This window comes from Pseudomonas sp. FBF18, from assembly GCF_024261405.1.
Classification (GTDB): domain Bacteria; phylum Pseudomonadota; class Gammaproteobacteria; order Pseudomonadales; family Pseudomonadaceae; genus Aquipseudomonas; species Aquipseudomonas palmensis.
The window spans coordinates 1-56,179 of record NZ_QKRS01000012.1 but is presented as its reverse complement, the minus strand read 5'-3'; the positions used below and the strand labels follow the sequence as shown (position 1 = coordinate 56,179).

At 63.2% G+C, this 56,179-nt stretch carries 52 protein-coding genes and 1 tRNA gene (1 of these 53 cut by a window edge); 24 read left to right on the top strand and 29 right to left on the bottom strand.

Features of this window, described 5'->3' with window-relative positions; all coding sequences use genetic code 11:
* On the top strand, positions 1-583 hold the 3' portion of the coding sequence (prfH, locus tag DN387_RS18395) for a peptide chain release factor H (protein WP_043863775.1). It extends 38 nt beyond the left edge of the window; only the last 583 of its 621 coding nucleotides appear in the window; its start codon lies off the left edge, out of view; it ends in the stop codon at positions 581-583.
* A 182-nt stretch (positions 584-765) separates the two neighbouring features.
* On the opposite strand, the gene DN387_RS18390 is transcribed toward prfH, so the two are convergent.
* The 5 genes from DN387_RS18390 to rpsU form a co-directional block, all read right to left on the bottom strand.
* Positions 766-842 (bottom strand) — tRNA-Ile (locus DN387_RS18390).
* A gap of 13 nt (positions 843-855) precedes the next feature.
* Complete coding sequence (locus tag DN387_RS18385) at positions 856-4,596, bottom strand: bifunctional diguanylate cyclase/phosphodiesterase (protein WP_054915963.1); 3,741 nt, start codon at positions 4,594-4,596, stop codon at positions 856-858.
* Positions 4,597-4,723: 127 nt separating this feature from the next.
* Entirely contained in the window at positions 4,724-6,577 is a 1,854-nt protein-coding gene (gene rpoD / locus DN387_RS18380; RefSeq protein WP_043863742.1) for an RNA polymerase sigma factor RpoD, read from the bottom strand.
* Between the two features lie 67 nt (positions 6,578-6,644).
* Positions 6,645-8,624, bottom strand: coding sequence for a DNA primase (dnaG, locus tag DN387_RS18375; RefSeq protein WP_043863743.1), 1,980 nt, complete (start codon positions 8,622-8,624; stop codon positions 6,645-6,647).
* 320 nt (positions 8,625-8,944) lie between these two features.
* The gene (rpsU, locus tag DN387_RS18370; protein WP_002551877.1) at positions 8,945-9,160 is read right to left on the bottom strand and encodes a 30S ribosomal protein S21; all 216 of its coding nucleotides are present in this window, start codon (positions 9,158-9,160) and stop codon (positions 8,945-8,947) included.
* A gap of 202 nt (positions 9,161-9,362) precedes the next feature.
* Here rpsU and tsaD point away from each other — a divergent pair, with 202 nt between their 5' ends.
* Positions 9,363-10,388 (top strand): tRNA (adenosine(37)-N6)-threonylcarbamoyltransferase complex transferase subunit TsaD, encoded by a 1,026-nt coding sequence (gene tsaD, locus DN387_RS18365; protein WP_054915962.1) that lies wholly within the window; start codon positions 9,363-9,365, stop codon positions 10,386-10,388.
* A 26-nt stretch (positions 10,389-10,414) separates the two neighbouring features.
* On the opposite strand, the gene plsY is transcribed toward tsaD, so the two are convergent.
* On the bottom strand, positions 10,415-10,984 hold the full coding sequence (gene plsY, locus DN387_RS18360; RefSeq protein ID WP_043863745.1) for a glycerol-3-phosphate 1-O-acyltransferase PlsY: 570 nt from the start codon (positions 10,982-10,984) through the stop codon (positions 10,415-10,417).
* A 74-nt stretch (positions 10,985-11,058) separates the two neighbouring features.
* Here plsY and folB point away from each other — a divergent pair, with 74 nt between their 5' ends.
* Both folB and folK read left to right on the top strand, forming a co-directional pair.
* The gene (gene folB / locus DN387_RS18355; protein ID WP_043863746.1) at positions 11,059-11,412 is read left to right on the top strand and encodes a dihydroneopterin aldolase; all 354 of its coding nucleotides are present in this window, start codon (positions 11,059-11,061) and stop codon (positions 11,410-11,412) included.
* Positions 11,403-11,912: a 2-amino-4-hydroxy-6-hydroxymethyldihydropteridine diphosphokinase gene (gene folK / locus DN387_RS18350; RefSeq protein WP_043863747.1), complete on the top strand. Its 510-nt coding sequence runs from the start codon at positions 11,403-11,405 to the stop codon at positions 11,910-11,912. The genes folB and folK overlap by 10 nt, the downstream gene beginning before the upstream one ends.
* A 48-nt stretch (positions 11,913-11,960) precedes the next feature.
* Here folK and DN387_RS18345 read toward each other — a convergent pair whose 3' ends face one another.
* The 11 genes from DN387_RS18345 to DN387_RS18295 form a co-directional block, all read right to left on the bottom strand.
* Entirely contained in the window at positions 11,961-13,190 is a 1,230-nt protein-coding gene (locus DN387_RS18345; RefSeq protein ID WP_054915961.1) for a multifunctional CCA addition/repair protein, read from the bottom strand.
* 64 nt (positions 13,191-13,254) lie between these two features.
* Positions 13,255-14,817, bottom strand: a complete 1,563-nt coding sequence (locus tag DN387_RS18340) for a SpoVR family protein (RefSeq protein ID WP_043863749.1) — start codon at positions 14,815-14,817, stop codon at positions 13,255-13,257.
* Entirely contained in the window at positions 14,814-16,085 is a 1,272-nt protein-coding gene (locus DN387_RS18335; protein WP_043863750.1) for a YeaH/YhbH family protein, read from the bottom strand. Before DN387_RS18335 ends, DN387_RS18340 begins: the two co-directional genes overlap by 4 nt.
* Positions 16,086-16,208: 123 nt before the next feature.
* Complete coding sequence (locus tag DN387_RS18330; protein WP_043863751.1) at positions 16,209-18,131, bottom strand: PrkA family serine protein kinase; 1,923 nt, start codon at positions 18,129-18,131, stop codon at positions 16,209-16,211.
* Positions 18,132-18,412: 281 nt separating this feature from the next.
* Positions 18,413-18,742 (bottom strand): thiosulfate sulfurtransferase GlpE, encoded by a 330-nt coding sequence (glpE, locus tag DN387_RS18325; protein ID WP_043863752.1) that lies wholly within the window; start codon positions 18,740-18,742, stop codon positions 18,413-18,415.
* Positions 18,743-18,753: 11 nt separating this feature from the next.
* Positions 18,754-19,629 (bottom strand): symmetrical bis(5'-nucleosyl)-tetraphosphatase, encoded by an 876-nt coding sequence (locus tag DN387_RS18320; RefSeq protein ID WP_054915960.1) that lies wholly within the window; start codon positions 19,627-19,629, stop codon positions 18,754-18,756.
* Positions 19,629-20,009 carry a Co2+/Mg2+ efflux protein ApaG gene (gene apaG, locus DN387_RS18315; RefSeq protein WP_043863754.1) on the bottom strand — a complete coding sequence of 127 codons (381 nt, stop codon included), beginning with the start codon at positions 20,007-20,009 and terminating at the stop codon, positions 19,629-19,631. The genes DN387_RS18320 and apaG overlap by 1 nt, the downstream gene beginning before the upstream one ends.
* 105 nt (positions 20,010-20,114) lie before the next feature.
* Entirely contained in the window at positions 20,115-20,915 is an 801-nt protein-coding gene (rsmA, locus tag DN387_RS18310; protein ID WP_043863755.1) for a 16S rRNA (adenine(1518)-N(6)/adenine(1519)-N(6))-dimethyltransferase RsmA, read from the bottom strand.
* Positions 20,912-21,901, bottom strand: a complete 990-nt coding sequence (gene pdxA, locus DN387_RS18305) for a 4-hydroxythreonine-4-phosphate dehydrogenase PdxA (protein WP_054915959.1) — start codon at positions 21,899-21,901, stop codon at positions 20,912-20,914. Before pdxA ends, rsmA begins: the two co-directional genes overlap by 4 nt.
* Entirely contained in the window at positions 21,898-23,214 is a 1,317-nt protein-coding gene (locus DN387_RS18300) for a peptidylprolyl isomerase (protein ID WP_043863757.1), read from the bottom strand. Before DN387_RS18300 ends, pdxA begins: the two co-directional genes overlap by 4 nt.
* A complete protein-coding gene (locus DN387_RS18295) occupies positions 23,195-25,975 on the bottom strand; it encodes an LPS-assembly protein LptD (protein ID WP_043863758.1) in 2,781 nt (926 codons plus the stop codon). The genes DN387_RS18300 and DN387_RS18295 overlap by 20 nt, the downstream gene beginning before the upstream one ends.
* A gap of 130 nt (positions 25,976-26,105) precedes the next feature.
* Here DN387_RS18295 and DN387_RS18290 point away from each other — a divergent pair, with 130 nt between their 5' ends.
* From DN387_RS18290 to DN387_RS18280, 3 genes are read left to right on the top strand one after another with little or no spacing between them, the layout of a single operon-like run.
* Complete coding sequence (locus tag DN387_RS18290) at positions 26,106-27,131, top strand: aminoglycoside phosphotransferase family protein (RefSeq protein ID WP_054915958.1); 1,026 nt, start codon at positions 26,106-26,108, stop codon at positions 27,129-27,131.
* Positions 27,128-27,799, top strand: coding sequence for an N-acetylmuramate alpha-1-phosphate uridylyltransferase MurU (murU, locus tag DN387_RS18285; protein ID WP_054915957.1), 672 nt, complete (start codon positions 27,128-27,130; stop codon positions 27,797-27,799). The genes DN387_RS18290 and murU overlap by 4 nt, the downstream gene beginning before the upstream one ends.
* Position 27,800: 1 nt before the next feature.
* Complete coding sequence (locus DN387_RS18280; RefSeq protein WP_043863761.1) at positions 27,801-28,565, top strand: TerB family tellurite resistance protein; 765 nt, start codon at positions 27,801-27,803, stop codon at positions 28,563-28,565.
* Here the strand turns inward: DN387_RS18280 and DN387_RS18275 are convergent.
* Positions 28,562-29,566, bottom strand: coding sequence for an alpha/beta hydrolase family protein (locus DN387_RS18275; RefSeq protein WP_054915956.1), 1,005 nt, complete (start codon positions 29,564-29,566; stop codon positions 28,562-28,564). The two genes, DN387_RS18280 and DN387_RS18275, sit on opposite strands and share 4 nt — an antisense overlap.
* 94 nt (positions 29,567-29,660) lie before the next feature.
* Here DN387_RS18275 and DN387_RS18270 point away from each other — a divergent pair, with 94 nt between their 5' ends.
* From DN387_RS18270 to DN387_RS18210, 13 genes are all read left to right on the top strand, one after another.
* On the top strand, positions 29,661-32,063 hold the full coding sequence (locus DN387_RS18270) for a transporter substrate-binding domain-containing protein (protein WP_054915955.1): 2,403 nt from the start codon (positions 29,661-29,663) through the stop codon (positions 32,061-32,063).
* Between the two features lie 2 nt (positions 32,064-32,065).
* The gene (locus tag DN387_RS18265) at positions 32,066-32,695 is read left to right on the top strand and encodes a response regulator transcription factor (RefSeq protein WP_043863764.1); all 630 of its coding nucleotides are present in this window, start codon (positions 32,066-32,068) and stop codon (positions 32,693-32,695) included.
* 270 nt (positions 32,696-32,965) lie between these two features.
* Positions 32,966-34,090: an ABC transporter ATP-binding protein gene (locus tag DN387_RS18260; RefSeq protein WP_043863765.1), complete on the top strand. Its 1,125-nt coding sequence runs from the start codon at positions 32,966-32,968 to the stop codon at positions 34,088-34,090.
* 40 nt (positions 34,091-34,130) lie between these two features.
* The gene (locus DN387_RS18255; RefSeq protein ID WP_054915954.1) at positions 34,131-35,162 is read left to right on the top strand and encodes an ABC transporter substrate-binding protein; all 1,032 of its coding nucleotides are present in this window, start codon (positions 34,131-34,133) and stop codon (positions 35,160-35,162) included.
* A 65-nt stretch (positions 35,163-35,227) separates the two neighbouring features.
* A complete protein-coding gene (locus tag DN387_RS18250) occupies positions 35,228-36,475 on the top strand; it encodes an ABC transporter permease (RefSeq protein WP_043863767.1) in 1,248 nt (415 codons plus the stop codon).
* Positions 36,476-36,486: 11 nt separating this feature from the next.
* Positions 36,487-37,314, top strand: a complete 828-nt coding sequence (locus DN387_RS18245; RefSeq protein ID WP_043863768.1) for an ABC transporter permease — start codon at positions 36,487-36,489, stop codon at positions 37,312-37,314.
* Positions 37,315-37,474: 160 nt separating this feature from the next.
* Positions 37,475-38,149, top strand: a complete 675-nt coding sequence (gene rpe, locus DN387_RS18240; protein WP_043863783.1) for a ribulose-phosphate 3-epimerase — start codon at positions 37,475-37,477, stop codon at positions 38,147-38,149.
* A complete protein-coding gene (locus tag DN387_RS18235) occupies positions 38,146-38,961 on the top strand; it encodes a phosphoglycolate phosphatase (protein WP_043863769.1) in 816 nt (271 codons plus the stop codon). The genes rpe and DN387_RS18235 overlap by 4 nt, the downstream gene beginning before the upstream one ends.
* Before the next feature lie 70 nt (positions 38,962-39,031).
* Positions 39,032-40,513, top strand: a complete 1,482-nt coding sequence (gene trpE, locus DN387_RS18230; RefSeq protein ID WP_043863770.1) for an anthranilate synthase component I — start codon at positions 39,032-39,034, stop codon at positions 40,511-40,513.
* Between the two features lie 62 nt (positions 40,514-40,575).
* On the top strand, positions 40,576-41,169 hold the full coding sequence (locus DN387_RS18225) for an aminodeoxychorismate/anthranilate synthase component II (RefSeq protein WP_043863771.1): 594 nt from the start codon (positions 40,576-40,578) through the stop codon (positions 41,167-41,169).
* 12 nt (positions 41,170-41,181) lie between these two features.
* A complete protein-coding gene (trpD, locus tag DN387_RS18220) occupies positions 41,182-42,231 on the top strand; it encodes an anthranilate phosphoribosyltransferase (RefSeq protein WP_043863772.1) in 1,050 nt (349 codons plus the stop codon).
* Positions 42,228-43,064 (top strand): indole-3-glycerol phosphate synthase TrpC, encoded by an 837-nt coding sequence (trpC, locus tag DN387_RS18215; protein ID WP_054915953.1) that lies wholly within the window; start codon positions 42,228-42,230, stop codon positions 43,062-43,064. The genes trpD and trpC overlap by 4 nt, the downstream gene beginning before the upstream one ends.
* Before the next feature lie 52 nt (positions 43,065-43,116).
* On the top strand, positions 43,117-43,821 hold the full coding sequence (locus DN387_RS18210) for a lipoate--protein ligase family protein (RefSeq protein WP_054915952.1): 705 nt from the start codon (positions 43,117-43,119) through the stop codon (positions 43,819-43,821).
* Here DN387_RS18210 and crp read toward each other — a convergent pair.
* Complete coding sequence (crp, locus tag DN387_RS18205; protein WP_043859825.1) at positions 43,818-44,462, bottom strand: cAMP-activated global transcriptional regulator CRP; 645 nt, start codon at positions 44,460-44,462, stop codon at positions 43,818-43,820. The genes DN387_RS18210 and crp overlap by 4 nt on opposite strands.
* A gap of 190 nt (positions 44,463-44,652) precedes the next feature.
* Here crp and DN387_RS18200 point away from each other — a divergent pair, with 190 nt between their 5' ends.
* Entirely contained in the window at positions 44,653-45,075 is a 423-nt protein-coding gene (locus DN387_RS18200; protein WP_043859826.1) for an OsmC family protein, read from the top strand.
* A 34-nt stretch (positions 45,076-45,109) separates the two neighbouring features.
* Here DN387_RS18200 and DN387_RS18195 read toward each other — a convergent pair whose 3' ends face one another.
* The 8 genes from DN387_RS18195 to hemJ all read right to left on the bottom strand — a co-directional run bounded on the left by DN387_RS18195 (position 45,110) and on the right by hemJ (position 50,463).
* Positions 45,110-45,559 (bottom strand): hypothetical protein, encoded by a 450-nt coding sequence (locus DN387_RS18195; protein ID WP_236171854.1) that lies wholly within the window; start codon positions 45,557-45,559, stop codon positions 45,110-45,112.
* 2 nt (positions 45,560-45,561) lie between these two features.
* On the bottom strand, positions 45,562-46,602 hold the full coding sequence (locus DN387_RS18190; RefSeq protein ID WP_054915950.1) for a DUF2157 domain-containing protein: 1,041 nt from the start codon (positions 46,600-46,602) through the stop codon (positions 45,562-45,564).
* Positions 46,599-47,246, bottom strand: coding sequence for a 2-polyprenyl-3-methyl-6-methoxy-1,4-benzoquinone monooxygenase (gene coq7 / locus DN387_RS18185; protein ID WP_054915949.1), 648 nt, complete (start codon positions 47,244-47,246; stop codon positions 46,599-46,601). The genes DN387_RS18190 and coq7 overlap by 4 nt, the downstream gene beginning before the upstream one ends.
* A gap of 65 nt (positions 47,247-47,311) precedes the next feature.
* Positions 47,312-47,650, bottom strand: a complete 339-nt coding sequence (locus DN387_RS18180) for a histidine triad nucleotide-binding protein (RefSeq protein ID WP_043859829.1) — start codon at positions 47,648-47,650, stop codon at positions 47,312-47,314.
* 73 nt (positions 47,651-47,723) lie between these two features.
* Positions 47,724-48,497, bottom strand: coding sequence for an SDR family oxidoreductase (locus tag DN387_RS18175; RefSeq protein ID WP_043859830.1), 774 nt, complete (start codon positions 48,495-48,497; stop codon positions 47,724-47,726).
* A 72-nt stretch (positions 48,498-48,569) separates the two neighbouring features.
* A complete protein-coding gene (locus DN387_RS18170) occupies positions 48,570-49,031 on the bottom strand; it encodes a DUF805 domain-containing protein (RefSeq protein WP_052504188.1) in 462 nt (153 codons plus the stop codon).
* 27 nt (positions 49,032-49,058) lie between these two features.
* The gene (locus tag DN387_RS18165; RefSeq protein ID WP_054915948.1) at positions 49,059-50,015 is read right to left on the bottom strand and encodes a nitronate monooxygenase family protein; all 957 of its coding nucleotides are present in this window, start codon (positions 50,013-50,015) and stop codon (positions 49,059-49,061) included.
* A 22-nt stretch (positions 50,016-50,037) separates the two neighbouring features.
* Positions 50,038-50,463: a protoporphyrinogen oxidase HemJ gene (gene hemJ, locus DN387_RS18160; RefSeq protein ID WP_043859832.1), complete on the bottom strand. Its 426-nt coding sequence runs from the start codon at positions 50,461-50,463 to the stop codon at positions 50,038-50,040.
* Between the two features lie 139 nt (positions 50,464-50,602).
* Between hemJ and argC the strand changes: the two genes are divergently transcribed.
* Together argC and erpA are read left to right on the top strand one after the other, a co-directional pair.
* The gene (argC, locus tag DN387_RS18155; protein ID WP_236171857.1) at positions 50,603-51,637 is read left to right on the top strand and encodes an N-acetyl-gamma-glutamyl-phosphate reductase; all 1,035 of its coding nucleotides are present in this window, start codon (positions 50,603-50,605) and stop codon (positions 51,635-51,637) included.
* A gap of 156 nt (positions 51,638-51,793) precedes the next feature.
* On the top strand, positions 51,794-52,144 hold the full coding sequence (gene erpA, locus DN387_RS18150) for an iron-sulfur cluster insertion protein ErpA (protein ID WP_043859834.1): 351 nt from the start codon (positions 51,794-51,796) through the stop codon (positions 52,142-52,144).
* Between the two features lie 55 nt (positions 52,145-52,199).
* Here erpA and DN387_RS18145 read toward each other — a convergent pair whose 3' ends face one another.
* Positions 52,200-53,291 (bottom strand): anhydro-N-acetylmuramic acid kinase, encoded by a 1,092-nt coding sequence (locus DN387_RS18145; protein WP_043859835.1) that lies wholly within the window; start codon positions 53,289-53,291, stop codon positions 52,200-52,202.
* 3 nt (positions 53,292-53,294) lie between these two features.
* A complete protein-coding gene (locus DN387_RS18140; RefSeq protein ID WP_043859836.1) occupies positions 53,295-54,707 on the bottom strand; it encodes a peptidoglycan DD-metalloendopeptidase family protein in 1,413 nt (470 codons plus the stop codon).
* Between the two features lie 210 nt (positions 54,708-54,917).
* Between DN387_RS18140 and tyrS the strand changes: the two genes are divergently transcribed.
* Positions 54,918-56,117 carry a tyrosine--tRNA ligase gene (tyrS, locus tag DN387_RS18135; protein WP_054915947.1) on the top strand — a complete coding sequence of 400 codons (1,200 nt, stop codon included), beginning with the start codon at positions 54,918-54,920 and terminating at the stop codon, positions 56,115-56,117.
* Positions 56,118-56,179: the final 62 nt, after the last annotated feature.

The following is a 56,179-nucleotide window of genomic DNA, read 5'->3' as shown; positions in this document are numbered from 1 at the left end:
AGAATGTGCCCTGGCAGTGGCCAAGGCATTGCTCAGGCTGCAGGCCGAAGCGGATGCCCAGGCCGTGGCGGTACGGATACTCGAAGAAGAGCCGGGGCCGCGGCGCGGTACCTTGCGCTCGGTGTTGCTGGCACTGGATGGCGAGCAGGCCGAGCGCCTGGCGGATCACTGGACGGGCTCGCTGCAATGGACGTGCAGCAGTCCGTACCGGCCGGGGCATGCGCGCAAGAACTGGTTCTTTGGGGGTGCACGGTTTGCGCCACCGGCACCGGAATTGGCGAGCGAGATCCACTTCGAGACCTTGCGTTCGTCCGGGCCGGGTGGTCAGCATGTCAACACCACCGACTCGGCAGTGCGCGCCACGCACCTGGCCAGCGGCGTCAGCGTCAAGGTACAGAGCGAGCGTAGCCAGCACGCCAACAAACGCTTGGCGCTGCTGCTCATCGGGCAACGCCTGGCGCAACAGGCAGAGCAGGTCGACAGCGAACTGCGCGCGGAGCGGCGGTTGTTCCATCACCGCATCGAGCGTGGCAATCCACGTCGGGTGTTTCGCGGCGAGCGCTTCGAGCCGGCTGACGAGTAGATTGTGTGCGAATAGTCGTCGAGCAAAAGTCAGGCCGGGCGGCGTAGGCGATGCCGGCCCCACAAAAACGGATGAGGAAAGGACCCGGCTCGCACTCGGGTTTACGAGTTGCAAATGAGCACTGCGTATCTGAGGCGATCCCGCCAAAAACGCAAAAGCCGCGCAATGCGCGGCTTTGAGTATGGTGGGCCCACACGGACTTGAACCGTGGACCAAAGGATTATGAGTCCTCTGCTCTAACCAACTGAGCTATAGGCCCCAGTGGTCGCGGATTATAGCGAGGGTTTCGAGGCTGTGCTATCCGAAAGATCCGAAACTGCCCGGCGTAGAAAGGTCGCGGCGAATTCAGGCGCCGCCAGCGGCAGGCTGACGATGTAGCCCTGGATCTGTTCGCAACCCTCGGCCGCCAGAAATTGCTGCTGCGCCTGGTTCTCCACGCCCTCGGCGATGATGGTCAACTGCATGCTGCGCCCCAGCGCAATGATCGCCCGCGCAATCGCCGCATCGTGCGGGTCATCCGGCAGGCCGCGGATGAACGACTGGTCGATCTTGAGGATGTCCAGAGGCAGGCGTTTGAGGTAACTGAGCGAGGAGTAGCCGGTGCCGAAGTCGTCGATGGCCAGTTGCACACCGATGCGCTTGAGCTGGTGCAGGATGGCCAGCGCCTCCTCGGCCTGGCTCATGATGAAGTTCTCGGTGATCTCCAGCTGCAGGTCACCCGCCTTGAGCTGGTGAGTGCGCAGCAATTGCTCGATGCGCTGTACCAGCAACGGCTGACGCAACTGCGCGCCCGCCAGGTTGACCGACAGCGGCCCGAACGCAAGGTAGCTGTGCTTCCACGCTTGCATCTGCCGGCACGCCTGCTCCAACACCCAGTCGCCCAGCTGCAGAATCATGCCATTTTCTTCAGCCAGCGAGATGAAGTGCTCCGGCGGTACGTCGCCGAAGGTCGGGTGGCGCCAGCGAATCAGTGCCTCGGCGCCCACCAGGCTCTGGGTCTTGAGGCTGAACTTGGGCTGGTAGCTCAGGCTCAGTTCCTTGCGCTCGATGGCGCGGCGCAGTTCGTGCTCCAGCGCGATGCGCTCGGCGGCCTGGGCGGTCAGGTCGCGGGTGTAGCTCTCGACCCGGTTGCGCCCCTTGGCCTTGGAGCGGTACATGGCCGCATCGGCGTTGCGGATCAACGAGGCCACGTCGGTGCCGTCCTGGGGGTACAGGCTGGTGCCGATACTGGCACTGGTGAAGAACTCGTGTTCGCCGGCCTGGAACGGCGCGCCAAAGCAGGCCAGTAGCTTGTTGGCGATATGCTCGGCATCGCTTGGCTGGTGCAGGCCGGGCAGCAGGATGATGAATTCGTCCCCGCCCAGGCGTGCCACGGTGTCGTTCTCGCGCACCTGTTCTTTCAGGCGCTGCGCGATTGCCTTGAGCAGCAGGTCGCCGACCGGGTGGCCGAGGCTGTCGTTGATGTGCTTGAAGCGGTCCAGGTCGAGGAACAGTACCGCGCCCTGGCGACCCGAAGGCTGCGGGCTGCTGAGGGCGGCCTGCAGCCGGCTTTCGAACAGGGTGCGGTTGGGCAGGCCGGTGAGGGGGTCATGGTGGGCCTGGTAGTCGAGCTCGGCCTGGGCATGCTTGAGGCTGGAGATGTCGGCGAACACGGCGACGAAGTGGGTGATCTCACGCTCGTGATTGCGCACGGCGCTGATTGTCAGCCACGCAGGGTAGAGCTCGCCGCTCTTGCGCCGGTTCTGGATTTCGCCCTGCCAGTGGCCCTCGGCGGTCAGCTGATGCCACAGGGCGGCGTAGAAGGCGCTGTCGTGCTGGCCCGAGGCGAGCAGGCGCGGGGTCTGGCCCAGCGCTTCGAACTCGCTGTAGCCGGTGATTTCGCTGAACGCGCGGTTGACCGCACTGATGTGCTGGTCGATGTCGGTGATCAGTACGCCTTCGGCCGTGTTTTCGAACACAGTGGCCGCCAGTTGCAGTTTTTCCTGCATCAGATGGCGCTCGGTGATGTCGCGGGCGATGGTCAGCATGCAGTCCACGCCGGCAATCGGCAGCGGCCGCGCCGAGACTTCGCACAGGCGGATCTGCCCGTCGGCGCGGCGGATGTGGCAGCTGAAGTCGCGTACGAAGCCGTTTCGGTTCAGCAGCTCGAGCAGTTGCCGGCGCTCGTTGAGGTCTACCCAGATGCCCAGCTCCAGGGTGCTGTGGTCCAGTACCTGGCTATCGAAGCCGGTGATGCGGCAGAACCCGTCGTTGACCTCGATCAGCAGCCCGTCGCTCTGGCGCGACAGCAGCAGGCCGTCAGGCGAGGCGTGGAAGGCCTTGGCGAACTTTTCTTCGGAGGTCTGCAGTTGCTCCTGGGTCTGTTTGAGCTGGCTGATGTCGCGCACCGCCACCACCAGCGCCGGGGTGCTGTCCAGGTCGAAGATCTCCGCCGAGGTGAGCCCGGTGAACAGCTGGCCGTTGCTGCGCCGAAAAGGCATTTCGAGGTTGCGGATGTTGCCGCCCTGCAGGCGCTGCAGCGGGGCTGGCCCCTGGTCTTCGATGCCCCACAGGTTGAGCTCGGCGGCGGTGCGGCCGATCACCTGGTCCTGGCTCAGGCCGATCTGGTCCTCGAAGGCTTCGTTGACCTCCAGCAGGCAGCCATCGCTGACCCGGGCGATCAGCAGGATGTCGGGGCATTGCTGGAACACCGAGGCGAACTTCTGCTCCGACAGACGCAGGGCCTGCTCGGTGTTCTTGGTTTCGCTGATGTCGATCATCAGCCCGCGCATCACCGGGGTGTGCCCATGCTCGATCAGGCTGACGATGTCGCGTACCCACAGCACCCTGCCATCGGCGCGGATCACCCGGTAGTCCAGGCTGTGGTCGCGGCCGGCGGCGGTTTCGCTGTCGCAGTAGGCCTGTGCCCAGAGGGCGTCGTCCGGGTGCAGGATGTCGCGCCAGAAGCCGGGCTTGAGCCATTGGCTGATCGGGTAGCCGAGCAGGTCTTCGGCGTGGGGCGAGACGTAGCTGTAGGTGAAGTTGTTGGCATCGGCTTCCCAGGCAATCGCCGAGAGGCTCTCGACCAGGCCGCGGTAGTGGTACTCGCTGCTGCGCAGCTCCTGTTCCAGGGCTATGCGCCGGGAAATTTCCGAGCTTAGCCGGCGGTTGACGCGCATCACCGCCGCCAGTATCGCCACCAGCAGCAGGATGCCGGGCAGGCCGTAGAGCAGCAGGTCGCGCCAGCGGTTGCTGTTTTCCAGCACTTTGCCGACCCAGCGCTCCTGGATATGACTGAGCTCGGCCGGGCTCATGTCGGCAATCACCTTGTCGAGGATGCCGATCAGCATCTTCTGTTGGCGCGGGGCCGCCATGGCCAGCTGGTAGCGGTAAGGGGTTTCGCCGCTGACGTAGAGCCCTTCGAGCTTTAGCTGGCGCAGGCTCCAGACGCTGGAGGCGAGGTCGCCGACCACGGCATCGACTTCGTCGGTGGCCAGGGCCTGAAGCGCTGAACTGACATTGGGCAGCGCCACCAGGTTGAGGTCGGGGTGGTGGGTACGCAGCAGTTCGTGTGGGGCGTAGTTCTCCACCACGGCGACTTTCAGGCCGTACAGCTCCTTGAGGTCACGTGGCCTGGGCCCGCCTTCGTGGGCCAGGATCACGATGGGGAAGTCGAGGTAAGGGCGGGTGAAGGCCAGGTAGCCCTGGCGTTCGGGGGTGGACATGATGCCGGGCAGCAGGTCCAGCTGGCCCTGCCGGGCCTGTTCGAGCACGGCCGACCAACTGCTCGGCTCGATTGGCGTGAACACAACACCCAGGCGCTCCTGGATCAACGCAATGTAGTCGGCGGCCAATCCCTGGTACTTGCCGTCCTGGTCACGGTATTCGAAGGGTGGCCAGGATGCGTCGACGCCCAGGCGCAGCTGCGGATGCGCACTGAGCCAGGCTTTCTCTTCGTCGTTCAGGGTCAAGGCGCCGGCCGCTGCACTCCACATCAGCAGGAGGGGCAGCACGAGGGCCGGCAGTCTGGGCATAGCGGCCTCGTCACTCAAGTGGATAGATTCGAGTGTAGACGGGGGTTTGGCCGAAGGGCGAAGAACGCAGGGGTTAAAACGTCAGGGCCTGAAAAAGAAAAACCCCGGCATTTGCCGGGGTTCGTCATTACTCGTCGAGGAAGGAGCGTAGATGCTCGCTTCGCGTCGGGTGGCGCAGCTTGCGCAACGCCTTGGCTTCGATCTGACGGATCCGCTCGCGGGTCACGTCAAACTGCTTGCCTACCTCTTCGAGGGTGTGGTCGGTGTTCATGTCGATACCGAAACGCATGCGCAGCACCTTGGCTTCACGTGCGGTCAGGCCGGAGAGCACGTCCCGGGTCGCTTCCTTCAGGCTTTCGACCGTGGCCACATCGATTGGCGACTGCATGGTCGAGTCCTCGATGAAGTCACCCAGGTGCGAATCTTCGTCGTCACCGATCGGGGTTTCCATGGAGATCGGCTCTTTGGCGATCTTCAGTACCTTGCGGATCTTGTCCTCAGGCATCTCCATGCGCTCACCCAGCTCTTCCGGGGTCGGTTCGCGACCCATTTCCTGCAGCATCTGCCGGGAAATGCGGTTGAGCTTGTTGATCGTCTCGATCATGTGCACCGGAATACGGATGGTGCGGGCCTGGTCGGCGATCGAGCGAGTGATCGCTTGACGGATCCACCAGGTGGCATAGGTCGAGAACTTGTAGCCACGACGGTATTCGAACTTGTCCACCGCTTTCATCAAGCCGATGTTGCCTTCCTGGATCAGGTCGAGGAATTGCAGGCCACGGTTGGTGTACTTCTTGGCGATGGAGATCACCAGACGCAAGTTGGCTTCGACCATCTCTTTCTTCGCGCGGCGGGCCTTGGCCTCACCGATCGACATGCGACGGTTGATGTCCTTGATCTCGGCGATCGTCAGGCCGGTCTCTTCCTGCAGGTCGATCAGCTTTTGCTGGCAACGCACGATATCGGCGTCCAGGCGGCCCAGTGCTTCGGCCCACTTGGCGCTGCGCTTGGACAGATCGCCGCTCCAGGTGGTGTCCACTTCGTTGCTCGGGAACAGACGCAGGAAGTCGGCACGTGGCATGCGGGCATCACGCACACACAATTGCATGATGGCGCGTTCCTGGGCGCGCAGGCGCTCCAGGGCGCTGCGCACGCGCTCCACCAGTACTTCGAACTGCTTGGGTACCAGCTTGATCGGCATGAACAGCTCGGCCAGTTGCAGCAGCTCGGCAATGCCTTGCTTGCTGTGGCGACCGTGCTTCTTCAGGACCTTGGCGGTTGCTTCCAGCTGGTCGGCGACAGCGCCGAAACGCTGCTGGGCGACGACCGGATCGGGGCCGCTTTCGACCTCGTCCTCTTCATCGCTGGCGCCTTCCTTCTCTTCTTCCTCGTCGTCGTCCGCATCGGCCTTGGCCGGGGCTTTCGGATCGACGGGCGGCGGTACTTCGGCCGGCGGCGCGATGCCGTCATCCGGGTCGATGTAGCCACTGAGCACGTCGGACAGACGGCCACCTTCGGTGGTGACGCGGTCGTATTCGCCGAGGATGTAGTCGACGGTGCCCGGGAAGTGCGCAATGGCGCCCATCACTTCACGGATACCTTCTTCGATACGCTTGGCGATTTCGATTTCGCCTTCGCGGGTCAGAAGCTCGACGGTACCCATTTCACGCATGTACATGCGCACCGGGTCTGTCGTGCGACCGATATCGGTCTCCACGGCCGCCAACGCTGCGGCAGCTTCTTCGGCGGCGGCTTCGTCGGTATCGGCCTCGGCCAACAAAAGGGCATCCGCATCCGGAGCACTCTCGAATACGTTGATCCCCATGTCGTTGATCATGCGGATGATGTCTTCCACCTGCTCCGGATCTGAAATATCCTCTGGCAGGTGGTCGTTGACCTCCGCGTAAGTCAGGTAGCCCTGCTCACGACCGCGGGTGATCAACTCTTTGATGCGAGACTGCTGTTGCGCTTTTCCGGACATAACACCCTATCCACTGAAGGTCTTGGCGGGCAAAAAACAAGCCGAGGATTATACCCGAGCTAGGACCTCACGCGCCAGTTGAGGTCGGGGTTTGTGCGGGAACATTCCGGCTTAACAGGTCACGCAGCTGATTTTTCTCGTCTGCGCTCAACTCACTTTGACGTGCTTTCCTGAGCAGATGTTCCAGGCTGCGCTCGCGTTGGCGAGCGGACAAGCTAGTTATGGTGTCGAAAAACTGTTGTTCAAGGTTATCGGCATCGATCAGCCATTCCTTTTCTGCCAATGCGCGCAACAATCGGCCCTGTTCGGTGCCGTGCCAACGCGCGATCAGCTGTAAGGAGCGTAGCTCAGGATTCTTTTGCAAGGCTTCGAGCAACGCCACCAGCAGCTGGGCATACACATGCTCTTCAGCGGCGAAATGGCTGGCATCCTCGACCTTCTTGGCCAGTTGTGGGTGGTGCATGAGGGTGCGCAGGGCGCTCAAGGTCGGCGGTTCCACCGACGTCGGCACCCGCGGCGGTGGCTGGAAGTCGCGTTTGCCGTTCTTGTCCCACGGCTTGCCCTTCTTGTCCCAGGGCTTGCCTTCCCACTTCTTCTTCTGCCCGCCTTGGCTTGGTGTCCATTGTTGCTGCTGCGGCTGGAAATGCTCGGGCTGGTGGAAGTCGCTGTAATCCGGGCTGTAGTCGGGAATCGCATCGTAGTCGATGCCCGGGTCGTACGCCGGTGGCGCCTCGCTGGGGGCGCTGTGGGCCAGTTGTTCGACCTGGTGCAGGTCCAGGCCGGTTATTTCGCGCAGGCGGTTGCGCATCAGGGCCTTGAGGTTGGCACCGGGCACTTTGTCGATCAACGGCGCGGCCAGGGTCACCATGTGCGCCTTGCCTTCGAGCGACCGCGGGTCGGCTTCTTCGGTCAGTTGCTGGAAAAAGTAATCGGCCAGCGGCTGAGCATGCTGGTTGATGCGCGCACGGAAGGCGTCGGTGCCCTCGGCACGCACCAGGGTGTCCGGGTCTTCGCCTTCGGGCAGGAACAGAAAGCGCGCCTTGCGCCCGTCCTGCAGGCTCGACAGCGTGGCTTCCAGGGCGCGCCAGGCAGCATTGCGGCCGGCCTGGTCGCCGTCGAAGCAGAACAGCACGCTGGGCACCACGCGGAACAGGCGCTTGAGGTGGTCTTCACTGGTGGCGGTGCCAAGGGTGGCCACGGCATTGCGCAAACCTTGCTGGGCCAGGGCGATGACGTCCATGTAGCCCTCGACCACGATGATCTCGTCGAGGTTGCGGTTGAACTTGCGTGCCTCGTACAGCCCGTAGAGCTCCTGGCCCTTGTGGAACACAGGGGTTTCGGGGGAGTTCAGGTACTTGGGCTTGTCGTCGCCCAGCACCCGCCCACCGAAGGCGATGACCCGGCCACGGCTGTCGCGGATGGGGAACATCACGCGGTCGCGGAAGCGGTCATAGCGCTTGCCGGTCTCGGCATTCTCGATCAGCAGGCCGGCGTCGACCATGGCCTTTTGCTGCAGGGCGTCGCTGCTCAGGTGCTTGAACAGGTTGTCCCAGCCCGGCGGCGCGAAGCCCAGGCCGAAGTCGCGAGCGATTTCGCCGGACAGGCCGCGGCCCTTGAGGTATTCGACGGCCGAGCGGCGTGTCGGGTGGTTCTTCAGGGCCTGGCGATAGAACTCGGCAGCGGCTTCGAGCAGCGGGTACAGCGGCGAATCGGTGGGCTGGCGCGGCTTTTGCCCGCGGCTGCTCTCTTCGCGCGGCACTTCCATGCCGGCGGCCTTGGCCAGCTCTTCGACAGCCTGGGGGAAGTCCAGGTTGTCGTGGTCCATGATGAAGCCCAGGGCGTTGCCGCCGGCGCCGCAACCGAAGCAGTAGTAGAACTGCTTGTCGGGGCTGACGCTGAAGGAGGGGGTCTTCTCCTTGTGGAACGGGCAGCAGGCCGTGTGGTTCTTGCCGGACTTTTTCAGGTTTACACGCGAACTCACCACGTCGACGATGTCGGTGCGGTTGAGGAGGTCGTCAATAAAACTCTGGGGAATCAGCCCGGCCATGGCACTCTCGTCATCAGGCGACAATCAAGTGTAATCGCTAATGCTGCGGGAACAGCGACGCATTCGATGCAAGCTCGAATGACGTGACACAAAAAAGGAAAGGGGTGTGCTCGTCTGCAGCCGGTGAAGGCTCGTCAGGGGTGACGTGCACTGCTGGCGGTTAGGCCAGGTCTGACGTGTGAGGCAGGCTTGCCCTTGCTGCATAGCAGTTTGGGCATCTCAGGCGCTCGACCCGAAGGTCCAGGCCAGAGGAAACAGCATCAACTGCCGACAGCCCGGCTTGCACCGGGCATGGCAGAAGCTGGCGACGAACGTCTGTATCAGTACAGACGAACGGCGCGGCGCTGTTCGCGCTGAACTTTCTTGGCGTGGCGTTTGACAGCGGCTGCTGCCTTGCGCTTACGCTCGGAAGTTGGCTTCTCGTAAAATTCGCGGCTACGAACTTCAGCCAGTACACCGGCTTTTTCGCAGGAGCGCTTGAAACGACGCAGAGCTACGTCGAAGGGTTCGTTCTCTTTAACTTTGACGGCTGGCATCCAGAGCTACCTTCATTCATTACCGGGGGTCAACGAACTCGTGGCAAATATGTGCACTGGAGAACGTCGGTTTTTAAGGGTTGCGGATGTTAACCCTTAGCTGGCCTGAATGCAAAGCCTCTGATCGAAAACCGCTGGTCGGCACCGGGAGCGAGGACTATCATGCGCGCCTTCGAATTCAGCCCCAACAAGGCGCAAACCCATGCTAGTACTGGGATTGGAAACATCCTGCGACGAAACTGGTGTCGCATTATACGACAGCGAACGCGGCCTGCTGGCCGATGCACTGTTCAGTCAGATCGACCTGCACCGCGCGTATGGCGGGGTTGTGCCGGAGCTGGCCTCGCGTGATCACGTCAAGCGCATGCTGCCGTTGATCCGCCAGGTGCTGGCCGAGGCCGACTGCGTGGCCACCGAGATCGACGCCATCGCCTACACGGCAGGCCCTGGCCTGGTCGGGGCGCTGCTGGTGGGGGCTTCGTGCGCCCAGGCGCTGGCCTTTGCCTGGGGCATCCCGGCCCTGGGCGTGCACCACATGGAGGGCCACCTGCTGGCACCGATGCTCGAGGCGCAACCGCCGGAATTTCCGTTCGTCGCTTTGCTGGTGTCGGGCGGCCATACGCAGTTGGTACGTGTGGATGGCATCGGCCAGTACGAACTGCTTGGCGAGTCCCTCGACGATGCGGCCGGCGAAGCGTTTGACAAGACGGCCAAGATGATGGGCCTGAACTATCCCGGTGGCCCGGAGATCGCGCGCCTGGCGCTGCAGGGCGTGCCGGGTCGGTTCGTGTTCCCGCGGCCGATGACCGATCGTCCGGGCCTGGATTTCAGCTTCAGCGGCCTGAAGACCTTTGCCCTGAACACCTGGCAGCAGTGCCAGCGTACCGGGGACGACACCGAGCAGACCCGTTGCGACATCGCTCTGGCGTTCCAGCAGGCGGTGGTGGAGACTTTGACCATCAAGTGCAAGCGCGCCCTCAAGCAGGCCGGGCTCAAGCGCCTGGTGATCGCAGGTGGGGTGAGTGCCAACAAGGCCCTGCGTGCCTCGCTGGAGGAGATGCTGGCCGGGCTCAAGGGCAATGTGTACTACGCGCGCCCCGAGTTCTGCACCGACAACGGCGCGATGATCGCCTATGCCGGGTGCCAGCGTCTGGCGGCCGGGCAGCGGGAAACCCTGGCGATCAGCGTGCAGGCACGCTGGCCGATGGAGCAGTTGCAGGGGCTGTGAGCATGAGCGCCGCTCATGTGAACGCTTCAGAAATGCCGTTCGCGCCCGGCAAAAAGGTCGCGTAGATTGCCGCGATGGCGCCATACGATGAGCACGGTCAGCACGCTCATCGGCAGCAGCGCCTCGGGCTCGCGCCAGGCCAGCAGGGGCAGGGCCAGGGGCGTTGCGATCAAGGCGGCCAGCGAGCTGGTGCGGGTCAGGTAGAAGGTCAGCAGCCATGCGCTGATGGCCAGCAGGGCGGCCGGGGGGTAGAGCCCCAGCAGCACGCCGGCGGCAGTGGCCACGCCCTTGCCGCCGCGAAAGCGGAAGTACAGCGGAAACAGGTGGCCGACCACCGCGCACAGGCCTATCCAGGCCTGCTGCTGCTCGTTGAGGCCGACCAGGCTGGCGATCAGCACGGGCAACAGGCCCTTGCACAGGTCGCCAAGCAGGGTCAGGATCGCCAGCTTGCGGCCTGCCAGACGCAGCATGTTGGTGGCGCCGGCATTGCCTGAGCCGCAGGCACGCGGGTCGGGGCTGCCGCTCAGGCGGCTGAGAACGATGGCGAAGGACAGCGAGCCGAGCAGGTAGGCGAGCGACGCCAGTAACCAAAACATGCTAACTATTCCGGGCGAGGACGCCCTGATTCTAGCGGCGCAAGGCGCCCTTGTCGTGCTGTGGAGAGAAGTGCTTGGACAGAGTGTTCATCGAAGGGCTGGAAGTCGACACCGTGATCGGCGCCTATGACTGGGAACGCGGTATTCGCCAGTGCCTGCGCCTGGACCTGCGGTTCGCCTGGGACAATCGCCCGGCGGCGGCCGGCGACGACCTGAGCCTGGCCCTGGACTATGCCAGCGTCACGGCACGTATCCAGGCATTTGCCGAACAGGCCAGCTATGAGCTGGTCGAGACGTTCGCCGAACGCCTGGCCAAGGTGCTGATGGACGAGTTCCAGATTCCCTGGCTGCAACTGAAGCTGACCAAGCCTGGCGCCATCGCGGCGGCAAGCGGGGTGGGCGTGGAGATCGAGCGCGGATGTCTCTGACCCCGGTATACCTAGGCCTTGGCAGCAACATCGAGCGCGAGCGGCACCTCGGCGCCGGGCTCGATGCGCTGGCTGCGATGCTCAGGGACATGCGCTGCTCGACGGTGTTCGAAAGCCAGGCGGTGGGCATCAAGAGCGGGCCGTTTTTCAATCTGGTGGTCACCGGCCTGACCGACCTGCCATTGCTTGAACTGGACCGTCGCCTGAAGTTCATCGAGGCCGACAACGGCCGTTATGCTCCGGATCGCAAGGGGCTGCCGCTGGATATCGACGTGCTGATGTATGGTGACCTGCACGGCAGTTTCGACGGCCTGGTGTTGCCAAGGGCCGAAATTCTCAAGAATGCGTTCGTCTTGTGGCCATTGTCGTTGATCGCGCCGGAACTGGTGCACCCTGGAGCAGGCAAGAGCATGGCCCAGTTGTGGCAGCAGGCGCAGATCGACCAGGTGCTCGAACCGGTGCCATTCACCTGGAATGGCAAGGCGCTGCCGCTGGACTGACGGTCAGGGGCGGCAATCAGGAATCGCCGCCCTTGCCGGCCTAACGATTCAGGGTTTGGCGCTTTCCTTGTAGGCCTTGAGCGCATTCAGCCGCTCGCGCTTGATCGCCTCGCCCAGGCCCTGGCCGGTGAAGCCCTTCTCTACCAGTGGCTGCACCGCCACTGCCCGCGCGGCGTCTGCTGCGCCACGCAGGTAGGCGGCCTGTGGATAATCACGCTCCTCCAACCCCAGTCGCCCGCGCGCGTCCATCTCGCACGCGGCGATGAACTCTTCAAAGCGTTGCGGGCGCCGGTACACGTCGAAGCGCTGCAGCAACTCCAGCAAGGTCGATGCCTTCAGCTCCAGGGCCCGGTGGCCATGGGTATGGTACTCGCCCACCAGCAAGGCCAGTTCCTGGCAGTCGCGCGGTACCTTGAAGCGCTGGTTGACCGCCTTGATCGCCTTCAGCCCGCGGTGCTCATGGGCGATATGCCGCGGCCACTCCTCTTCGGGGGTCAGGCCTTTGCCCAGGTCATGCAGCAGGCAGGCCCAGCGTACCGTCAGCGGCTGGTTGTGACGGGCCGCCTGCTCCAGCACCGACAGGGTATGCACGCCGGTGTCGATTTCAGGATGATGCGCCGCAGGTTGCGGAACGCCGAACAGCACGTCGAGTTCGGGCATCAACTGCTTCAGCGCCCCGCAATCACGCAGCACCTGAATGAACACCTGGGGTTGCTCTTCCATCAGGGCGCGGGCGATTTCCTTCCAGCTGCGCTCGGCGGTAAGGGCCTGCAGTTCACCCGACTCGCTCAGCTCGCGCATCAGTGCGAGGGTTTCGGGGGCTACCTGGAAACCCAGCCCGGCATAGCGCGCGGCGAAACGCGCTACGCGCAGCACACGCAGGGGATCTTCGGCGAACGCGGGGGAAACGTGGCGTAAAATACGGTCTTGGAGATCCTGCTGGCCCTTGTACGGGTCGGTGATCCGGCCCTGTTCGTCCTCGGCCATTGCATTGATGGTCAGGTCGCGCCGCACCAGGTCTTCTTCCAGTGTGACCTCGGGGCTGGCATGGAAGGTGAAGCCGCCATAGCCGCGCCCGCTTTTGCGCTCCGTACGCGCCAGTGCATATTCTTCACCGCTGTGAGGGTGAAGGAAGACGGGGAAGTCGGCCCCCACCGGACGATAGCCCTGGGCCTGCATCTGCTCGACCGTCGCACCCACCACCACCCAGTCGATATCGGTGACCGGCCTGCCCAGCAGGCGGTCGCGCACGGCACCACCGACTTTATAGATCTGCATGAAAAAACCTCCGTTGAGGCCACAGGATACCCTGTCTGGCCACAACGGAGGTTGGCGCGGGCGGCTACAGGTGGACGACAGCCAGGTCCAGCCGTCCGTAGTCACCTTCGCCGTGTTCGCCCTTTGGGGGGACGTGGTGGGTCTTCATCACCTGGTCGCCTTGCAGGGTCTCCAGATGGATGTCGAAGCCCCACAGGCGGTGCAGGTGCTTGAGCACCTCGTCGGTGGAGTCGCCCAGCGGTTTGCGGTCATGTTGCTGGTGACGCAGCGTCAGCGAGCGATCGCCACGCCGGTCTATACTCCAGATCTGCACGTTGGGTTCGCGGTTGCCCAGGTTGTATTGCGCGGCCAGGATCTCGCGGATGGTGCGGTAGCCTGCTTCGTCGTGGATGGCCGGTACCAGCAGGTCGTCCTTCTGGTCGTCGTCCAGGATGCTGAACAGCTTGAGGTCGCGAATCACCGTGGGCGACAGGTACTGCAGGATGAAGCTCTCGTCCTTGAAGCTGCTCATGGCGAACTTGATGGTCGACAGCCAGTCGCTGCCGGCAATCTCGGGGAACCACCGGCGGTCTTCCTCTGTGGGGTGCTCGCACATGCGCCGGATGTCGCGGTACATGGCAAAACCCAGGGCATAGGGGTTGATGCCGCTGTAATAGGGGCTGTCGAAGCCTGGCTGGAACACAACGCTGGTGTGCGACTGCAGAAACTCCATCATGAAGCCCTCGGTCACGAGGCCCTCGTCGTACAGGTCGTTCATCAGGGTGTAGTGCCAGAAGGTCGCCCAGCCTTCGTTCATCACCTGGGTCTGGCGTTGCGGGTAGAAGTACTGTGCGATCTTGCGCACGATGCGCACGATCTCGCGTTGCCAGGGTTCGAGCAGCGGGGCGTGCTTCTCGATGAAGTACAGGATGTTTTCCTGCGGTTCGGCCGGGAAGCGCGCATTGTCTTTCTCGTTGTACTTGTCGGTGCCCTTGGGAATGGTGCGCCACAGGTCGTTGATCTGCTTTTGCAGGTGTTCTTCGCGGTCTTTCTGGCGGCGACGCTCTTCTTCGGCGGAGATCGGGTAGGGCCGCTTGTAGCGGTCGACGCCGTAGTTCATCAGGGCATGGCAGGAGTCCAGCAGGTCTTCCACCGCGTCGATGCCGTGGCGCTCCTCGCACTGGGTGATGTACTGCTTGGCGAACACCAGGTAGTCGATGATCGAGCTGGCGTCGGTCCAGGTGCGGAACAGGTAGTTGCCCTTGAAGAAGCTGTTGTGCCCGTAACACGCGTGCGCTACCACCAGCGCCTGCATGCAGATGGTGTTCTCCTCCATCAGGTAGGCGATGCAGGGGTCGGAGTTGATCACGATTTCGTAGGCCAGGCCCATCTGGCCGCGGCTGTACGATTTTTCTGTGCTCAGGAAATGCTTGCCGTAGGACCAGTGGTGATAGCCCAGCGGCATGCCGACCGACGCATAGGCGTCCATCATCTGCTCGGCGGTAATCACCTCGATCTGGTTGGGGTAGGTGTCCAGGGCGTAGCGCTCGGCCAGGCGACTGATTTCGCGGTCGTAGGCCTGGATCAGCTCGAACGTCCACTCGGACCCGGTGGAAAGGGGTTGGCGCTTCTGCTCTCTGGCGGTCATGTGGCTAACCTGCGCTGGAAGAGTTCACGGAAGACCGGGTAGATATCGCCGGCCGACACCAGCTGCTGCTGGGCGAAGGTATCGGCGAAGGCTTCGCCGATGCGTTCGTATTCGAACCACAAGGCCTGGTGCTCGCGAGGGGTGATCTCGACATAAGTGTAGTACTGCACGAACGGCATGATCTGCTTGGTGAGGATCTCGCGGCAGATGGGCGAGTCGTCGTTCCAGTTGTCACCGTCCGAAGCCTGGGCCGCGTAGATGTTCCATTCGCTGGCCTGATAGCGCTCGGCCATGATTTCCTGCATCAGTTTCAGGGCGCTGGAGACGATGGTGCCGCCCGTCTCGCGGGAATAGAAGAACTCTTCCTCATCCACTTCGCGCGCGCTGGTGTGATGGCGGATGAACACCACCTCGATCTTGTCGTAGTTTCGCTTCAGGAACAGGTACAGCAGGATGAAGAAGCGCTTGGCGATGTCCTTCGTGGCCTGGGTCATGGAGCCGGACACGTCCATCAGACAGAACATCACGGCCTTGGAACTGGGGTTGGGCTGCTTGACCAGCAGGTTGTACTTGAGGTCGAAGGTGTCGAGAAAGGGTACGCGGTGGATACGTGCACTCAGACGTTCTATTTCCCCTTCGATTTCCTGGATATCGCCGAAGTTGTCCGGCTCTTCGCGCTTCAGGCGTGCCAGTTCTTCCTGGGCGGCGCGCAGTTTGGCGCGGCTGCTGCCCGACAGCGCAATGCGCCGCGCATGGGCTGAGCGCAGGGTGCGGATGATATTGATGCGCGACGGGTTGCCTTCGTTGCTGATGCCCGCGCGCACGGTCTTGAAGGTGTCGGTGCCGGTCAGGTGACGCTTGACCAGATTGGGCAGCTCGAGGTCTTCGAACATGAACTCGAGGAATTCTTCCTGGGTGATCTGGAAGACGAACTCGTCCATGCCTTCGCCGGAATTGCCGGCCTTGCCCTTGCCGCCGCCTCCACCGCCGCCCTGCGGGCGCGCGATATGCTCGCCGGCGGTGAACTCCTTGTTGCCCGGGTGTACGACGGTCTGCTTGCCGCCGCGTCCATGGTGCAGTACCGGTTCGTCGATATCCCGGCCAGGAATGCTGATCTGTTCGCCATGCTCCATGTCGGTGATGGAGCGACGGCTCACGGCCTCTTCGACGGCCTTCTTGATGTGGTCACGGTAACGCCGCAGAAAGCGCTGGCGGTTGACCGTGCTCTTGTTCTTGCCGTTCAGGCGTCGGTCGATCACATAGCTCATAGGCCCCTCCGGGAGTAGGCAGTAGCTGCAAGCTTCAAGCTTCTAGCTTCAAGATGGGCAGCGCTGTCGCTGCAGGCCCGGCGCGTACTCCGGGCTTGCCGCTGACAGCCTGACGCTTGCCGCTTATTGCGATTTCCTGACCCGCAGGTACCATTCCGAGAGCAGCCGGACCTGTTTGTCCGTGTAGCCGCGTTCGACCATTCGCGTAACGAAGTCGTTGTGCTTCTGCTGGTCCTCCTTGCTCGCCTTGGCGTTGAAGCTGATGACCGGCAGCAGGTCTTCGGTGTTGGAGAACATTTTCTTCTCGATCACCACCCGCAGTTTTTCGTAGCTCAGCCAGGTCGGGTTCTTGCCGTTGTTGTTGGCCCGCGCGCGCAGCACGAAGTTGACGATCTCGTTGCGGAAATCCTTCGGATTGCTGATGCCAGCCGGTTTCTCGATCTTCTCCAGCTCCTCGTTGAGGGCGATGCGGTTGAGGATCTCGCCGGTTTCGGGGTCGCGGTACTCCTGGTCCTGAATCCAGAAGTCGGCGTACAGCACATAACGGTCGAAGATGTTCTGCCCGTATTCGCTGTAGGACTCCAGGTAGGCGGTCTGGATTTCCTTGCCGATGAACTCGATGTAGCGCGGTGCCAGGTATTCCTTGAGGTAGCGCAGGTAGCGCTCGCGCACCTCGGCCGGGAACTGTTCCTGTTCGATCTGCTGCTCCAGCACGTACAGCAGGTGCACCGGGTTGGCCGCGATTTCATGGGGGTCGAAGTTGAACACCTTGGACAGGATCTTGAAGGCGAAGCGGGTCGACAGGCCGTTCATGCCTTCGTCGACACCGGCCGAGTCGCGGTACTCCTGGATCGACTTGGCCTTCGGATCGGTGTCTTTGAGGTTCTCGCCGTCATACACGCGCATCTTGGAGTAGATATTCGAGTTCTCCGGCTCCTTGAGGCGCGACAGCACCGTGAACTGGGCCAGCATCTTCAGTGTGTCGGGTGCGCAGTGGGCCTTGGCCAGGGAGCTGTTGAACAGCAGCTTGTCGTAGATCTTGATCTCGTCGCTCACGCGCAGGCAGTACGGCACCTTGACGATGTAGATCCGGTCGATGAACGCCTCGTTGTTCTTGTTGTTGCGAAAGCTGTGCCATTCCGATTCGTTGGAGTGGGCCAGCAGAATCCCGGAGTAGGGGATGGCGCCGAGGCCCTCGGTGCTGTTGTAGTTGCCCTCCTGGGTGGCGGTGAGCAGCGGGTGCAGGACCTTGATCGGTGCCTTGAACATCTCGACGAATTCCATCAGGCCCTGGTTGGCCCGGCACAGTGCGCCCGAATAGCTGTAGGCGTCGGCGTCGTTCTGCGGGAATTCCTCGAGCTTGCGGATATCGACCTTGCCCACCAGCGCCGAGATGTCCTGGTTGTTCTCGTCGCCCGGCTCGGTCTTGGCCACGGCGATCTGGTTGAGGATCGAGGGGTAGAGCTTGACCACCTTGAACTGGCTGATGTCGCCGCCGAACTCGGCCAGGCGCTTGGTCGCCCAGGGCGACATGATGGTGTTCAGGTAGCGGCGCGGGATGCCGAAGTCCTCTTCGAGGATGGCGCCGTCCTCGGTGGCGTTGAACAGCCCCAGCGGGGACTCGAACACCGGCGAGCCCTTGATGGCGTAGAAGGGCACCTTTTCCATCAGTTGCTTGAGTTTTTCAGCCAGGGACGACTTGCCGCCACCCACCGGACCGAGCAGGTAGAGGATCTGTTTCTTTTCCTCCAGGCCCTGTGCGGCATGGCGGAAGTAGGAAACGATCTGGTCGATGCATTCTTCCATGCCATGGAAGTCTTCGAAGGCGGGGTAGCGCCGGATCACCTTGTTGGAGAAGATCCGCGACAGCCGCGAATTGTTCGACGTGTCGACCAGTTCCGGCTCACCAATAGCCATCAACAGGCGTTCGGCCGCCGACGCATAGGCACTACGGTCCTGCTTGCAGAGCTCAAGATACTCCTGCAGCGAGAGCTCTTCCTGACGGGTGGACTCGAAACGTTGTTGGAAGTGGCTAAAAATACTCATGACGTCACCTCGCTCGATACGTGGAGCCGACGTCGGATCGATCAGTTGATGCTGGCATGCAGACGGCACTGCCGCCTGCTGTATACCCCCCAGAACACCCTTGGAACCTTACCGATGACCCGCACGCCGGTGTACCGGCTCTCCCCTTTTTGGATGGCCTGGGCTTAAGGATAGTTGGTAATCGGCGAGGTCAAGGGCGGTTGGGCGATTAGTTCGCCACGACCGTTCGTCTGGTCTGGCGCGAGCCCGCGCAGGGCGCGGGCTGCAGGCCAACAAAAAAATTATTCGGCAGAGCCCTGGGCGGTTTCTGCCGGGAAGGTGGCGCGCCACAGCTCGAAGCCGCCGTCGAGGCTGTAGACGTCGGAAAAACCCTGGCTGACCAGATACGCGGCCGCGCTCTGGCTGGAGTTGCCGTGGTAGCAGACCACCACGGTAGGGGCGTCGAGGTCGGCGCCGCGGATGAAATCGGCGACCGACTGGTTGTCCAGGTGGCGGGCGCCGGTGATGTGGCCGTTGGCAAAGGTGGGCTGGTCGCGGATATCGACCACCACGGCGCCTTGCGCACGCAGCGCCTGAGCCTGCTCTGGAGGGATACGTTTGAATTCGCTCATGGGCGGGTCCTTCAGGATTGATCGGCTATTCTAGCCGGTTGCACGGGGCTGGCCAGCGGGCGTACGGTGCCTTCTTCGGTGCACTCGCAGCGGTGGTACTGGCCGGTATCGACATTGAACAGGGTCATCGCACCGCCCCACACGCAGCCGGTATCCAGTGCGTACACGCCTGGCTCGGTGCAGCGGCCCTCGAGGGCTGCCCAGTGACCAAAGATGATCTTCACGTGACGCGAGCGACGGCCCTTGTGGGCGAACCACGGTTTGTAGCCGGGTGGGGCGGTGTCGGCGCCTTCCTTGCCCTTGAGGTCCAGTTTGCCCTCGGCGGTGCAGAAGCGCATGCGGGTGAAATAATTGGTGATGACCCGCAGGCGTTCGACCCCGCCCAGGTTCTTGCTCCACTTGTTCGGCTCGTTGCCGTACATGCCGTCCAGATAGAGCTTGAGCCGATTGTCATCGCGTAGCACTTCTTCGACCTCGCCAGCCAGCTCCAGCGCCTTGCCCAGGGTCCACTGCGGTGGAATGCCGGCATGCACCATCGCCACGCCGCGCTGCTCGTCGTAATGCAGCAGCTTTTGCCGGCGCAGCCAGTCGAGCAGTTCGTCGGCATCCGGGGCGTCGAGAATCTCGCGCAGGGTGTCGCTTTTCTTCAGGCGCTCGATGTTGTGCCAGGCGGCCAGCAGGTGCAGGTCGTGGTTGCCCAGCACGCACACCAGCGAGTCGCGCATGGCGTACAGATAGCGCAGGGTTTCCAGCGACTCGGGGCCGCGGTTGACCAGGTCGCCGACCAGCCACAGGCGGTCGACCGACGGGTTGAAGTTGACCCGCTCGAGCAGGCATTTGAGCGGTTGCAGGCAGCCCTGGAGATCGCCGACGGCATACACCGCCATCAGTGCAGCGACCCGGGTACGGCCAGGCGGAACGCCTTGATCGGGGCCTCGAAACGGATGCCATCCTCGGCGAACATCTGATAGCTGCCTTCCATGGTGCCCACCTGGGTGCTGAGCACGGCACCACTGCTGTAGGTGTGGCTCTGGCCAGGCTCGATCAGCGGCTGCTGGCCAATCACCCCGGCGCCCTTGACCTCTTCCACCTGGCCATCGCCATTGGTGATGAGCCAGTGACGCGACATCAGCTTGGCGGCCACCGAACCGTTGTTGTGCACGGTAATGGTGTAGGCAAAGGCAAAGCGGTCGTTTTCGGGATCGGAATGTTCTTTGAGGAAGCGGGTGACGACGTCGACGTCGACCTGATAGCGGGGATCGGACATTCAAGAGGGCCTTGGCAACAGACGCGAATACGGCAATGGCATCAGTCTAGGCTATCGGCGGGGTTGCCGGCCAGTCATGCGGGCATGACCGGCCGTTATCAGGTGTTACTGCGGCTGTTCGGCCAGCTTGTCGGCCAGGCGCACGAAGGCGGCCAGGTCCAGTTGCTCGGGGCGCAGGCTGCCATCGACACCGGCGGCGGCGATCTCGTCGCTGCTGAGCAGGGCCTTCAAGGTGTTGCGCAGTGTCTTGCGGCGCTGGTTGAACGCTTCGCGCACGATGCGCTCGAGCAGGCGATGGTCCTTTGCCGGGTGCGGCAGGGTGGTGTGGGGCACCAGGCGCACGATGGCCGAATCGACCTTGGGCGGTGGGTTGAACGCCCCCGGGCCGACGTTGAACAGGTGTTCCACGCGGCAGTGGTACTGCACCATGATCGACAGACGGCCCCAGTCGCCACCGCCCGGGCCGGCGGCCAGGCGCTCGACCACTTCCTTCTGCAGCATGAAGTGCATGTCGCGGATCAGCTCGGCGTTGGCCAGCAGGTGAAAGATCAGTGGGGTGGAGATGTTGTACGGCAGGTTGCCGACCACCCGCAGGCTGCGCGGCGCGGCGCCCAGGCTGGTGAAGTCGAACTTGAGCGCATCGCCCTGGTGCAGGCGGAAGTTATCACGGCCGGCGAACTGCTGGTTGAGGATCGGTACCAGGTCCTTGTCCAGTTCCACCACATCCAGCTGGCCGCCGCTGTTGAGCAGGCCCTGGGTCAGGGCGCCCTGGCCCGGACCGATTTCCAGCAGGCGCTCACCTGCCTTGGCGCTGATCGAGCGCAGGATGCGATCGATGACGCCGGCGTCGTGCAGAAAGTTCTGGCCGAAGCGCTTGCGCGCCTTGTGTTGGTATTGCTCGGTCATAAATGGGTCTCGGCCATCTGGTAGGCGGTTTCCAGTGCTACCTGCAGGCTGCCGGTGTCGATCCTGCCGGTGCCGGCAAGGTCCAGGGCGGTGCCGTGGTCCACCGATGTGCGAATGATCGGCAGGCCCAGGGTAACGTTCAAGGCGGCGCCGAAGCCCTTGTACTTGAGCACCGGCAGGCCCTGGTCGTGGTACATCGCCAGCACTGCGTCGCAGTGCTCCAGATATTTGGGGGTAAACAGGGTGTCGGCAGGCAACGGGCCGCGCAGGTCCATGCCTTCGCTGCGCAGGCGCGCCAATGTCGGTTCGATGATGTCTATTTCTTCGCTGCCCAGGTGGCCGCCTTCACCCGCATGCGGGTTGAGCCCGCACACCAGGATGCGTGGCTGGGCGATGCCGAACTTGCTCTGCAGGTCGGCATGCAGGATCCGCGTGACCCGCTCCAGGCGTTCGGCGGTGATGGCGTCGGCCACTGCGCGCAGCGGCAGGTGCGTGGTCACCAGGGCCACGCGCAGCCCGCGGGTGGCAAGCATCATCACCACTTGCGCAGTGTGGGTGAGCTCGGCGAGGAATTCGGTATGCCCGGAAAACGCAATGCCGCTTTCGTTGATCACGCCCTTGTGCACGGGCGCGGTGATCATCCCGGCAAAGTGCCCGTCAAGGCAGCCCTGGCCCGCACGGGTCAGGGTTTGCAGTACGAAGGCGGCGTTGCGTTTGTCCAGCTGCCCGGCGACTACCCGGCTTGCCAGCGGCGTGTCCCACACGTACAGGCTGCCCGCAGGGGCAGGCGCATCCGGGAAGGCGTCGGGGCTGACAGGCAGCAGCGTGACGGCCACGCCCAGTTGCGCGGCCCGCTCGACGAGCAGGTCACGACTGGTAATGGCGATCAGGGGGTGGGGCTGGGCGTGCTCGGCGAGCAGCAGGCACAGGTCAGGTCCTATGCCGGCCGGCTCGCCGGGTGTCAGGGCGAAGCGCTGGTGTTTCACTGGGCTGCCTGGTCGGCGCCAGGAAGCTTGATTTCAACATAGGCTTCGTCGCGGATCTGACGCAGCCAGCTTTGCAGCTCTTCGTCGTACTTGCGGTTGCGCAGCACGTTCATGGCTTGCTGTTCGCGTGCCTGTTCGGTGCTGTCGGTGGAGCGACGACCCAGGACTTCCAGTACGTGCCAGCCGTATTGGGTCTGGAACGGCTTGGACAGCTGACCCTGAGGGGTGCTGGCCATGACTTCGCGGAACTCGGGTACCAGTGCGTTCGGATCGACCCAGTTGAGGTCGCCGCCATTGAGCGCCGAACCCGGATCTTCGGAGAAGCTCTTCGCCAGCTCGGCGAAATCTTCGCCGGCGCTGATGCGTTCATAGAGCTTTTCCGCCAGTTGCTGGGTGGCGGCTTCGCTGCGCACTTCGCTTGGCTTGATCAGGATGTGGCGAACATGCACTTCGTCGCGCAGCTGTGTCTGGCCGCCGCGCTTTTCCTGCAGCTTCAGGATGATGAAGCCACCCGGTGTGCGTACAGGCTCGGTGACGTCACCCACAGCCATGGTGCTGAGCAGGCGATCGAAAGGAGGTGGCAGCTGGGCGGCCTTGCGCCAGCCCATCTCGCCACCTTCCAGTGCGTTCTCGCTGGCCGAACGGGCAGTCGCCAGCTGGGCGAAGTCGGCGCCTTGCTTGAGCTGCTGGTAGATCGCGGCCGCTTGCTGGCCAGCCGCCTGGATAGCCGCCGAGTTGGCGCTTTCCGGGGTCGGGATCAGGATGTTGGCCAGGCGGAACTCTTCGGACAACTGCATCTTGCCCAGGTCCGAGGCGAGGAAGTTCTTCACTTCCTGTTCCGAAACCTGGATGCGTTCGGCTACCCGGCGCTGGCGCACGCGGCTGATGATCATCTCGCGACGGACCTGCTCGCGGGCGTCATCGAACGACAGGCCGTCATGGGCCAGGGCCGCACGGAACTGGCTCATGTTCATGCCGTTGCGCTGGGCAATGGTGTCCATGGCCTGATTGAGTTCTTCGTCGGTGATGCGGATGCCGGAACGATCGCCAATCTGCAGTTGCAGGTTTTCCACGATCAGGCGCTCCAGCACCTGCTGGTCGAGCACGCCGGGCGGAGGTGTGGCGCCGCCGCGCTTGGCGATGGTCTGTTCGACCTCGCGCACGCGCTGGTCCAGCTGGCTTTGCATGACCACGTCGTTGTCGACGATGGCCACCACCTTGTCCAGGGTCTGCACCGCGGCGTGCGCGGTGCTGCTCAGTAGTACAGCGCCCAGCATCAGCGGGCGCAGACAATCAATAAGCTTGGTCTTCACGTGCACGGTAACCTTGAATGCCTTGATCGAGGAAAGTTTCGACCTTTTTACCTACTACACCACCGAGGCCTTTCAGCACGATCTGCAGGAAGATCCCATGGTCGCCTTTTTCGTTGGAGGGTGCGTCCTGGCTGTATTCGTCGTAATCGATCCAGTAGCGGTTGATCAGACGCAGCTTCCAGCAGCAGTTGTCGTACTCGAAACCGCCCATGGCTTCCAGGGTGCGGTTGCGGTTGTAGTCGTGCTGCCAGCGGGCGATTGCAGTCCACTGCGGAACGATTGGCCACATGACGGAGAAGTCATGTTGCTGGATCTTGTAGTAGTCCTTCACATAGCCAGGTTGTCCCGGGGTGCCGTAGTCGCCACCACCCACCTGCCAGCGACCGGTGCTTTGATCGTAGCGAACCCCGTCGTTGCGATAGCGATAACCCAGGTTGACGATCTTGTTGACGTTGTCTTCCGGTTGGTAGTGGAACATGGCGCTGCCGGAACGCGTACTGCGGGTATCCGGGTCCCAGTTGAAGTCGGAATTCACGCGCCAGTCGCGGTTGAAGCGGAACTGGTATTCCAGCGCGTAGGGCGAGACGTCGGATTGCGAGTCGTTGCGTGTGCGGTAATCGATACGCGGCAGCTGAACCTTGCGATCCTTGAAGTACAGCGCTTGGCCAACGCTCAAACGTTGACGTTCGAAACCGTTGTCTTCGATCCAGCGGTTTGTCAAACCCAACGACAGCTTGTTTTCGTCGCCGATACGGTCTGTCCCACTGAAGCGGTTTTCGCGGAACAATGATGCATAGCTGAAAGTCGATTCGCCGGTATCGAAAACCGGAATGTCCGTCTGGTCCTTGTATGGGACGTACAGATAGAACAGGCGCGGTTCCAGTGTCTGGCGGTAGTCCTTGCCGAACCACTGCGTGTCGCGGTCGAAGTACAGACCGCTGTCGACGCTGAAAATGGGCACGCTTCGGTCTTGCGAACTATTGAATTGTTCATCTGCTGCGAGTGTCTGTTTGCCGCGTTGGTCCAGATCCAGCTGGTAATTGGTGTAGACATATGTCAGCGAAGGTCTGACGTAGCCATAAGAGGCGTTCAGCGGCAAGCTCATGTTGGGAGCGAGATTGATCCGGTCACCGTTGGCACGCGCCAGACCGGATACTCGAGTGTCATACCACGGCGTGGAGCGGTCGTCCTTGTCTACGAAGTTACCCTCGCGCAAGTCGCGATCGAAACGTACGAACTCGGTACTGTAGGCAAAGTCCAAGCCCCCGGGATGGTAGGGTAGCCTGCCGCCAAAAGTAACCTGGGGCAGACGGCCATACGGAGTGATCTGGCTGATAGTCGCCAGTTTGTAGTCCTGCATATTCAGCCGCGCAGTATAACTGTCTCCCCGATATGTCAACGCACCCTGCTGGTTGATATAGTCGGTACTTTCTACGCCGAGCTGATCCGTTTCCAGGTCCTGGAAGTAGTAGGGATCGCTGATGTTGGTGTAATCGACCTCGGTCATCAGGCGCTCGTCCAGGCCACCCTTGTGCTGCCAGTTGATCATCCAGCGCTTTTCTTTGTAGTCGGACTGGCGCTTGCGCTCGTCCTCCTCGTCATTCAGCCACGCACCACCGAACTGCCCTTCGCTGGACTTGGTCAGGTAGCGGAACTCGCCTTCCATCAACAGGCCGCGCTTGGCCATGTAGCGTGGATACAAGGTGGCGTCGTAGTTCGGTGCCAGGTTGAAGTAGTACGGCGTGACCAGCATGAAGCCGGTGTCGCTGCTGGTACTGAACGATGGCGGCAGGAAGCCGGACTGGCGACGGTCATCGATCGGGAAGTAGATGTACGGGGTGTAGAACACCGGTACATCCTTGACCCGCAGGGTGACGTTGGTCGCGGTACCGAAGCCGGTGGCCGGGTTCAGCGTGATGTTGTTGCCCTTGAGCTGCCAGGCGTTGCTGTTCGGCTCGCAGGTGGTGTAGGTACCGTCCTTGAGGCGAATGATCGCGTTTTCGGCACGCTTGGCGTACAGCGCGTTACCGCGGATACGCGATTTGTGCATCACGTACTCGGCGTTGTCGACCTTGGCTTCACCGGTGTCGAGCTGGATGTCGGCGTGATCGCCAACCACCAGCGAACCGTTGTCGCGGATCTTGACGTTGCCGCTCAGTTCGCCACGGTTCTCGGCCTGATACAGATTGGCCTCGTCGGCCTCGACCTGCATGCTGCCCTGGCGCATCACCACGTCACCGGCGAGGGTGGCGATCTGCTGCTCCTGCTGGTAGCGCGATACCTTGGCACCGATGAAGGTCGGCGCCTCGTCCTTGGGCGTGGTGTCATCCATGCCCGGACGGGTTGGCTCGATGTAGGCCCCGGAGCAATACGGGCCGGCTTCGGCGAGCTGGGCAGGGGTCAGCTGATCGCGTGGTACCCAGTCCAGATGGCTGTAGTCGGCGCTGCGTGCCTTCAGGCCGCGCCCCTTGGTTTCGGTGACGAGTGCTGGGCCTTTGCCCGCTGCTTCGGCACTGCCGTCGGCGCTCTGGGCAGGCGTTTCGCCGGCCGAGCTGACCGCCGCACCGTCATGCACAGGGCGTGGTGGCAGGTTCGCGGTGCTGGTCTTGGGCTTGCAGTCCCAACCTCCGGCAGCGGAAACTTGGCAGTCGAACTGCTCGGCAGCCACCACGTACGACGTGGCCAGGGGTTGCATCGCCAGCAGACCGCCGGTGACGAGCAACGGGAATTTTTTACGAAACGCGGGGGATTTCAATGCCATCTTATTAGTCCGGGCTTCCTGCGTGCCATCTGCCCGCGTGTGGGGCCGCACGCCTCTCGATGGTCTGAAAAAGATGCTGGATAATAAAGCATGACCCGCTTGACGGCTAGGGCCGTCGGAGACCCATGTAATGCCCGAACATGATGTACGCCTGCAACACCTGAATGTATGGCTGGCCGAACAGCTGGCAAATCTTTTCCATAAACAGGGCTGGGGTCCGGTTCCAGCGGGCTGCCTGACCGCTGCCAGCAGCGACGCGAGCTTTCGCCGCTACTTCCGCTGGGCCGCCGAAGGACGCAGTTTTATTGTGATGGATGCCCCGCCGCCGCAGGAAAACTGCCGGCCTTTTGTGGAAATTGCTCATTTATTGGCCAGCGCCGAGGTCAATGTGCCGCAAATTCACGCTCAGGATCTCGAGCGCGGCTTCCTGCTGCTGAGTGATCTGGGCAACCACACCTACCTCGATGTGATCACCAGCGACAACGCCGATGGCCTGTTCGACGATGCCATCCAGGCGCTGCTGGCCTTCCAGCAACTGCCGATGCAGGCGCCGTTGCCCAGTTATGACCTGGCCCTGCTGCGCCGTGAGCTGGAGCTGTTCCCAGAGTGGTACGTGGGCCGTGAACTGGGCCTGCAGATGAATAATGAGCAGCAGGCGGCCTGGCAACGCATCAGCACCCTGCTGATCGACAGCGCCCTGGCCCAGCCCAAGGTGCTGGTGCACCGTGACTACATGCCGCGCAACCTGATGCAGAGTGTGCCCAACCCGGGCGTGCTGGATTTCCAGGATGCGGTGTACGGCCCGGTGACCTACGACATCACCTGTCTGTTCAAGGACGCCTTCCTCAGTTGGCCGCAGGCACGGGTAGAGGGCTGGCTCAAGGACTACTGGCAGCGGGCGCAGGCTCTGGGCGTACCGGTGCAGGCCGATTTCGAGGACTTCCAGCGTGCCAGCGACCTGATGGGCGTGCAGCGCCACCTCAAGGTGATCGGCATCTTCGCGCGCATCTGCCACCGTGACGGCAAGCCGCGCTACCTGGCCGATGTGCCGCGGTTCTTTGCTTATATAGATGAAGTGATCGCCCGCCGCCCTGAGCTGGCCGAGCTGGACGAACTGATCGACAGCCTGCAGGCCGCAGGCGGGGCGCGCGCATGAAGGCGATGATTCTAGCCGCAGGCAAGGGCGAGCGCATGCGCCCGCTGACCCTGCATACACCCAAGCCACTGGTGCCGGTGGCCGGCGTGCCGTTGATCGAGTATCACCTGCGCGCCCTGGCGAGGGCGGGCTTCACCGAGGTGGTGATCAATCATGCCTGGCTGGGGCAGCAGATCGAAGAGCACCTGGGCGATGGCGCGCAACTTAGCCTGAGCATCCGCTATTCCGCCGAAGGCGAACCACTGGAAACCGGTGGCGGGATCTACAAGGCGCTGCCGCTGCTTGGCGACGCGCCTTTTGCGCTGATCAACGGCGACATCTGGACCGAGTACGACTTCAGCCGCCTGCCTGCGTCGCTGTCCGGGCTGGCGCACCTGGTGCTGGTGGACAACCCGGGCCATCACGGCAAAGGTGACTTCCGCCTGCAGGCCGGGCAGGTCAAGGATGCCGACGCGGTTTCGCCGACCTTGACCTACAGCGGGATCGCCGTGCTGCACCCGGAACTGTTCGACGGTTGCCAGGCCGGCGCCTTCAAGCTGGCACCGCTGTTTCGCCAGGCGATGGCCAAGGGCCTGGTCAGTGGGGAGCATTTCACTGGCCAGTGGGTGGATGTCGGTACCCTCGAACGCCTTGCCGAAGTCGAGCGCCTGCTCGCCGAGCGCCGCTGACATGTTGTGGCCGAGCACAGTGATTGGTGCCGGAGCGGGTTTTGCCATCGCCAGCATTCCAGGGGCGTTGCTGGGGGCATTGCTCGGTCAGGCGATGGACCGCCGTCTGCAACTGCATAGTTGGGCGCACCTGCGCGAGCGTCTGGGCGGGCGCGCGGTGCTGCGCGACGACGAAGTGCTGTTCGTGCTGCTTGGGCGCCTGGCCAAGAGTGAAGGGCGGGTGGTCGACGGACATATCCAGCAGGCGCGTCAGGAAATGCAGCGCCTGGAGATGAGCGAACCGGCACGTCTGCGCGCGATTGCCGCATTCAACCGGGGCAAGAGCGGCAGCGAGCGCCTGCACCCGCACCTGCGTCGCCTCAAGCAGCAACCCCATGCTGCCGAAGGCTTGCTGCGTGCCTGCTGGCGCATGGTCTGGGCCGATGGCCGGGTAGGGCGTCACGAGCGCGAACTGCTGATGCAGTGGGGGCAGCAGTTGGGTTGGTCGACGACCCGGGTGCAGGCACTGGCCAGCGACTACGAGCCGCACCGGGCGGCCCTGGGCAATCAGGGCATCAGCTATCCCGAGGCCCTGCGCTTGCTGGGGGTGTTACCCGAGACCGAGCCTGTACAGGTCAAGCAGGCCTACCGGCGCCTGCTCAGCCGGCATCATCCGGACAAACTGGTGGGTAGCGGCGCGAGCCCGGCGCAGGTGCGCGACGCCACCGAGCGTACCCGTGACCTGCATCAGGCCTACGCGGTGGTACGCAAGCGGCGCGGCTTCTAGTCGACCGCTTGCGGGCTCAGCCAGCCGCGAATGCGGCGGAACAGTTGCTCCTGCTCGGCAGCCTGGTTGCCGGGCATGGCCGTCAGGGCGACCTGGTGGTAGCTGCTGTCCTTGAGTCGCTTGCTGGCCTGCAGGCGGTTCACGGCCGCCTGCCTGGCGCCGGCCTGGTTGGCATAGTAGAAGTCGGCGATCGGCAGCTTGAGCGTGGCGGCCAGGCTGTCGAGGCTGTGTTCGACGCGGGCCGGGTTCTGCGCAGCGACCATCACCAGCTTTTGCACCTGCGGCGGTTGCCGTTCGCTGATGTAACGGGCTGACCAGTAGGCACCGCTGCCGCTGCCCAGCAGCACCACACTGCGTGCGTTCTGCTGCTGTGCGTAGGCGACGGCGGCATCCAGGCGGGCGAAGATACGCTCGGCGTCGGCCTTTTCACTGGCCGCCGGATCGGTACTGGCGGGCGCTTCGGCGCTTTCGCTGTTTTCGGTTTCTGCTGCGGTGGCCTGGGCGATGTTGGCATTAGCATCGGCCGGCGTGGCCTTGGCCGGTGCGCCCTTCACGTCCTTGTCCGGTTGCGGGGGCGGTGCCGGGGTTTCCTTGCGGGCCACCGGGCTCTCGGCCAGCAGATCCGGCAGGCTCAGGCTCAGACTGGCCCACTTTGCATCGGGGAACTTGCGCCGCAGGGGGCCGACGGTGCGTGGCCAGTCGGCGCTCTCGCCGGCACCCGGGACGATGATCACCACGCCTTCGGGTGCCGGGGTGTTGGCAGGTTTCCACAGAGCCAGGAAGCTGTCGCTGCCGGCCTGCAGGGTTTGCTGCTCGTCCTTGGGCACTTGCCGCTCCAGGGCCTGGGCGTCTTCCTGGCTGCGCTCGGACAGCGCCTGGCGCGTGGCCGGCGCGGCATCGGCGTCGGCGGCCGGCGTTTCCTGCGCCAGAACTTGTGCGGTACAAGGTAGTATCAAGGACAGGCATAGCGCCGAAAGCGCCGTGCGTTTGAGTACGAACATTGATCGATCCAGGCCAGAGTGATACCGGCAGCCTAATGGTATTTGTCGACGACGGCCATGTTCGATGGCGGTCCCTTCATTGACGAGATTCAAGATGATGCGTTTGCGCTGCCTGTTGTTTATCGGCTGCTTGTGCTGGCCCTTTATGGCGAACGCGGAGCAGGCATCCTTACCGGCTGCGGTACGCCTGGACCCGGCGCAACAGCAATGGCTCGACCAGCATCGCAGCTTGCGGGTGGGCCTGGTGTTGCAGGCTCCGTTCGCGCAGTTCGACCGGCGCCTGCAGCAGCTGTCAGGTGTCAACGTCGAGCTGATGAACTGGCTGGGCAGGGCATTGGACCTGGACCTGACGTGGCGCAACTTCCCCGACCAGGCCGCGCTCGAGCATGCCCTGGCCGGCGGCGAGATCGACCTGGCGCCAGGGCTGACCCAGACCCCGGCCAGCCTGCGTCGCTGGTTGTTCAGCGACCCCTACATGCGCGTACCGCAGTTGATCGTGGGCCCGCGCAACGGCTCGATGGCAGTGGACCTGGAGCGGCTCGCCGAAAACGAGCGAGTGGCGGTGCGCATGCCCAGTTCGCTGGCCGACTATCTGCGCGCGACCTATTCCAACCTGAATCTTCAAGGCGTGCCGGCCGAGCGCCAGGCCTTGCAGCTATTGCTCAGCGAGCAGGTGCGCTACGCGGTGCTGGATGAAGCGCAGTTGAGCCGGTTGTCGCGCGAGAACGAATTCAGCGATCTGGTGGTGGTGGGCGACATCGGTTTGCCGCAGTTGCTGCGGGTGGGCTCGCGGCGTGACTGGCCGATACTGGCCGACATCATCGAGGTCGGCCTGCAGGCCATCCCGGCCAAGGACCTGGAGCAGTTGCACAACCGCTGGCTGCAACCCCGCTACCCGCGCCTGAGCGAGTCACCGGGGTTCTGGCAGAACCTGGCGTTGCTGTTCGCGGCGCTGTTCTTCAGTTGCGTCTTCATCGTGATCTGGCAGCGGCGCCAACAACAGCAGTTGGAACTTAATCTGCTGGCTGCGCGGGAAAACATCGCCAAGCGCCTGGCCCGCGAAGAGGCGCTGCGCCTGAGCCAGTTCTCCCTCGACCAGAGCACCGTGGGCATCCTGTGGGTGCATTGGGACAGCCATGTGCGCTACGCCAACCGCGCGGTCGAAAGCATGCTCGGCTATACCTCGGGGGCGCTGAACGATCGCCCGCTGATCGATATCGAGCCCAACCTGCACATGGACCGCTGGCTGGACCTGTGGAAGCGTGCACGGGCCAGCGACGAGGCGGCGCAGCGCTTCGAGACCCAGTGCCTGCGCGCCGATGGCAGCCTGGTACCGGTGGATGTGTCGTTGAGCTTCTTGCGCTTTCGCGATGCCGAATACCTGGTGGTGTTCATCAATGACGTCACCGAGCGCCGCCGTGCCCTGGCGGCGCTGCGCGAGAGCGAGGCGCGGCTCAAGGGCATTGCCGGCAACGTGCCGGGGCTGGTGTTCCGGCTAGAACGCAACCCGGCGATCGGCGACCTGGAGTTCCCCTATATCAGCGAAGGCAGCGAGGCCCTGGTCGGCTACTCGCCCATTGAACTGCAGCACCCGGACATGGGCTTGCGCAACCTGGTGCACAGCGAAGACCGCGCCGACTATCACCGCGTGCAGGACCAGGCGCTGGCCACCGACCAGGACTGGTCGTGGCAGGGCCGCATCGTCACGCGCCAGGGTGAGCAGCGCTGGGCCGACATCAAGGCCAGTACCCGCAATCTGCGCGACGGCCGCGTGGTGTGGGACGGGGTGGTATGGGACATCAGCCAGAGCAAGCGCGCCGAGCTGGAACTGGCGCGCTCCCAGGAGCAGCTGCGCGAACTGTCGGCGCACCTGGAGAGCGTGCGCGAGGAAGAGAAAGCGCGGATCGCCCGCGAGGTGCATGATGAGCTCGGGCAGATGCTGACCGTGCTCAAGCTGGAAACCTCGATGTGCGAGCTGGCCTATGCCGGGCTGGACCCGGGCCTGAACGAGCGCCTGGGCAGCATGAAGCGCCTGATCGCGCAGCTGTTCCAGCTGGTGCGCGACGTCGCCACGGCCTTGCGCCCGCCGATTCTGGATGCCGGCATTGCCTCGGCCATCGAGTGGCAGGCCCGGCGTTTCGAGGCCCGCACGCAGATCCCGTGCCTGGTCGAGGTACCGGACAACCTGCCGCCGCTCAGCGACGCCAAGGCCACCAGCCTGTTCCGCATTCTGCAGGAGGCCCTGACCAACGTCATGCGCCACGCCCACGCGCATACTGTGCAGATCAACCTGGGCCTGGACGGTGCGATGCTGTGCCTGACCATCAGCGACGACGGCGTGGGTTTCGTGCAGAGTGACCAGCGCCCGACCTCGTTCGGCCTGGTGGGCATGCGCGAGCGCGTGCTGATGCTGGGCGGCAGCATGCGCCTGGACAGCGAACCGGGCGAGGGCACCACGTTGAGCGTACGCATCCCCCTGAACAACGACAGGAGCTGACAGTGATTCGAGTATTGGTTGCCGAAGACCACACCATCGTGCGCGAGGGCATCAAGCAGTTGATCGGCCTGGCCAAGGACATGCAGGTGGTGGGCGAGGCCGGCAATGGCGAGCAGTTGCTCGAAGCCTTGCGCCACACCGAATGCGAGGTGGTGTTGCTGGATATCTCGATGCCGGGGGTGAACGGGCTGGAGGCGATACCGCGAATTCGCGCGTTGAGCGCGCCGCCGGCGATCCTGGTGCTGTCGATGCATGACGAAGCGCAGATGGCGGCGCGGGCGCTGAAGATCGGCGCGGCGGGGTACGCGACCAAGGACAGTGATCCGGCGCTGCTGCTGACCGCGATTCGCCGGGTGGCGGGGGGCGGGCGCTACATCGATCCGGACCTGGCCGACCGCATGGTGTTCGAGGTGGGGCTGACGGATTCGCGCCCCCTGCACTCGATGCTGTCGGAGCGCGAGTTCTCGGTGTTCGAACGGTTGGCCCAGGGGGCGAACGTCAACGACATTGCCCAGCAGCTGGCGCTGAGCAACAAGACCATCAGCACCCACAAGGCGCGCCTGATGCAGAAGCTGAATGTGACTTCGCTGGCCGAGCTGGTGAAGTATGCGATGGAGCACAAGCTGGTGTGAGTGTTCCAAAAACGACATCGGGTTGATCCCTTCGCTGGCAAGCCAGCCGCCACAGGTTCGGCGTGTACCGACAAACCTTGTGGGGGCTGGCTTGCCAGCGAAGGGGGCAGCACGGCTATCAACGTGTCTGAAAACGCCACCCTTGTAGGGCAATCCCTACCCGCAAGTTTCCATCCGGCTGATGGCATTCTCTCAGCACCCCCGATTTGCGCCACCTTCTGCCTTCTCTAGTCTTGGGTCACAGCAGTCATCCAACAAGAAGGTGCAGGTATGAGTGAGGTGAATTCGAACGCTGCAACCGGCGAAGTGCTGGTCAGCTTCCGTGGTGTGCAGAAGAGCTACGACGGCGAGTCGCTGATCGTCAAAGACCTGAATCTGGATATTCGCAAAGGCGAGTTCCTGACCCTGCTCGGCCCCTCGGGCTCGGGCAAGACCACCAGCCTGATGATGCTGGCAGGGTTCGAAACCCCTACCGCCGGCGAGATCCTGCTGGACGGGCGTTCGATCAACAACGTGCCGCCGCACAAGCGCGACATCGGCATGGTGTTCCAGAACTATGCGTTGTTCCCGCACATGACCGTAGCCGAGAACCTGGCCTTCCCGCTGAGCGTGCGCAACCTGAGCAAGACCGACATCAGCGAGCGGGTCAAGCGCGTGCTGAACATGGTGCAGCTCGAAACCTTCGCCCAGCGCTACCCCGGCCAGCTTTCCGGCGGCCAGCAGCAGCGTGTTGCGCTGGCTCGCGCCCTGGTGTTCGAACCGCAACTGGTACTGATGGACGAACCACTCGGCGCCCTCGACAAGCAGCTGCGCGAACACATGCAGATGGAAATCAAGCACCTGCACCAGCGTCTGGGCGTGACCGTGGTCTACGTGACCCACGACCAGGGCGAAGCGCTGACCATGTCCGACCGCGTGGCCGTGTTCCACCAGGGCGAAATCCAGCAGATCGCCGACCCGCGCACCCTGTATGAAGAGCCGAAGAATACCTTCGTGGCCAACTTCATCGGCGAGAACAACCGTATCAACGGGCGCCTGCTCAGCCAGACCGGCGATCGCTGCCTGGTGGCGCTGCCCCGTGGCGAGAAGGTCGAGGCACTGGCCGTCAACGTCGGCCAGCCGGGCGAGCCGGTCACCCTGTCGATCCGTCCGGAGCGCGTGCGTCTGAACGGTCACAGCGAAAGCTGCGTCAACCGCTTCTCTGGGCGGGTGGCCGAATTCATCTACCTGGGCGACCACGTGCGGGTGCGTCTGGAAGTGTGCGGCAAGGCGGACTTCTTCGTGAAGCAACCTATCGCCGAACTCGACCCGGCCCTGGCCGTGGGCGATGTGGTGCCACTGGGCTGGGAGGTCGAGCACGGTCGCGCACTCGATCCTATTCTGGAAGCCCAGTGAGGATCGCCTCACCCATCCCAGCAACGCGGAGAGAACAATAATGAACAAACACTTGAAGCTGACCGCTCTGACCCTGGGCCTGTTCGCAGCAAGCCAGGCCATCGCCGCCGACCTGACCGTGGTCGCATTCGGGGGGGCCAACAAGGCCGCCCAGGTCAAGGCGTTCTACGAGCCGTGGGAAAAGGCCGGCAACGGCAAGATCATCCCCGCCGACTACAACGGTGAAATGGCCAAGGTCAAGGCCATGGTCGACACCAAGAGCGTGAGCTGGAACCTGGTGGAAGTGGAGTCGCCGGAACTGGCCCGCGGTTGTGACGAAGGCATGTTCGAGCAGCTCGACCCGGCCCTGTTCGGCGATGAGTCCGACTATGTGGCCGGCGCCATCCAGCCGTGTGGCGTGGGCTTCTTCGTGTGGTCGACCGTCATGGCCTACAACGCCGACAAACTCAAGACTGCGCCCACCAGCTGGGCGGATTTCTGGGATACCCAGAAATTCCCGGGCAAGCGCGGCCTGCGCAAGGGTGCCAAGTACACCCTGGAATTCGCGCTGATGGCCGACGGCGTGGCACCGAAAGACGTCTACAAGGTGCTGGGCACCAAGGAAGGCCAGGACCGCGCCTTCAAGAAGCTCGACGCCCTCAAGCCAAACATCCAGTGGTGGGAAGCAGGTGCACAGCCGCCGCAGTACCTGGCCTCGGGCGACGTGGTGATGAGCTCGGCCTACAACGGTCGCATCGCTGCGGTGCAGAAGGAAAGCAACCTGAAGGTGGTATGGAACGGCGGTATCTACGACTTCGATGCCTGGGCCATTCCGAAGGGCGCGAAAAACCTCGAGGACGCCAAGAAGTTCATCGCCTTCTCGATCCAGCCCGAGCAGCAGAAGGTGTTCTCCTCGAACATCGCCTACGGTCCGGCCAACAGCAAGGCCGTGGCGTTGCTGACGGACGAGGTCAAGAAGGACATGCCGACCACGCCGGAGAACATCGCCAATCAGGTGCAGATCGACGTGGTGTTCTGGGCTGACAACAGCGAGCAGCTGGAACAACGCTTCAACGCCTGGGCGGCCAAGTAAGCCGTGCCAATGGGGCGTCGGCATCGTGCTGACGCCTCTTGTTTCCAAGATTTTCGGAGTTCGCTATGGCCATCGCAGTGCCCCTGAACGAAGGCGCAGGTTCCAACCTCAAGAAGCGCCTGGCGCGTGCTGAACGCGTCAACCGCTGGAAGGCAAAAGCATTGATCGCACCGCTGGCAGTGTTTCTGCTGCTGGTTTTCATCGTGCCGATCGCCGCGCTGCTGTACAAGAGCGTCGGCAACCCCGAGGTGGTTGGCGGCTTGCCGCGCACCGTCGCCGCGGTGGCTGAATGGGACGGCAAGAGCCTGCCTGGCGAGGACGTGTACAAGGCCCTCAGCGAAGACCTCGCCGAATCGCGCAAGAACCAGACCCTGGGCGATGTTTCCAAGCGTCTGAACATGGAGCTGGCCGGCTACCGCAGCCTGCTGGCCAAGACTGCCCGGGCCCTGCCGTTCAAGACCGAGCCGCAATCCTACAAGGATGCGTTGCAGGAGCTGGACGAGCGTTGGGGCGACCCGGCCTACTGGCAGGCGATCCGCCGCAACACCAGCAGCGTGACGCCGTTCTACCTGCTGGCCTCGGTGGACCACCGTATCGATGACCTGGGCGAGCTTGCGCCGACCACCCCGGACCAGGCCATCTACCTCGACATCTTTGCCCGCACCCTGTGGATGGGCCTGGTGATCACCGTCATCTGCCTGGCGTTGGCGTACCCGCTGGCCTACCTGCTGGCCAACCTGCCGACCCGGCAGAGCAACCTGCTGATGATCCTGGTGTTGCTGCCGTTCTGGACCTCGATCCTGGTGCGGGTGGCGGCGTGGATCGTGTTGCTCCAGTCCGGGGGGCTGATCAACAGCGGCCTGATGGCGCTGGGGCTGATCGACAAGCCGATGGAACTGGTGTTCAACCGTACCGGCGTGTACATCTCGATGGTCCACATTCTGCTGCCGTTCATGATTTTGCCGATCTACAGCGTGATGAAGGGCATTTCCCCGACCTACATGCGTGCGGCGATCTCCCTGGGTTGCCATCCGTTCGCCAGCTTCTGGCGGGTGTACCTGCCGCAGACCTATGCCGGCGTCGGCGCAGGCTGCCTGCTGGTGTTCATCCTGGCGATCGGCTACTACATCACCCCGGCACTGCTGGGCAGCCCGAACGACCAGATGGTCAGCTACTTTGTCGCCTTCTACACCAACACCAGCATCAACTGGGGCATGGCCACCGCGCTGGGCGGGTTGCTGTTGCTGGCCACCGTGCTGTTGTACCTGATCTATAGCTGGCTGGTTGGCGCAAGCCGCCTGCGTCTGAGCTGAGGAGCGTTGTCATGCTGAGCCCTTACATGTCGCCCGTCGAACGGGTCTGGTACTACAGTTTGCGCATCCTTTGCGGGCTGGTGCTGCTGTTCCTGGTGTTGCCGGTACTGGTGATCATCCCGTTGTCGTTCAACTCGGGGAGCTTCCTGGTGTATCCGCTGCAAGGCTTCTCGCTGCAGTGGTACCAAGACTTCTTCGGTTCGGCCGAGTGGATGCGCGCCCTCAAGAACAGCATCATCGTGGCCCCGGCCGCGACGCTGCTGGCAATGGTGTTCGGCACCCTGGCCTCGATCGGCCTGACCCGTGGCGACTTCCCCGGCAAATCGCTGGTGATGGCGCTGGTGATCTCGCCGATGGTAGTACCGGTGGTGATCATCGGTGTGGCCAGCTACCTGTTCTTCGCCCCGCTGGGCCTGGGCAACAGCTTCACCTCGCTGATTCTGGTGCATGCGGTGCTGGGTGTACCGTTCGTGATCATCACGGTGTCGGCCACCCTGCAGGGCTTCAACCACAACCTGGTACGGGCTGCGGCCAGCCTGGGCGCCTCGCCGGTCACCACGTTCCGCCGGGTGACCCTGCCGCTGATCGCCCCGGGTGTGATCTCGGGGGCCCTGTTTGCCTTCGCGACGTCGTTCGACGAGGTGGTGGTGACGCTGTTCCTCGCCGGGCCGGAGCAGGCCACGCTGCCACGCCAGATGTTCAGCGGTATCCGCGAGAACCTGAGCCCGACCATTGCTGCAGCGGCGACCTTGCTGATCGCGTTCTCGGTGGTGCTGTTGCTGACCCTGGAATGGCTGCGCGGGCGTGGCGAGAAGCTGCGTACCCAACAGCCGGGCTGAAACAGATGACCCTTCGCCGGCGGGGCTGGCTCCTGTAGGAACCGGCCTTGCCGGCGAAGTGGGCACCACCGATCCTGATCCAGGCTTGATGCCAGTCAGCCCCTGACGGTTTGCCTGAGGTACAATGCGCGCCACCGTGATTCTGCCCAACAGGTGCGCCATGCAGCCCTACGCTATTGCCCCCTCCATCCTCTCAGCCGACTTTGCCCGCCTGGGCGAAGAAGTCGACAAGGTGCTCGAAGCCGGCGCCGACATCGTCCACTTCGACGTGATGGACAACCACTACGTTCCCAACCTGACCATCGGTCCGATGGTGTGCAGCGCCCTGCGCAAGTACGGCGTGACCGCGCCGATCGACGCACACCTGATGGTCACCCCGGTGGACCGCATCATCGGCGACTTCATCGAAGCCGGCGCCACCTACATCACCTTCCACCCCGACGCCACCCTGCACGTCGATCGCTCGCTGCAGCTGATCCGTGACGGCGGCTGCAAGGCGGGCCTTGTGTTCAACCCGGCTGCCTCGCTGGATGCGCTCAAGTACGTGATGGACAAGGTCGACATGATCCTGCTCATGAGCGTCAACCCGGGCTTTGGCGGCCAGAAGTTCATTCCGGCCACCCTCGACAAGCTGCGCGAAGCCCGCGCACTGATCGATGCCAGCGGGCGTGATATCCGCCTGGAGATCGACGGTGGGGTCAACGTCAACAATATCCGTGAAATCGCCGCTGCTGGCGCCGACACCTTCGTGGCCGGCTCGGCGATCTTCAATGCCCCGGACTACAAAGAGGTGATCGCCAGGATGCACGCCGAACTGGCCCTGGCCCGCCCATGAGCGGCTTCGAGCAGCTGTTCCCCGGGGGCCTGCCCAAGCTGGTGATGTTCGACCTGGATGGCACCCTGATCGATTCGGTGCCGGACCTGGCGGCCGCCGTGGATCACATGCTGCTCGAAATGGGGCGCCAGCCCGCCGGTGTCGCCGCCGTGCGCGAATGGGTCGGTAATGGTGTGCAGGTGCTGGTGCGCCGCGCCCTGGCCGGCAGCATCGAGCATGCCGGGGTGGACGACGATGAGGCCGCGCGCGGGCTCGAGCTGTTCATGCAGGCCTATGCCGACAACCATGAATTGACGGTGGTCTACCCCGGCGTGCGTGACACCCTCAAGTGGCTGCACAAGCAGGGCGTGGAAATGGCCCTGATCACCAACAAGCCGGAGCGCTTCGTCGCCCCCTTGCTGGACCAGATGAAGATCGGGCGATACTTTCGCTGGATCATCGGCGGCGACACCCTGCCGCAGAAGAAACCCGACCCCGCCGCATTGCTGTTCGTGATGCAGATGGCCAACGTGGCGCCGGCCCAGGCGCTGTTCGTGGGCGACTCGCGCAGTGATGTGCTGGCGTCCCGGGCGGCAGGGGTGCAATGCGTGGCGCTCAGCTACGGCTACAACCATGGCCGCCCGATCAGCGAGGAGTCGCCCGCGCTGGTGATCGATGACCTGCGCGCGCTGCTGCCTGGTTGCTTAGATTCGGCCACTGAGCTAATGTCGGACGATCAATCCCCCCCTGATAGAGATTCCATCGTGGTGGCACCCGGCAAACTCTGGATGAAAGTCATCAAGGCCCTGGCCCGTTGGCGTTGGCGCGCCTGACTTTTTTCTGGCCGGCCTGATCCGGCGCGTTTGCCTGTACGACCTATTGCCCCATTGCCACGAGGCTATCATGACCCGCGAAGAATTCCTGCGCCTGGCCGCTGCCGGCTACAACCGCATTCCCCTGGCCTGCGAAACCCTGGCCGACTTCGACACGCCGCTGTCGATCTACCTGAAACTGGCCGACCAGCCCAACTCCTACCTGCTCGAATCGGTGCAGGGCGGCGAGAAGTGGGGGCGTTATTCGATCATCGGCCTGCCATGTCGCACCGTGTTGCGCGTACATGACCATCAGGTGCGCATCACCCATGACGGTGTCGAGATCGAACAGCATGAAGTCGAAGACCCGCTGGCCTTCGTCGAGACGTTCAAGGAACGCTACAACGTACCGACCATCGACGGCCTGCCGCGCTTCAACGGTGGCCTGGTGGGGTATTTCGGCTACGACTGCGTGCGCTATGTAGAGAAGCGCCTGGGCAAGTGCCCTAATCCCGATCCGCTGGGCGTGCCGGACATCCTGCTGATGGTGTCGGACGCCGTGGTGGTGTTCGACAACCTGGCCGGCAAGATGCACGCCATCGTGCTGGCCGACCCCGCCCAGGACAACGCCTACGAAAATGGCCTGGCGCGTCTTGAAGAACTGCTCGAACAACTGCGCCAGCCGATCGCCCCGCGTCGCGGCCTGGCCCTGGGCGGCCCTCTGGCTGCTGAGCCGGAGTTTCGTTCAAGCTTCACCCAGGCCGACTACGAACGCGCCGTCGATACCGTCAAGGAGTACATCCTGGCCGGCGACTGCATGCAGGTGGTGCCCTCGCAGCGCATGTCCATCGACTTCAAGGCCGCGCCCATCGACCTGTACCGCGCGTTGCGCTGCTTCAACCCCACGCCGTACATGTACTTCTTCAACTTCGGCGACTTCCATGTGGTGGGCAGCTCGCCGGAAGTGCTGGTGCGGGTCGAAGACAACCTGGTCACCGTGCGCCCGATCGCCGGCACCCGGCCGCGTGGTGCCAACGAGGAGGCCGACCGAGCGCTGGAGCAGGACCTGCTGTCGGACGCCAAGGAGATCGCCGAGCACCTGATGCTGATCGACCTGGGCCGCAACGACACCGGTCGCGTTTCCGAGACCGGTTCGGTCAAGGTCACCGAGAAGATGGTGATCGAGCGTTACTCCAACGTGATGCACATCGTGTCCAACGTCACCGGCCAGCTCAAGCAGGGCCTGAGCGCGATGGACGCGCTGCGCGCCATTCTGCCCGCCGGTACCCTGTCGGGGGCGCCGAAGATCCGCGCCATGGAAATCATCGACGAGCTGGAGCCGGTCAAGCGTGGCGTGTACGGCGGCGCCGTCGGCTACCTGGCCTGGAACGGCAACATGGATACCGCCATTGCAATCCGCACCGCCGTGATCAAGGACGGTGAGCTGCATGTGCAGGCCGGTGGCGGCATCGTCGCCGACTCGGTGCCGGCGCTGGAGTGGGAAGAAACCATCAACAAGCGTCGGGCGATGTTCCGCGCGGTAGCCTTGGCTGAACAGACACCGCTCAGCTGAGAAGGGCGCCGCTGCGGCGCAACACAGAATTCAGAGTCGCCAGACTCAAGAGGTTGACCCAGATGTTACTGATGATCGACAACTACGACTCCTTCACCTACAACGTCGTGCAGTACTTCGGCGAGCTGGGTGCAGAGGTCAAGGTCATTCGCAATGACGAACTGACCATCGCCCAGATCGAGGCACTGCAACCCGAGCGCATTGTGGTGTCCCCTGGCCCGTGCACCCCGACCGAGGCCGGTGTATCGCTCCAAGCCATCCTGCACTTTGCCGGCAAGCTGCCGATCCTGGGCGTGTGCCTGGGCCACCAGTCCATCGGCCAGGCCTTTGGCGGTGATGTGGTACGCGCGCGCCAGGTGATGCACGGCAAGACCAGCCCCGTGTCGCACATCGACCAGGGTGTGTTCGCAGGCTTGAACAACCCGTTGACGGTGACCCGCTACCATTCCCTGGTGGTCAAGCGCGAAACGCTGCCCGAGTGCCTGGAAGTGACTGCCTGGACCACTCTGGACGACGGCTCGGTCGACGAGATCATGGGCCTGCGTCACAAGACACTGAACATCGAAGGGGTGCAGTTCCACCCCGAGTCGATCCTCACCGAGCAGGGCCACGAGCTGTTCGCCAACTTCCTCAAGCAGACCGGCGGCCGCCGCTAAGGATTTGACACCATGGATATCAAGAGCGCGCTGGGCCGCATCGTCGGTCACCTGGACCTGAGCACCGAGGAAATGCGCGATGTGATGCGCGAGATCATGACCGGCCAGTGCAGCGAGGCGCAGATCGGCGCCTTCATGATGGGCATGCGCATGAAGAGCGAAAGCATCGACGAGATCGTCGGTGCGGTATCGGTGATGCGCGAGCTCGCCGACCAGGTACAACTGCAGACCCTGGACCAGGTGGTCGATGTGGTAGGTACCGGTGGCGACGGCGCCAATATCTTCAACGTTTCCACCGCCTCGGCATTTGTCGTGGCTGCTGCCGGCTGCACCGTGGCCAAGCACGGCAACCGTGCGGTATCGGGCAAGAGCGGCAGCGCCGACCTGCTCGAGGCCGCCGGTATCTACCTGAACCTGACGCCGGTGCAGGTCGCGCGTTGCATCGACAGCGTCGGTATCGGCTTCATGTTCGCCCAGACCCACCACAAGGCGATGAAATATGCCGCCGCCCCGCGTCGTGACCTGGGGCTGCGCACGCTGTTCAACATGCTCGGCCCGCTTACGAATCCGGCCGGGGTCAGGCACCAGGTGGTCGGCGTGTTCACCCAGGCATTGTGCCGGCCGCTGGCCGAGGTGCTGCAACGCCTGGGCAGCAAGCATGTGCTGGTGGTGCACTCCAAGGACGGCCTGGACGAATTCAGCCTGGCCGCACCGACCTTCGTTGCGGAACTGAAGAACGGCGAAATCACCGAGTACTGGGTAGAGCCCGAAGACCTGGGCATGAAGAGCCAGAGCCTGCACGGCCTGGCGGTAGACAGCCCGGCCGCGTCGCTGGAGTTGATTCGCGATGCCCTGGGGCGCCGCAAGACCGAAAACGGTCAGAAGGCGGCAGAAATGATCGTGCTCAATGCCGGCGCTGCGCTGTATGCCGCCGACCATGCCATGAGCCTCAAGCAAGGCGTCGAGCTGGCCCATGATGCACTGCACACCGGGCTGGCGCGAGAAAAGCTCGAAGAGCTGGGCGCCTTTACCGCGGTATTCAAGCAGGAGAATGAAGAGTGAGCGTACCGACGGTTCTGGAAAACATCCTGGCGCGCAAGGTTCAGGAAGTGGCCGAGCGCAGTGCCCGCGTCAGCCTGGCTGAACTCGAGCGCCTGGCGGCCGTCGCCGATGCGCCGCGCGGGTTCGCCAATGCGCTGATCGAGCAGGCAAAGCGCAAGCAGCCGGCAGTGATCGCCGAGATCAAGAAGGCATCGCCGAGCAAGGGCGTGATTCGCGAAGACTTCGTGCCGGCCGACATTGCCGTCAGTTATGAAAAGGGCGGGGCCACCTGCCTGTCGGTGCTTACCGATATCGATTACTTCCAGGGCGCCGATGCATACCTGCAGCAGGCGCGCGCCGCGTGCACGTTGCCGGTGATCCGCAAGGACTTCATGATCGATCCTTATCAGATCGTCGAGGCCCGTGCGCTGGGTGCCGATTGCGTGCTGCTGATCGTCTCGGCACTGGATGACGTGAAGATGGCCGAGCTGGCGGCCACGGCGAAGAGCGTAGGGCTGGATGTATTGGTCGAAGTGCACGACGGCGACGAGCTGGAGCGTGCGCTGAAAACCCTGGATACACCGCTGGTGGGCGTGAACAACCGCAACCTGCACACCTTCGAGGTGAGCCTGGAAACCACCCTCGACCTGCTGCCGCGCATCCCGCGTGATCGCCTGGCAATCACCGAAAGTGGCATTTTCAATCGGGCAGACGTCGAGCTGATGGAGATCAACGAGGTCTACTCGTTCCTGGTGGGCGAAGCGTTCATGCGTGCCGAGCACCCGGGGCTGGAACTGCAGCGCCTGTTCTTCCCCGAGCGCGTGGTGCACAACCCGGCGCAAGGCCTGGACTGATCCACACTGAAGCCGGCGTTGCCGGCTTTTTTGTATCGACAAGGTGGGTGTGATGACTGATCAAGCTGTTGCGGTGACGGTGGAGGCGGGCCTGCAGGCCGAGCAGGACCTGCTGGCGGCTGTGTGCAAGGGCGAAAAGCAACATGGCCTGCTGTTCTGGCAGCCGACGGACCGCGCGCTGGTGATGCCGCGGCGCATGAGCCGGCTGGAAGGTTTCGAGGCCGCCTGCACCGAATTGGCCGTTGCTGGCTGGCCGGTGCTGCTGCGCGAGACCGGCGGTGAGCCAGTGCCGCAGTCGGCTGCGACAATCAATATCGCGTTGGTGTATGTGGCGCCGCGCAGCGAGGGTGATCACGGTCGTATCGAGAAGGCCTACGAGCGGCTGTGCCTGCCGCTTTGCGAGGTGCTGCGCGAATGGGGCGGGCTGGCGTCGGTGGGGGAGATCGAGGGGGCGTTCTGCGATGGGCGCTACAACGTCAACCTCAATGGTCGCAAGCTGGTCGGCACGGCGCAGCGCTGGCGTCAGGGCCTGGGCGGCAAGCGCCCGGTGGTGCTGGTGCATGGCGCCTTGCTGCTGGACAACGAGCGCGAGTCGATGGTGGCGGCAGTCAATCGCTTCAATGAATGTTGCGAGCTTGAGCAGCGCTGCCGCGCCGACAGTCATATCGCCCTGCATGAAGTGGTGCCCCAGGCACCGCTGCTGGCGCGCCTGGAACAGGCCTACTCGCAGGTGATCGCGGCGATCGAGCGCGATTAACGGGTGCCGAAGACCACCATGGTCTTGCCTTTGACATGCACCAGGTTACGTTCTTCGAGGTCCTTGAGCACGCGGCCGACCATCTCTCGCGAGCAGCCGACGATGCGGCCGATTTCCTGGCGGGTGATCTTGATCTGCATGCCGTCGGGGTGGGTCATGGCATCGGGCTGCTTGCACAGCTCCAGCAGACAGCGGGCCACCCGACCGGTCACGTCGAAAAACGCCAGGTCGCCGACCTTCTGCGTGGTGTTGCGCAGGCGCTGGGCCATCTGGCTGCCCAGGGCGTAAAGGATGTCCTGGTCCTGGCGGGCCAGTTCACGGAATTTCTCGTAGCTGATTTCAGCCACTTCGCATTCGGTCTTGGCGCGTACCCAGGCGCTGCGCTGGTGTTCCTTGCCGATGGGTTCGAACAGGCCCAGCTCACCGAAAAAATCGCCACTGTTGAGGTAGGCGATGATCATCTCGCGGCCTTCCTCGTCCTCGATCAGGATGGTCACCGAGCCCTTGACGATGAACGACAGGGTATCGGCCCGATCACCAGCGCAGATGATGTTGTTCTTGGCTGCAAAGCGGCGACGCTGGCAGTGGGCGAGCAACTTGTCGATGTTCTTGATCTTGGCTGGAAGGGTTGTTGCAACCATGGCTGAATCCTGGAAAGACGCGACGCGTGGGCATTCTTGTCGACCGCTGGGCGCGGGTGCCAGCAGTTTGGCGCCAGCTTATCAGACGCCTGTAGGTGTATCGGCATATTTACTCGAACGCTTAGCCTTTTCGCACGTGCGCGCAAGGTCTAAGCTGACAGCCTTTTTTCAAAGCAAGGGAATCCGGGTGATGAAGGCGCGTATCCAGTGGGCAGGCGAAGCCATGTTTCTTGGCGAATCGGGCAGTGGCCATGTAGTGGTCATGGATGGTCCACCCGAGAGTGGTGGGCGCAACCTGGGCGTGCGGCCGATGGAGATGCTCCTGCTGGGCCTGGGTGGCTGCAGCAATTTCGACGTGGTGAGCATTCTGAAGAAATCGCGCCAGGCGGTAGAGAGCTGCGAGGCGTTTCTCGAGGCCGAGCGGGCCGACGAGGACCCCAAGGTGTTCACAAAGATTCATCTGCGCTTTGTGGTCAAGGGCCGCGGCCTGAAGGAGGCCCAGGTCAAGCGCGCGGTGGAGTTGTCGGCCGAGAAGTACTGCTCGGCATCGATCATGCTGGGGCGCGCCGGGGTCGAGATCACCCACGCCTACGAGATTGTCGAGCTGGGTTGATCGTCGCGTGGCCATTCGCCGGTAACGCGGGCTGCTACAGGCGGATGCCGCTTCCCTTGCAAGAGCCAGCCTTGCTGGCGAAGCGCTCCAGCGCAAACAGCAGCATCAGCCCCGGTACCAGCGCCAGCAACCACCAGTGCAGGTTCAGCACCAGCAGCCCGAGTACTTCGCTTGTGCTCCAGGTATTGCCGAACGCGGTGGAGAACAGCTCGCACAGCAGCCAGGCACTGACGGCCGCAATGGCAGCAAACACGCCGCCTAATACGCGGCGCCGGCGGATGATACTGCCCAGCAACACGAACAGCAGCATTCCGGGTACACAAAACAGCGCCAGGTCCAGCGCGCTGTTGTCGGAATCGCCGAGATAGGGCAGCGACATGCTGAAGGGCGTTTCGCGCAGGCTTGCGGTCATCGCCAAGATGAACAGGTAGCCCACCAGCACCAACCCCATGCTTTGCAGCGCTCGAATCAGCAGCAGGCGCACCCTCATCGACGAAGCCCCGGCAACAGGTCGAGCAGGCCGTTCGGCAGCATTGCGCGAAGGTTTGTACTCAGGCGTTCGCGATGCTTCTGGTAGAGCAGGCCAAGGCCGATGACCCCCAGGCCGATCATGCTCAGCACTACCGGGAACAGCAGCGAGTCGGCGAATACGTCATACGACAGGTAGCCAAGGTAGGCCGAAACGCCCATGGCCCCGAACACCATGAACAATGGCCGGCGCAGCAGCACGGCGACCGCCATCAGCCCCAGGTTGATCAGGCAGTACAGCGCCTTGCCGACCTCGCTGTCACTGTCCATCGAGGTCAGCCCGCCCCAGAAGGCCAGCAGCCCGGCCAGATAACCCCAGAACGCATAGTCCTCGCGGGTTCGGCCATCGATGCCGAGGAACACCAGCAACAGGCCGAGGCCGAACCAAAGCGAAACCTTCTGGCGTTGCGCCCAGTTGAACGGCTCGCCGTAGATCCACTCGGTCAGGTCCATCGACATGAACCACAGCGCCACGGCGATGGGCATCACGATGAACGGGAAGGGGATCAGGCGCAGCATCAGCAGGCCGGCGATCACGGTGGCCGCTTCCATCAGCAGCCAGCCGCCCTGCACGTAGGTGTAGTAGCTGTGGTAGTGAGTCTGGGTATCGTCCAGGGGCCAGAAGCCGGTAAGGCGCTCGAGGGCGAACACCGCCAGCGGTACGATGCTGACCGCCACCGCTGCCAGCAGACCGGCGGGAATACGCTGGCCGCGGCGCTGAAGTGCCAGGCCACCGCCAGTCAACACGGCCATGTAGGCCAACGCGATCAGCAACAGTGCGCTGTCGCCGATGCGCATCCAGGCCTCGCTCAGCAGCCAGCCCATGGCCCCCATGATCAGCAGGGCGCCGAAGTAGAACGCGACATGGGCCAGCTGGAAGCTGGGCCGTTGTGCGGGCTGGCGCTTGAGGAATTCAAGCAGGGCCTTGTCCTGGCCCGGGTTCAGTACGCCGGCATCGACGGCGCGGGCCAGGTCCCTGGCATCGAAGTGTTCCATCAGATTCGATAGGTGCTCTTGGTCATGACCTTGGCCATCAGGCTCATGCCGAACTTGACCGGTGCGGGGAAGCGAAAGCCGCCGGCATCCAGTGCCGACTCGGCGTGCTGCTCTTCATCAACGCGCATCTGTTCGAGGATTGCGCGGGACTTTTCGTCCTCGGCCGGGATCTGTTCCAGGTGCTCGTCCAGGTGCTTGCACACCTGGTGCTCGGTGGCTGCGACGAAACCGAGGCTGACCTTGTCGCTGATCAGGCCGGCGACAGCGCCGATGCCGAACGACATGCCATAGAACAGCGGGTTGAGAACGCTCGGGTGGCTGCCCAGTTGGCGGATGCGTTGCTCGCACCAGGCCAGGTGGTCGATTTCTTCCTCGGCGGCATGTTCCATCGCCTTGCGTACCTGCGGCAGCTTGGCAGTCAGTGCCTGGCCCTGGTACAGCGCCTGGGCACAGACTTCACCGGTGTGGTTGATGCGCATCAGGCCGGCGACGTGGCGGGTCTGGTCGTCGCTCAGGTCGGCGTCTGGCTGGATGATCGCAGGCGACGGGCGGGACGGTTGGCCGCTGAAGGGGAGCAAGGTGCGCATGGCGGTATCGGCCTGCAGCAACAAGCGGTCGAGCGGCGAATAGTGACGTTCGGTAGCCATCGGGCACCTCCGCAAGAATGTGCCCGACAGTTTAACCCAATCCAGATGACAGGGCTTGCGTTGGATCAGCCCGGCGGCCAGGTCATCTGGCGCTGGCCGAGCACGTGCATGTGGATGTGGTAGACGGTCTGCCCACCCTGCTCGTTGCAGTTCATCACCACGCGGAAACCGTCCTCGCAACCCAGTTCCTTGGCCAGTCGCTGGGCGGTGAACAGGATATGACCGGCCAGACCTTTGTCTTCTTCGGTGAGGTCGTTGAGGGTGCGGATCGGCTTTTTCGGGATGACCAGAAAGTGCACCGGCGCCTGGGGGGCGATATCGTGGAAGGCCAGAACCTGGTCGTCCTCGTAGATGATCCTGGCCGGAATCTCCCGGTTGATGATCTTGGTGAACAGAGTTTCCACAACGCTTGCTCCATGGTGGGGTTCGGGCTTGAGTGTACTCAGGCACCGCTTGCTCGCCCAGTGCCGATTCGCTTCAGCGTGGGCAGTAGGCCCGGTTGATTGCACCGGCCAGCTTGCGCGCAAGCCAGCGCGACAGCCAACGCGGGCTGGCGGCCAGCCAGCGGTTGCGCCGACCGGGGATGATCAGTGCGCGGTTCTTTTCCAGTGCCCGCACGGTGTACAGGGCCACTTCCTCGGGGCTCATGCAGCGGTTGCCGTTGTCCAGCCGGGGGATGCGCCGCAGCGGCGATCGAACCGGGCCGGGGCATAACACCGAAACCTTGATACCGGTCTGCTTGAGTTCCTCGCGCAGGCCTTCGGAAAAATGCAGCACATAAGCCTTGCTCGCCGCATAGGTGGTCATCCAGGGGCCGGGGGCGAAGGCGGCCAGCGACGCGACATTGAGGATCTGCCCGCCACCCTGCACCGCCATCGCGTTGCCCAGCGCATGGCACAGGCGGGTGAGGGCGAGGATGTTGACCTCGATGATGTCCTGCTCGTCGCCCCATTCCTGGGCCAGGAAGTGCCCGTAGGTGCGGATGCCGGCGCAGTTGACCAGCAGGTCGATCTGTCTGTCGCCTTCCTCGAGCTCCAGCAGAAAGCCGGACAGGCGCAATGGCTCGCCCAGGTCGCAGGCGCGCAGCAGCACTTCCACGCCGAAGCGCTGGGTCAGTTCCAGGGCGATGCTTTCCAGCAGGTCGCGCTGCCGGGCCACCAGTATCAGGTTGCGCCCCCGGCGCGCGAGGGCCTCGGCCAATGCCAGGCCCAGGCCACTGGAGGCGCCGGTGATCATGGCGTAACGGGTCATGCAGTTCTCCAATCGGCAGGGGGCGGTGCGGCTGGCGCCTAGTTTACAGACTGGAGCAGGTAAAGGCTGCGGTCAGCCGTTGAGGGCAGTCATGTAGATACCCCACGCCATGAACGGTATCCACAGCGAGGCCACCACGATAACCGCCTTGGTGTTGGGGGGCGGTGGCGGCCCGTAACGATTACTGGCGGGGTTGCCGGGAATCAACAGCAGGGCCAGGAACACCAGGTTGCCGATGTAGTAGGGGATCAGGGTCAACAGGCTGTACCAGCCATTGAAGCCCAGGTCGTTCATGCGCCGGGCGATGAACACCAGGCTGAAGATCTTGGCGGCCAGCAACATCGGCACGATGGCGGCGGCCAGGTCTTTGGAGAGCGAGGACATCAGTGCGACCAGTAGCACCGTCCCGAACACTGCGCCAATCAGCACCAGGCTCCAGGCCAGTAGCCGCACCCTGCCAATGCGGCCGCGCACGCTCATGACCCTGAGCTTTTCGTTGTTCAGTTGAAGGGGGTTGATGTAGGTGTCGCGCATCGGGCTTCCTTTGCCGTTGAGAGTGGTTCAGCCAGGCCGGTGCTGGCCCAGCTGGATCGCCGCGGCCTGGGCCTGGCGGTATTCGTGGTCGAGTCGAGCGATCAGTTGATCAACCGTGCCCAGGCTGTCGATGGCGCCGACGCCCTGGCCGGCGGACCATACGGTCTTCCAGGCCTTGGCCTCGTCATCCAGTGGCTTGAGCCGGCTTTCGCCCGACTTGCCCAGAGCGTTGAGGTCGAACCCGGCGTTTTCCAGGCTCTGACGCATGAAGCTGGCCGGCACCCCGGACACTGCGGCGGTGTGGATGATATCGGCTGCCTTGGCATCCAGCAGCATTTGTTTGTAGGCGTCAGGCGCCTGGCTTTCGGTACTGCCAATGAAGTGGGTGCCCATGTACGCGAGATCCGCGCCCAGCAGTTGCGCGGCCAGAACTTCGTGGCCGCGGTTCAGGCAGCCTGCCAGCAGCAGCGTCTTGTCGAAGAACTGGCGAATTTCGGCAATCAGGGCAAAAGGGCTCCACGTACCGGCGTGACCACCGGCGCCCGCCGCCACGGCGATCAGGCCGTCCACGCCGGCCTCGGCGGCTTTCTCGGCATGGCGCCGGGTGGTCACGTCATGGAACACCAGGCCGCCATAGCCGTGGACGGCATCGACCACTTCCTTTGCCGCACCCAGGCTGGTGATGACGATGGGCACGCGGTGCTCGATACAGATCGCAAGATCGGCCTGCAGGCGCGGGTTGCTGGGGTGCACGATGAGGTTCACCGCATAGGGCGCGGGGTTGTCGAGCCCGGCCAGGCCCGCCTCTATCTGCTCCAGCCAGGCCCTGAAGCCGGCACTGTCACGCTGGTTGAGCGCCGGGAAGCTGCCCACCACGCCATTGCTGCAGCAGGCCAGGACCAGCTGTGGATTGGAAATCAGGAACATCGGCGCTACCACCACGGGCAGGCGCAGGCGTTGTTCAAGCAGGGCGGGCAATGACATGGCGGGCTCTCGGAGTGGAGGATCAGAACGGTTTGACCACGACCAGGATGACGATGAGCAACAGGATGACCACAGGCACTTCATTGAACCAGCGGAAGTACACATGGCTGCGGGTGTTTTCGCCGCGCGCGAAGCGCTTCACGTTGGCGCCGCACATGTGATGGTAGCCGGTCAGCAGAATGATCAGGGTCAGCTTGGCGTGCATCCAGCCCTGCTTGAGGAAGTCGGGGTTGAGGCTGAGCAGCCAGATGCCGAACACGAAAGTCGCGATCATTGCCGGGCCCATGATGCCGCGGTACAGCTTGCGCTCCATGGTGACGAAGCGTTCCTGGCTGATGGTGTCCTGGCTCTGGGCGTGATAGACGAACAGGCGAGGGAGGTAGAACAGGCCGGCAAACCAGCAGACGACACTGACGATGTGCAGGGCTTTGATCCAGAGAAACAGCATTTTTAGGTAGTCCTTCAGGTTCACGGTCGTCAGATAGTAGTGGCTTGTGTGTGCAGGCGTCACCCGAACGGTTGTTACCAAGGCTGTGGGCCCATATTATCCGTGGTTTTCCAGTCGGTTCGTTGAAAGGGGCAGGTATATGGTCAAGGTCGGTATCGTCGGCGGCACGGGTTACACCGGTGTCGAGCTGCTGCGTCTGTTGGCACAGCATCCACAGGCTGAAGTGGCAGTCATCACCTCGCGTTCCGAAGCGGGCCTGCCGGTGGCCGAAATGTACCCGAACCTGCGTGGCCACTACGACAACCTGGCTTTCAGCGTGCCGGACACCAAGACCCTGGCGGCCTGTGACGTGGTGTTCTTCGCCACCCCGCACGGCGTGGCCCATGCCCTGGCCGGCGAGTTGCTGGCAGCCGGCACCAAGGTCATCGACCTGTCGGCCGACTTCCGACTGCAGGACGCCGATGAGTGGGCGCAGTGGTACGGCCAGCCCCACGGCGCGCCAGAGCTGCTCAAGGATGCGGTGTATGGCCTGCCGGAAGTGAACCGCGAGCAGATCCGCAGCGCCCGCCTGATCGCCGTGCCGGGTTGCTACCCCACCGCGACCCAGCTGGGGTTCCTGCCGTTGCTGGAAGCGGGCATTGCTGATGCCTCGCGCCTGATTGCCGACTGCAAGTCTGGGGTCAGTGGTGCAGGCCGCGGTGCCAGCGTTGGCTCGCTGTTCTGTGAAGCCGGTGAAAGCATGAAGGCCTACGCGGTGAAAGGCCACCGTCATCTGCCCGAGATCCGTCAGGGCCTGCGCCGGGCAGCCGGTGGTGATGTCGGCCTGACGTTCGTGCCTCACCTGACGCCGATGATCCGCGGTATTCATTCGACGTTGTATGCCACCGTCGCCGACACCTCGGTCGACCTGCAGGCGCTGTTCGAAAAACGCTACGCCAATGAGCCGTTCGTCGACGTGATGCCAGCCGGCAGCCACCCGGAAACCCGCAGCGTGCGCGGGGCCAACGTATGCCGCATTGCCGTGCATCGCCCGCAAGGGGGTGATCTGGTGGTGGTGTTGTCGGTAATCGACAACCTCGTGAAGGGGGCATCGGGCCAGGCGGTACAGAACCTGAACATTCTGTTCGGTCTGGACGAGCGTATGAGCCTGTCCCACGCCGGGCTGCTGCCTTAAGGCGCAACTGGCGGGCTGCAAGCGGGCATAGGGCGGCATTTGCCGCTTGTCGCTTGCGGCCTGCCGCTGCTTCTATTGTTGACCGATTTTCTCGGAGAAGCGGATAATGCGCGTCATCACGCATTAAGGCGGCAACAGCGCCGGGAGAAAGTCAGCATGAGCGTCGAATCCTTCACCCCCACGATTTTGCAATTCACGCAGGGTGCCGCGCACAAGGTGAAGACCCTGGTCGATGAAGAGGGCAATGATCGCCTCAAATTGCGCGTGTTCGTGACCGGTGGCGGTTGCTCGGGCTTCCAGTACGGCTTCACCTTCGACGAAGATGTGGCTGAAGACGACACCATCGTCGAGCGCGAGGGTGTTGCCCTGGTGGTCGACCCGATGAGCTTCCAGTACCTGGCGGGCGCGGAAGTGGACTACCAGGAAGGTCTGGAAGGTTCGCGTTTCGTCATCAAGAACCCGAACGCCACCACCACCTGCGGTTGCGGCTCTTCGTTCTCGATCTGAGTTACAGGCAGTACTGCTGACGCCGCGCCTCTGCGCGGCGTTTTGCTGTGTGCGTTCAGGCGGGGTAGATCGCGCCCAGAACGCGCAGGCCCTTGGCGCCAGTAACACTGGGGCGGTTGGCGGCGATGCCCTCCAGGCAGCAGTGTGCCAGCCAGGCGAAGGCCATGGCTTCCACCCAGTCTGGATCGACGCCGTTGATGGCAGTGCTGCTGACCCGGGCGTTGGGCAGCAGGCAGGCCAGACGCTTCATCAGTGTGCCGTTGTGGGCGCCGCCGCCACAGACCAGCAGCGCCTGGGTGGCTGTCTGCGCCGCCTGCAGCGAGCTGACGATGCTGTGGGCGGTAAGTTCGAGCAGGGTGGCCTGCACGTCGGCATCGCTGCCGGGGGGCTGGCCGGCCAGGTGCTTGCGCAGCCATGTCAGGTTGAACACCTCGCGGCCGGTACTCTTGGGACCGGTGCCGGCAAAGAACGGATCGCTGAGCAGGCTGGCGAGCAGCCCGGGGATGACGTGGCCTGTGGCCGCCCAGGCGCCGTCGGCATCATAGCCGTGACCTTGTTTCTCGTTGATCCAGGCATCCAGCAGTACGTTGCCCGGGCCACAGTCGAAGCCGCTGACCGGCTTGCCGGTCTCGATCAGGCTCAGGTTGCTGAAGCCGCCGACGTTGAGTACTGCCAGGCGCTCGCCCTGATTGTCGAACAGCGCTTCGTGAAAGGCCGGCACCAAGGGGGCCCCCTGGCCGCCGGCAGCCACGTCGCGGCGGCGAAAATCGCTGACCACTGTAATCCCGGTCAGCTCTGCCAGCAGCGCCGGGTTTCCGATCTGCACGGTGAAGCCCTGGGCAGGCTCGTGGCGAATGGTCTGTCCGTGGCTGCCAATAGCGCGGATATCTGCAGGCTGCAGGTGCTGTTCGGCCAGCAATTGCTGAATGCCCTCGGCGGCCAGTCTCACCCAGGCAGCCTCGGCCAGGGCGGCGCGGGCAATTTCGTCGGGGCCGCTGGCGCACAGCGCGAGCAAGTCGTCGCGCAGCGCCTGGGGCATCGGAATGTAATGGGTAGCGAGCAGCGTGAGACGCTGCTCCTGTCTGATCAAGGCGATGTCCAGGCCATCGAGGCTGGTGCCGGACATCACTCCCAGATACAGGGCCATGGCTTAGCGCTTGGCCGAGGCCAGCATGGTGGCCTTCTCTTGTTCCATGCGCGCCATCAGCGGCTGGCTTTGCTGCAGGAAGCGCTGGCGTTCAGCCTTGGCGATCGGATCGGCCATTGGCAGTTTCTGTCCGAGCGGGTCGACGTGCACGCCATTGACCTGGAACTCGTAGTGCAGGTGCGGCCCGGTGGACAGCCCCGTGGTGCCGATGTAGCCGATCACCTGGCCCTGCTTGACCGTGCCGCCGGTCTTGATGCCCTTGGCGAAGCCCTGCATGTGCCCGTACAGGGTCTGGTAGGTATTGCCGTGCTTGATGATCACGGTGTTGCCGTAGCCTCCACGACGACCGGCCAGCAGTACCTTGCCGTCACCGGCGGCCTTGATCGGCGTGCCGCGCGGCGCTGCATAGTCGACGCCCTTGTGGGCGCGGATCTTGTTCAGGATAGGGTGCTTGCGACCTGCCGAGAAGCGCGAGCTGATGCGGGCGAAGTCCACCGGGGTACGAATGAACGCCTTGCGCATGCTATTGCCGTCGGCGGTGTAGTAGCTGGTGTTGCCCTGCTTGTTGGTATAGCGCACCGCAGTGAAGCTCTTGCCGCGGTTGGTGAAGCGTGCCGACAGGATGTTGCCGTTGCCGACCACCTTGCCATTGACCACTTTCTGTTCGTAGATCACGTCGAATTCGTCACCCTGGCGGATGTCCTGGGCGAAGTCGATGTCGTAGCCGAAGATGCGGGCCATGTCCATGGTCAGCGAATGGTTCAGGCCGGCACGCTGCGCGGAAGCCGACAGCGAACTCTTGATGACGCCGTGCACGTAGGCCGAGCGAACCACAGGCTTGGTGATTTCACGGTTGAAGGCATAGCCCTTGTCGCCCTTGGTCAGGCGGATGGTCTCGAGATCGCTGACCTTGCTGTGCAGGCTGGCCAGTTGGCCGTCCTTGTCCAGTTCGATTTCCAGTACCTGGCCATGCTTGAGCTGGCTGAATTGCTTGGCCTGCTTGTTGCTGGCAAGCACCTCGTGCACCACATTGGCCGGCAGGCCGACCTTGGCGAACAGTGTCGACAGGGTGTCGCCACGGGCCACGGTGACTTCGCGGTGGCTTGGATCCTTGGCGGGTTCGGCAGTTGGGGTGGGTTCGGTCTTGGCGGTTTCTTCGGTGGGCGCGGGGGCAGTGTCAATCTGGGCGAACGGCGAGGCGGTGGTTTCTTCGCGGACGTCGGCCTGGGTGGTTTCCTGTTGCTTCAGCTGCTCGGCAGGGGATTCCAGCTCGAGGTTAAGGGTGGTTTTCTTGGCTTCGACCTCGCTGGAGGGGAACACCAGCAAGGCCAGGCTGAGCAGGGCGGCGATACCGCTGGCGGCCAACAGGTGGCTCTTCGGATAAAGCGGAGGCGCTTTAGTCGGTTCGTTGGTCATAGGTAGATTGACTTTGAAAAAGATGGATTGGAAAAGATGAATGACATGATGAAGATGAAATAACTGTATAAAATATAACCAAATCCCCTTCAGCGCAAGCGCGCAGACGTCATCAGTCGGGTGTGCGGTCACATCCGGGGCAAAAACTTGTATTTGATGGCTGATCTTGTATGGTTGGGGCCCTTTGAATCTGAGCCTTGCGGGTCTGTTATGAAGTCGGTTGAAGAGCAGCTAGCGCTGATCAAGCGTGGTGCGGAAGAGGTACTGGTCGAGGCCGAACTGGTCGAGAAGCTCAAGCGCGGGCAACCGCTGCGGATCAAGGCGGGTTTCGACCCGACTGCGCCGGATCTGCACCTGGGGCACACCGTCCTTATTAACAAGCTGCGCCAGTTCCAGGAACTGGGGCATCAGGTGATCTTCCTGATCGGCGACTTCACCGGCATGATCGGTGACCCGAGCGGCAAGAGCGCAACACGCCCGCCGTTGACCCGCGAGCAGGTGCTGGAGAACGCCGAGACCTACAAGCAGCAGGTGTTCAAGATTCTTGATCCGGCCAAGACCGAGGTTGCGTTCAACTCTACCTGGATGGATGCGCTGACCCCGGCCGACTTCATTCGCCTGGCTTCACAGTACACTGTGGCGCGCATGCTCGAGCGCGACGACTTCGACAAGCGCTATACCAGCAATCAGCCGATCGCGATTCACGAGTTCCTCTACCCGCTTGTGCAGGGCTATGACTCGGTGGCGCTGAAGGCCGATGTCGAGCTGGGCGGTACCGACCAGAAGTTCAACCTGCTGATGGGGCGCGAGCTGCAGCGTGGCTACGGCCAGGAGGCGCAGAACATCGTCACCATGCCGTTGCTCGAAGGGCTGGATGGCGTGAAGAAGATGTCCAAGTCGCTGGGTAACTATGTAGGTATCCAGGAAGCACCAGGGGTGATGTACAGCAAGCTGGTGTCGATCCCTGATACGTTGATGTGGCGTTACTTCGAGCTGCTGAGCTTTCGCTCCATGGAAGAGATCGATGGGTTCCGTGCTGAAGTGGCCGCTGGTGCCAACCCGCGGGATATCAAGATCAAGCTGGCTGAAGAGATCGTGGCCCGCTTCCATGGTGAGGAGGCTGCGGCCAATGCCCACCGCGCAGCGGGTAATCGCATGAAGGATGGCGAGCTGCCGGAGGACCTGCCGCAGATCGACGTGCTGGCTGCCGAGGCCATGCCGATTTCTGCTGTGCTGAACAAGGCGGGCCTGGTCAAAAACTCGGCGGCAGCCCGTGATCTGCTGGCGGCAGGAAGCGTGAAGGTCGATGGTGAGGTCGTTGATCGTGGCTTCGTCTTCGAGCTGGGCTCCACCCATGTGTGTCAGGCAGGCAAGAAGGCGTTTGCACGTATCAGTCTGAAGGCTGAATAAAGAGAGGGCGGCGTAAGCCGCCCTTCCTATATAGAGAAGGGCTGGGTTTGCTTTGTTTTGCG

Excerpts from the sequence above, each read along its gene's own strand:
- DN387_RS18385 (WP_054915963.1), bottom strand. The coding sequence starts at position 4,596 with ATGCCCAGACTGCCGGCCCTCGTGCTGCCCCTCCTGCTGATGTGGAGT.
- rpoD (WP_043863742.1), bottom strand. The coding sequence starts at position 6,577 with ATGTCCGGAAAAGCGCAACAGCAGTCTCGCATCAAAGAGTTGATCACC.
- dnaG (WP_043863743.1), bottom strand. The coding sequence starts at position 8,624 with ATGGCCGGGCTGATTCCCCAGAGTTTTATTGACGACCTCCTCAACCGC.
- rpsU (WP_002551877.1), bottom strand. The coding sequence starts at position 9,160 with ATGCCAGCCGTCAAAGTTAAAGAGAACGAACCCTTCGACGTAGCTCTG.
- tsaD (WP_054915962.1), top strand. The coding sequence starts at position 9,363 with ATGCTAGTACTGGGATTGGAAACATCCTGCGACGAAACTGGTGTCGCA.
- plsY (WP_043863745.1), bottom strand. The coding sequence starts at position 10,984 with ATGTTTTGGTTACTGGCGTCGCTCGCCTACCTGCTCGGCTCGCTGTCC.
- folK (WP_043863747.1), top strand. The coding sequence starts at position 11,403 with ATGTCTCTGACCCCGGTATACCTAGGCCTTGGCAGCAACATCGAGCGC.
- DN387_RS18345 (WP_054915961.1), bottom strand. The coding sequence starts at position 13,190 with ATGCAGATCTATAAAGTCGGTGGTGCCGTGCGCGACCGCCTGCTGGGC.
- DN387_RS18340 (WP_043863749.1), bottom strand. The coding sequence starts at position 14,817 with ATGACCGCCAGAGAGCAGAAGCGCCAACCCCTTTCCACCGGGTCCGAG.
- DN387_RS18335 (WP_043863750.1), bottom strand. The coding sequence starts at position 16,085 with ATGAGCTATGTGATCGACCGACGCCTGAACGGCAAGAACAAGAGCACG.
- DN387_RS18330 (WP_043863751.1), bottom strand. The coding sequence starts at position 18,131 with ATGAGTATTTTTAGCCACTTCCAACAACGTTTCGAGTCCACCCGTCAG.
- glpE (WP_043863752.1), bottom strand. The coding sequence starts at position 18,742 with ATGAGCGAATTCAAACGTATCCCTCCAGAGCAGGCTCAGGCGCTGCGT.
- DN387_RS18320 (WP_054915960.1), bottom strand. The coding sequence starts at position 19,629 with ATGGCGGTGTATGCCGTCGGCGATCTCCAGGGCTGCCTGCAACCGCTC.
- apaG (WP_043863754.1), bottom strand. The coding sequence starts at position 20,009 with ATGTCCGATCCCCGCTATCAGGTCGACGTCGACGTCGTCACCCGCTTC.
- rsmA (WP_043863755.1), bottom strand. The coding sequence starts at position 20,915 with ATGACCGAGCAATACCAACACAAGGCGCGCAAGCGCTTCGGCCAGAAC.
- DN387_RS18295 (WP_043863758.1), bottom strand. The coding sequence starts at position 25,975 with ATGGCATTGAAATCCCCCGCGTTTCGTAAAAAATTCCCGTTGCTCGTC.
- DN387_RS18290 (WP_054915958.1), top strand. The coding sequence starts at position 26,106 with ATGCCCGAACATGATGTACGCCTGCAACACCTGAATGTATGGCTGGCC.
- murU (WP_054915957.1), top strand. The coding sequence starts at position 27,128 with ATGAAGGCGATGATTCTAGCCGCAGGCAAGGGCGAGCGCATGCGCCCG.
- DN387_RS18280 (WP_043863761.1), top strand. The coding sequence starts at position 27,801 with ATGTTGTGGCCGAGCACAGTGATTGGTGCCGGAGCGGGTTTTGCCATC.
- DN387_RS18275 (WP_054915956.1), bottom strand. The coding sequence starts at position 29,566 with ATGTTCGTACTCAAACGCACGGCGCTTTCGGCGCTATGCCTGTCCTTG.
- DN387_RS18270 (WP_054915955.1), top strand. The coding sequence starts at position 29,661 with ATGATGCGTTTGCGCTGCCTGTTGTTTATCGGCTGCTTGTGCTGGCCC.
- DN387_RS18260 (WP_043863765.1), top strand. The coding sequence starts at position 32,966 with ATGAGTGAGGTGAATTCGAACGCTGCAACCGGCGAAGTGCTGGTCAGC.
- DN387_RS18255 (WP_054915954.1), top strand. The coding sequence starts at position 34,131 with ATGAACAAACACTTGAAGCTGACCGCTCTGACCCTGGGCCTGTTCGCA.
- DN387_RS18250 (WP_043863767.1), top strand. The coding sequence starts at position 35,228 with ATGGCCATCGCAGTGCCCCTGAACGAAGGCGCAGGTTCCAACCTCAAG.
- DN387_RS18245 (WP_043863768.1), top strand. The coding sequence starts at position 36,487 with ATGCTGAGCCCTTACATGTCGCCCGTCGAACGGGTCTGGTACTACAGT.
- rpe (WP_043863783.1), top strand. The coding sequence starts at position 37,475 with ATGCAGCCCTACGCTATTGCCCCCTCCATCCTCTCAGCCGACTTTGCC.
- DN387_RS18235 (WP_043863769.1), top strand. The coding sequence starts at position 38,146 with ATGAGCGGCTTCGAGCAGCTGTTCCCCGGGGGCCTGCCCAAGCTGGTG.
- trpE (WP_043863770.1), top strand. The coding sequence starts at position 39,032 with ATGACCCGCGAAGAATTCCTGCGCCTGGCCGCTGCCGGCTACAACCGC.
- DN387_RS18225 (WP_043863771.1), top strand. The coding sequence starts at position 40,576 with ATGTTACTGATGATCGACAACTACGACTCCTTCACCTACAACGTCGTG.
- trpD (WP_043863772.1), top strand. The coding sequence starts at position 41,182 with ATGGATATCAAGAGCGCGCTGGGCCGCATCGTCGGTCACCTGGACCTG.
- DN387_RS18210 (WP_054915952.1), top strand. The coding sequence starts at position 43,117 with ATGACTGATCAAGCTGTTGCGGTGACGGTGGAGGCGGGCCTGCAGGCC.
- crp (WP_043859825.1), bottom strand. The coding sequence starts at position 44,462 with ATGGTTGCAACAACCCTTCCAGCCAAGATCAAGAACATCGACAAGTTG.
- DN387_RS18200 (WP_043859826.1), top strand. The coding sequence starts at position 44,653 with ATGAAGGCGCGTATCCAGTGGGCAGGCGAAGCCATGTTTCTTGGCGAA.
- coq7 (WP_054915949.1), bottom strand. The coding sequence starts at position 47,246 with ATGGCTACCGAACGTCACTATTCGCCGCTCGACCGCTTGTTGCTGCAG.
- DN387_RS18175 (WP_043859830.1), bottom strand. The coding sequence starts at position 48,497 with ATGACCCGTTACGCCATGATCACCGGCGCCTCCAGTGGCCTGGGCCTG.
- DN387_RS18170 (WP_052504188.1), bottom strand. The coding sequence starts at position 49,031 with ATGCGCGACACCTACATCAACCCCCTTCAACTGAACAACGAAAAGCTC.
- DN387_RS18165 (WP_054915948.1), bottom strand. The coding sequence starts at position 50,015 with ATGTCATTGCCCGCCCTGCTTGAACAACGCCTGCGCCTGCCCGTGGTG.
- hemJ (WP_043859832.1), bottom strand. The coding sequence starts at position 50,463 with ATGCTGTTTCTCTGGATCAAAGCCCTGCACATCGTCAGTGTCGTCTGC.
- argC (WP_236171857.1), top strand. The coding sequence starts at position 50,603 with ATGGTCAAGGTCGGTATCGTCGGCGGCACGGGTTACACCGGTGTCGAG.
- erpA (WP_043859834.1), top strand. The coding sequence starts at position 51,794 with ATGAGCGTCGAATCCTTCACCCCCACGATTTTGCAATTCACGCAGGGT.
- DN387_RS18145 (WP_043859835.1), bottom strand. The coding sequence starts at position 53,291 with ATGGCCCTGTATCTGGGAGTGATGTCCGGCACCAGCCTCGATGGCCTG.
- DN387_RS18140 (WP_043859836.1), bottom strand. The coding sequence starts at position 54,707 with ATGACCAACGAACCGACTAAAGCGCCTCCGCTTTATCCGAAGAGCCAC.
- tyrS (WP_054915947.1), top strand. The coding sequence starts at position 54,918 with ATGAAGTCGGTTGAAGAGCAGCTAGCGCTGATCAAGCGTGGTGCGGAA.